At 72.1% G+C, this 54,334-nt stretch carries 62 protein-coding genes (2 of these 62 running past the window's edge); 35 read left to right on the top strand and 27 right to left on the bottom strand.

Annotation, left to right across the window (positions count from 1 at the left end):
• Positions 1-396, top strand: partial view of a choice-of-anchor P family protein gene (locus CFI00_RS07615; RefSeq protein ID WP_207084597.1) — the 3' end only. 1,044 nt of this gene lie to the left of the window's left edge; only the last 396 of its 1,440 coding nucleotides appear in the window; its start codon lies off the left edge, out of view; the stop codon is at positions 394-396.
• Between the two features lie 15 nt (positions 397-411).
• On the opposite strand, the gene CFI00_RS07610 is transcribed toward CFI00_RS07615, so the two are convergent.
• Together CFI00_RS07610 and CFI00_RS07605 are read right to left on the bottom strand one after the other, a co-directional pair.
• Positions 412-1,341 (bottom strand): LCP family protein, encoded by a 930-nt coding sequence (locus CFI00_RS07610; RefSeq protein ID WP_207084596.1) that lies wholly within the window; start codon positions 1,339-1,341, stop codon positions 412-414.
• Positions 1,338-1,958 (bottom strand): hypothetical protein, encoded by a 621-nt coding sequence (locus CFI00_RS07605; RefSeq protein WP_207084595.1) that lies wholly within the window; start codon positions 1,956-1,958, stop codon positions 1,338-1,340. Before CFI00_RS07605 ends, CFI00_RS07610 begins: the two co-directional genes overlap by 4 nt.
• A gap of 175 nt (positions 1,959-2,133) precedes the next feature.
• Between CFI00_RS07605 and CFI00_RS07600 the strand changes: the two genes are divergently transcribed.
• The gene (locus CFI00_RS07600; RefSeq protein WP_207084594.1) at positions 2,134-5,985 is read left to right on the top strand and encodes a multifunctional oxoglutarate decarboxylase/oxoglutarate dehydrogenase thiamine pyrophosphate-binding subunit/dihydrolipoyllysine-residue succinyltransferase subunit; all 3,852 of its coding nucleotides are present in this window, start codon (positions 2,134-2,136) and stop codon (positions 5,983-5,985) included.
• A gap of 21 nt (positions 5,986-6,006) precedes the next feature.
• On the top strand, positions 6,007-6,183 hold the full coding sequence (locus CFI00_RS07595) for a DUF6104 family protein (RefSeq protein ID WP_207084593.1): 177 nt from the start codon (positions 6,007-6,009) through the stop codon (positions 6,181-6,183).
• Between the two features lie 56 nt (positions 6,184-6,239).
• Here CFI00_RS07595 and CFI00_RS07590 read toward each other — a convergent pair whose 3' ends face one another.
• Both CFI00_RS07590 and CFI00_RS07585 read right to left on the bottom strand, forming a co-directional pair.
• A complete protein-coding gene (locus CFI00_RS07590) occupies positions 6,240-7,334 on the bottom strand; it encodes an acyl-CoA desaturase (RefSeq protein WP_207084592.1) in 1,095 nt (364 codons plus the stop codon).
• A gap of 14 nt (positions 7,335-7,348) precedes the next feature.
• Positions 7,349-8,437, bottom strand: a complete 1,089-nt coding sequence (locus CFI00_RS07585) for an iron-sulfur cluster-binding domain-containing protein (RefSeq protein WP_207084591.1) — start codon at positions 8,435-8,437, stop codon at positions 7,349-7,351.
• A gap of 145 nt (positions 8,438-8,582) precedes the next feature.
• Here CFI00_RS07585 and CFI00_RS07580 point away from each other — a divergent pair, with 145 nt between their 5' ends.
• Both CFI00_RS07580 and CFI00_RS07575 read left to right on the top strand, forming a co-directional pair.
• Positions 8,583-9,224 (top strand): TetR family transcriptional regulator, encoded by a 642-nt coding sequence (locus CFI00_RS07580; RefSeq protein WP_207084590.1) that lies wholly within the window; start codon positions 8,583-8,585, stop codon positions 9,222-9,224.
• A 1-nt stretch (position 9,225) separates the two neighbouring features.
• Positions 9,226-9,750: a nitroreductase family deazaflavin-dependent oxidoreductase gene (locus CFI00_RS07575; RefSeq protein WP_207084589.1), complete on the top strand. Its 525-nt coding sequence runs from the start codon at positions 9,226-9,228 to the stop codon at positions 9,748-9,750.
• Here CFI00_RS07575 and CFI00_RS23535 read toward each other — a convergent pair whose 3' ends face one another.
• Both CFI00_RS23535 and CFI00_RS23530 read right to left on the bottom strand, forming a co-directional pair.
• Entirely contained in the window at positions 9,751-10,446 is a 696-nt protein-coding gene (locus CFI00_RS23535; protein ID WP_242532733.1) for an SDR family oxidoreductase, read from the bottom strand.
• Positions 10,443-11,411 (bottom strand): zinc-binding dehydrogenase, encoded by a 969-nt coding sequence (locus CFI00_RS23530; protein WP_242532732.1) that lies wholly within the window; start codon positions 11,409-11,411, stop codon positions 10,443-10,445. Before CFI00_RS23530 ends, CFI00_RS23535 begins: the two co-directional genes overlap by 4 nt.
• A gap of 70 nt (positions 11,412-11,481) precedes the next feature.
• Here CFI00_RS23530 and CFI00_RS23525 point away from each other — a divergent pair, with 70 nt between their 5' ends.
• A complete protein-coding gene (locus tag CFI00_RS23525; RefSeq protein ID WP_242532731.1) occupies positions 11,482-12,723 on the top strand; it encodes a GNAT family N-acetyltransferase in 1,242 nt (413 codons plus the stop codon).
• Between the two features lie 11 nt (positions 12,724-12,734).
• Here the strand turns inward: CFI00_RS23525 and CFI00_RS07565 are convergent, their stop codons facing one another.
• From CFI00_RS07565 to CFI00_RS07555, 3 genes are all read right to left on the bottom strand, one after another.
• The gene (locus tag CFI00_RS07565) at positions 12,735-13,655 is read right to left on the bottom strand and encodes a hypothetical protein (RefSeq protein ID WP_207084588.1); all 921 of its coding nucleotides are present in this window, start codon (positions 13,653-13,655) and stop codon (positions 12,735-12,737) included.
• A gap of 70 nt (positions 13,656-13,725) precedes the next feature.
• Positions 13,726-14,898, bottom strand: a complete 1,173-nt coding sequence (locus CFI00_RS07560; protein WP_207084587.1) for an NADP-dependent malic enzyme — start codon at positions 14,896-14,898, stop codon at positions 13,726-13,728.
• 19 nt (positions 14,899-14,917) lie between these two features.
• Positions 14,918-15,259 (bottom strand): S24/S26 family peptidase, encoded by a 342-nt coding sequence (locus CFI00_RS07555; RefSeq protein ID WP_207084586.1) that lies wholly within the window; start codon positions 15,257-15,259, stop codon positions 14,918-14,920.
• Between the two features lie 50 nt (positions 15,260-15,309).
• Here CFI00_RS07555 and sodN point away from each other — a divergent pair, with 50 nt between their 5' ends.
• The 4 genes from sodN (at position 15,310) to CFI00_RS07535 (ending at position 17,814) form a co-directional block, all read left to right on the top strand.
• Entirely contained in the window at positions 15,310-15,711 is a 402-nt protein-coding gene (gene sodN / locus CFI00_RS07550; protein ID WP_207084585.1) for a superoxide dismutase, Ni, read from the top strand.
• Positions 15,712-15,859: 148 nt separating this feature from the next.
• Complete coding sequence (locus tag CFI00_RS07545; protein ID WP_207084584.1) at positions 15,860-16,507, top strand: GNAT family N-acetyltransferase; 648 nt, start codon at positions 15,860-15,862, stop codon at positions 16,505-16,507.
• A 43-nt stretch (positions 16,508-16,550) separates the two neighbouring features.
• Positions 16,551-16,967, top strand: a complete 417-nt coding sequence (locus CFI00_RS07540; protein WP_207084583.1) for an anti-sigma factor — start codon at positions 16,551-16,553, stop codon at positions 16,965-16,967.
• A 1-nt stretch (position 16,968) separates the two neighbouring features.
• Positions 16,969-17,814, top strand: a complete 846-nt coding sequence (locus CFI00_RS07535; protein WP_242532730.1) for an RNA polymerase sigma factor SigF — start codon at positions 16,969-16,971, stop codon at positions 17,812-17,814.
• 12 nt (positions 17,815-17,826) lie between these two features.
• On the opposite strand, the gene CFI00_RS07530 is transcribed toward CFI00_RS07535, so the two are convergent.
• Complete coding sequence (locus CFI00_RS07530) at positions 17,827-18,186, bottom strand: hypothetical protein (protein WP_207084582.1); 360 nt, start codon at positions 18,184-18,186, stop codon at positions 17,827-17,829.
• 216 nt (positions 18,187-18,402) lie between these two features.
• On the opposite strand from CFI00_RS07530, the gene CFI00_RS07525 reads away from it, so the two are divergent.
• A complete protein-coding gene (locus CFI00_RS07525) occupies positions 18,403-18,654 on the top strand; it encodes a WhiB family transcriptional regulator (protein WP_056601527.1) in 252 nt (83 codons plus the stop codon).
• Positions 18,655-18,689: 35 nt separating this feature from the next.
• On the opposite strand, the gene CFI00_RS07520 is transcribed toward CFI00_RS07525, so the two are convergent.
• The gene (locus CFI00_RS07520) at positions 18,690-20,159 is read right to left on the bottom strand and encodes a PAS domain-containing sensor histidine kinase (protein ID WP_207084581.1); all 1,470 of its coding nucleotides are present in this window, start codon (positions 20,157-20,159) and stop codon (positions 18,690-18,692) included.
• Between the two features lie 68 nt (positions 20,160-20,227).
• Between CFI00_RS07520 and CFI00_RS07515 the strand changes: the two genes are divergently transcribed.
• From CFI00_RS07515 to CFI00_RS07505, 3 genes are read left to right on the top strand one after another with little or no spacing between them, the layout of a single operon-like run.
• The gene (locus CFI00_RS07515; protein ID WP_207084580.1) at positions 20,228-21,103 is read left to right on the top strand and encodes a DUF2785 domain-containing protein; all 876 of its coding nucleotides are present in this window, start codon (positions 20,228-20,230) and stop codon (positions 21,101-21,103) included.
• Between the two features lie 10 nt (positions 21,104-21,113).
• Complete coding sequence (locus CFI00_RS07510; protein ID WP_207084579.1) at positions 21,114-22,793, top strand: acetolactate synthase; 1,680 nt, start codon at positions 21,114-21,116, stop codon at positions 22,791-22,793.
• A 10-nt stretch (positions 22,794-22,803) separates the two neighbouring features.
• The gene (locus CFI00_RS07505) at positions 22,804-23,286 is read left to right on the top strand and encodes a GNAT family N-acetyltransferase (RefSeq protein ID WP_242532729.1); all 483 of its coding nucleotides are present in this window, start codon (positions 22,804-22,806) and stop codon (positions 23,284-23,286) included.
• A 1-nt stretch (position 23,287) separates the two neighbouring features.
• Here the strand turns inward: CFI00_RS07505 and CFI00_RS07500 are convergent, their stop codons facing one another.
• Both CFI00_RS07500 and CFI00_RS07495 read right to left on the bottom strand, forming a co-directional pair.
• A complete protein-coding gene (locus CFI00_RS07500) occupies positions 23,288-24,700 on the bottom strand; it encodes a hypothetical protein (RefSeq protein ID WP_207084578.1) in 1,413 nt (470 codons plus the stop codon).
• Positions 24,697-25,203 carry a SigE family RNA polymerase sigma factor gene (locus tag CFI00_RS07495; protein ID WP_242532728.1) on the bottom strand — a complete coding sequence of 169 codons (507 nt, stop codon included), beginning with the start codon at positions 25,201-25,203 and terminating at the stop codon, positions 24,697-24,699. Before CFI00_RS07495 ends, CFI00_RS07500 begins: the two co-directional genes overlap by 4 nt.
• Before the next feature lie 136 nt (positions 25,204-25,339).
• Here CFI00_RS07495 and CFI00_RS07490 point away from each other — a divergent pair, with 136 nt between their 5' ends.
• Positions 25,340-25,738 (top strand): thioesterase, encoded by a 399-nt coding sequence (locus tag CFI00_RS07490; RefSeq protein ID WP_207084577.1) that lies wholly within the window; start codon positions 25,340-25,342, stop codon positions 25,736-25,738.
• A gap of 107 nt (positions 25,739-25,845) precedes the next feature.
• Positions 25,846-26,043 (top strand): hypothetical protein, encoded by a 198-nt coding sequence (locus CFI00_RS07485; RefSeq protein ID WP_207084576.1) that lies wholly within the window; start codon positions 25,846-25,848, stop codon positions 26,041-26,043.
• Positions 26,044-26,264: 221 nt separating this feature from the next.
• On the opposite strand, the gene rsrA is transcribed toward CFI00_RS07485, so the two are convergent.
• The 5 genes from rsrA to CFI00_RS07460 all read right to left on the bottom strand — a co-directional run bounded on the left by rsrA (position 26,265) and on the right by CFI00_RS07460 (position 29,383).
• Positions 26,265-26,537 (bottom strand): mycothiol system anti-sigma-R factor, encoded by a 273-nt coding sequence (gene rsrA, locus CFI00_RS07480; RefSeq protein WP_056601554.1) that lies wholly within the window; start codon positions 26,535-26,537, stop codon positions 26,265-26,267.
• Positions 26,534-27,193, bottom strand: coding sequence for a sigma-70 family RNA polymerase sigma factor (locus CFI00_RS07475; protein WP_207084575.1), 660 nt, complete (start codon positions 27,191-27,193; stop codon positions 26,534-26,536). Before CFI00_RS07475 ends, rsrA begins: the two co-directional genes overlap by 4 nt.
• Before the next feature lie 63 nt (positions 27,194-27,256).
• Entirely contained in the window at positions 27,257-27,919 is a 663-nt protein-coding gene (locus tag CFI00_RS07470; protein WP_207084574.1) for an alpha/beta family hydrolase, read from the bottom strand.
• Positions 27,916-28,662, bottom strand: a complete 747-nt coding sequence (locus CFI00_RS07465; RefSeq protein ID WP_207084573.1) for an SOS response-associated peptidase — start codon at positions 28,660-28,662, stop codon at positions 27,916-27,918. The genes CFI00_RS07470 and CFI00_RS07465 overlap by 4 nt, the downstream gene beginning before the upstream one ends.
• Positions 28,663-28,699: 37 nt before the next feature.
• Positions 28,700-29,383 (bottom strand): hypothetical protein, encoded by a 684-nt coding sequence (locus CFI00_RS07460; RefSeq protein WP_207084572.1) that lies wholly within the window; start codon positions 29,381-29,383, stop codon positions 28,700-28,702.
• 268 nt (positions 29,384-29,651) lie between these two features.
• On the opposite strand from CFI00_RS07460, the gene CFI00_RS07455 reads away from it, so the two are divergent.
• The 4 genes from CFI00_RS07455 (at position 29,652) to rsgA (ending at position 34,309) form a co-directional block, all read left to right on the top strand.
• Entirely contained in the window at positions 29,652-31,400 is a 1,749-nt protein-coding gene (locus tag CFI00_RS07455) for a sigma-70 family RNA polymerase sigma factor (RefSeq protein ID WP_207084571.1), read from the top strand.
• Between the two features lie 68 nt (positions 31,401-31,468).
• The gene (locus tag CFI00_RS07450) at positions 31,469-31,999 is read left to right on the top strand and encodes a DoxX family membrane protein (protein WP_207084570.1); all 531 of its coding nucleotides are present in this window, start codon (positions 31,469-31,471) and stop codon (positions 31,997-31,999) included.
• Positions 32,000-32,015: 16 nt separating this feature from the next.
• Entirely contained in the window at positions 32,016-33,305 is a 1,290-nt protein-coding gene (aroA, locus tag CFI00_RS07445; RefSeq protein WP_207084569.1) for a 3-phosphoshikimate 1-carboxyvinyltransferase, read from the top strand.
• Positions 33,302-34,309: a ribosome small subunit-dependent GTPase A gene (gene rsgA / locus CFI00_RS07440; protein WP_207084568.1), complete on the top strand. Its 1,008-nt coding sequence runs from the start codon at positions 33,302-33,304 to the stop codon at positions 34,307-34,309. Before aroA ends, rsgA begins: the two co-directional genes overlap by 4 nt.
• Positions 34,310-34,318: 9 nt before the next feature.
• On the opposite strand, the gene CFI00_RS07435 is transcribed toward rsgA, so the two are convergent.
• Complete coding sequence (locus tag CFI00_RS07435) at positions 34,319-34,780, bottom strand: DUF2231 domain-containing protein (RefSeq protein WP_207084567.1); 462 nt, start codon at positions 34,778-34,780, stop codon at positions 34,319-34,321.
• Between the two features lie 41 nt (positions 34,781-34,821).
• On the opposite strand from CFI00_RS07435, the gene CFI00_RS07430 reads away from it, so the two are divergent.
• The 3 genes from CFI00_RS07430 to CFI00_RS07420 all read left to right on the top strand — a co-directional run bounded on the left by CFI00_RS07430 (position 34,822) and on the right by CFI00_RS07420 (position 36,618).
• Positions 34,822-35,712 carry an inositol monophosphatase family protein gene (locus CFI00_RS07430; protein WP_207084566.1) on the top strand — a complete coding sequence of 297 codons (891 nt, stop codon included), beginning with the start codon at positions 34,822-34,824 and terminating at the stop codon, positions 35,710-35,712.
• An 80-nt stretch (positions 35,713-35,792) separates the two neighbouring features.
• Positions 35,793-36,224 carry a CBS domain-containing protein gene (locus CFI00_RS07425; protein ID WP_207084565.1) on the top strand — a complete coding sequence of 144 codons (432 nt, stop codon included), beginning with the start codon at positions 35,793-35,795 and terminating at the stop codon, positions 36,222-36,224.
• 52 nt (positions 36,225-36,276) lie between these two features.
• On the top strand, positions 36,277-36,618 hold the full coding sequence (locus CFI00_RS07420; RefSeq protein WP_207085415.1) for an FKBP-type peptidyl-prolyl cis-trans isomerase: 342 nt from the start codon (positions 36,277-36,279) through the stop codon (positions 36,616-36,618).
• A 34-nt stretch (positions 36,619-36,652) separates the two neighbouring features.
• Here CFI00_RS07420 and CFI00_RS07415 read toward each other — a convergent pair whose 3' ends face one another.
• Both CFI00_RS07415 and CFI00_RS07410 read right to left on the bottom strand, forming a co-directional pair.
• Positions 36,653-37,336, bottom strand: coding sequence for a response regulator transcription factor (locus CFI00_RS07415; protein ID WP_277988359.1), 684 nt, complete (start codon positions 37,334-37,336; stop codon positions 36,653-36,655).
• Positions 37,333-38,499, bottom strand: a complete 1,167-nt coding sequence (locus CFI00_RS07410; protein ID WP_207084564.1) for a histidine kinase — start codon at positions 38,497-38,499, stop codon at positions 37,333-37,335. Before CFI00_RS07410 ends, CFI00_RS07415 begins: the two co-directional genes overlap by 4 nt.
• A 139-nt stretch (positions 38,500-38,638) precedes the next feature.
• On the opposite strand from CFI00_RS07410, the gene CFI00_RS07405 reads away from it, so the two are divergent.
• Entirely contained in the window at positions 38,639-39,535 is an 897-nt protein-coding gene (locus tag CFI00_RS07405) for an ABC transporter ATP-binding protein (protein ID WP_207084563.1), read from the top strand.
• Positions 39,532-40,341 (top strand): hypothetical protein, encoded by an 810-nt coding sequence (locus CFI00_RS07400; protein WP_207084562.1) that lies wholly within the window; start codon positions 39,532-39,534, stop codon positions 40,339-40,341. The genes CFI00_RS07405 and CFI00_RS07400 overlap by 4 nt, the downstream gene beginning before the upstream one ends.
• A 47-nt stretch (positions 40,342-40,388) precedes the next feature.
• Here the strand turns inward: CFI00_RS07400 and CFI00_RS07395 are convergent, their stop codons facing one another.
• Positions 40,389-40,649 (bottom strand): RNA-binding S4 domain-containing protein, encoded by a 261-nt coding sequence (locus CFI00_RS07395; RefSeq protein WP_207084561.1) that lies wholly within the window; start codon positions 40,647-40,649, stop codon positions 40,389-40,391.
• 35 nt (positions 40,650-40,684) lie between these two features.
• On the opposite strand from CFI00_RS07395, the gene CFI00_RS07390 reads away from it, so the two are divergent.
• Positions 40,685-41,875 (top strand): phospholipase D-like domain-containing protein, encoded by a 1,191-nt coding sequence (locus tag CFI00_RS07390; RefSeq protein WP_207084560.1) that lies wholly within the window; start codon positions 40,685-40,687, stop codon positions 41,873-41,875.
• Between the two features lie 30 nt (positions 41,876-41,905).
• On the opposite strand, the gene CFI00_RS07385 is transcribed toward CFI00_RS07390, so the two are convergent.
• Positions 41,906-43,204 (bottom strand): DUF445 domain-containing protein, encoded by a 1,299-nt coding sequence (locus CFI00_RS07385; RefSeq protein WP_242532727.1) that lies wholly within the window; start codon positions 43,202-43,204, stop codon positions 41,906-41,908.
• 37 nt (positions 43,205-43,241) lie between these two features.
• Between CFI00_RS07385 and CFI00_RS07380 the strand changes: the two genes are divergently transcribed.
• Together CFI00_RS07380 and CFI00_RS07375 are read left to right on the top strand one after the other, a co-directional pair.
• Positions 43,242-43,637, top strand: coding sequence for an adenylyltransferase/cytidyltransferase family protein (locus CFI00_RS07380; RefSeq protein WP_207084559.1), 396 nt, complete (start codon positions 43,242-43,244; stop codon positions 43,635-43,637).
• Positions 43,638-43,688: 51 nt separating this feature from the next.
• Entirely contained in the window at positions 43,689-45,302 is a 1,614-nt protein-coding gene (locus tag CFI00_RS07375; RefSeq protein WP_207084558.1) for an MXAN_6640 family putative metalloprotease, read from the top strand.
• A 3-nt stretch (positions 45,303-45,305) separates the two neighbouring features.
• Here the strand turns inward: CFI00_RS07375 and CFI00_RS07370 are convergent, their stop codons facing one another.
• Positions 45,306-45,914, bottom strand: coding sequence for a TetR/AcrR family transcriptional regulator (locus CFI00_RS07370; RefSeq protein WP_242532726.1), 609 nt, complete (start codon positions 45,912-45,914; stop codon positions 45,306-45,308).
• Positions 45,915-45,954: 40 nt separating this feature from the next.
• Between CFI00_RS07370 and CFI00_RS07365 the strand changes: the two genes are divergently transcribed.
• The 7 genes from CFI00_RS07365 to CFI00_RS07335 all read left to right on the top strand — a co-directional run bounded on the left by CFI00_RS07365 (position 45,955) and on the right by CFI00_RS07335 (position 52,197).
• Complete coding sequence (locus CFI00_RS07365) at positions 45,955-47,208, top strand: acyl-CoA dehydrogenase family protein (protein ID WP_207084556.1); 1,254 nt, start codon at positions 45,955-45,957, stop codon at positions 47,206-47,208.
• A complete protein-coding gene (locus CFI00_RS07360; protein WP_207084555.1) occupies positions 47,205-47,966 on the top strand; it encodes an SDR family NAD(P)-dependent oxidoreductase in 762 nt (253 codons plus the stop codon). Before CFI00_RS07365 ends, CFI00_RS07360 begins: the two co-directional genes overlap by 4 nt.
• Positions 47,963-49,036: a phosphotransferase family protein gene (locus CFI00_RS07355; protein WP_207084554.1), complete on the top strand. Its 1,074-nt coding sequence runs from the start codon at positions 47,963-47,965 to the stop codon at positions 49,034-49,036. The genes CFI00_RS07360 and CFI00_RS07355 overlap by 4 nt, the downstream gene beginning before the upstream one ends.
• The gene (locus CFI00_RS07350) at positions 49,033-49,713 is read left to right on the top strand and encodes a histidine phosphatase family protein (protein WP_207084553.1); all 681 of its coding nucleotides are present in this window, start codon (positions 49,033-49,035) and stop codon (positions 49,711-49,713) included. The genes CFI00_RS07355 and CFI00_RS07350 overlap by 4 nt, the downstream gene beginning before the upstream one ends.
• A gap of 19 nt (positions 49,714-49,732) precedes the next feature.
• A complete protein-coding gene (locus CFI00_RS07345) occupies positions 49,733-50,476 on the top strand; it encodes an SDR family oxidoreductase (protein WP_207084552.1) in 744 nt (247 codons plus the stop codon).
• A 102-nt stretch (positions 50,477-50,578) separates the two neighbouring features.
• On the top strand, positions 50,579-51,082 hold the full coding sequence (locus tag CFI00_RS07340; protein ID WP_207084551.1) for a CHRD domain-containing protein: 504 nt from the start codon (positions 50,579-50,581) through the stop codon (positions 51,080-51,082).
• Positions 51,083-51,393: 311 nt separating this feature from the next.
• Complete coding sequence (locus tag CFI00_RS07335; protein ID WP_207084550.1) at positions 51,394-52,197, top strand: metallophosphoesterase; 804 nt, start codon at positions 51,394-51,396, stop codon at positions 52,195-52,197.
• 22 nt (positions 52,198-52,219) lie between these two features.
• Here the strand turns inward: CFI00_RS07335 and CFI00_RS07330 are convergent, their stop codons facing one another.
• The 3 genes from CFI00_RS07330 to CFI00_RS07320 form a co-directional block, all read right to left on the bottom strand.
• The gene (locus CFI00_RS07330; protein ID WP_207084549.1) at positions 52,220-53,440 is read right to left on the bottom strand and encodes an HNH endonuclease signature motif containing protein; all 1,221 of its coding nucleotides are present in this window, start codon (positions 53,438-53,440) and stop codon (positions 52,220-52,222) included.
• Positions 53,441-53,684: 244 nt separating this feature from the next.
• Positions 53,685-53,855: a hypothetical protein gene (locus tag CFI00_RS07325; RefSeq protein WP_207084548.1), complete on the bottom strand. Its 171-nt coding sequence runs from the start codon at positions 53,853-53,855 to the stop codon at positions 53,685-53,687.
• Positions 53,856-54,060: 205 nt separating this feature from the next.
• Positions 54,061-54,334, bottom strand: the 3' portion of a protein-coding gene (locus CFI00_RS07320; protein ID WP_207084547.1) for a DUF5709 domain-containing protein. 194 nt of this gene lie beyond the right edge of the window; 274 of the gene's 468 nt are visible here — the last part of the coding sequence; its start codon lies off the right edge, out of view; the stop codon is at positions 54,061-54,063.

Here is a 54,334-nt window from a genome sequence, read left to right as displayed (position 1 = left end):
GAGGGCGTCACCTACCAGGTCAACGGCGACCAGTTCCGGAAGAAGCGGGTCGCGAAGGGGTGGTCGCGCACCGCGATCCGGTCGGTGTCCATCCCCACCGCCCAGCTGGTCATCAGCGACGTGAGCTCGCGCGCGACGATGCGCCAGAAGGCCGGCAAGCGGGTGCGATCGAAGATCTCCACCGCCATCGGGTCCATCACCGTGGGCGGGCAGGCCGTGGAGGTCCCGGCGCCCGGAGGCGTCGTCGAGCTCCCCAACGGTGCGGGCGAGATCCAGCGCCAGCTCGTCGACACCGGGTTCCGCGGCTCGCAGGTCATCGGCCTGCGGATCAAGCTCTACTCCGAGGCCGTGGTCATCGACCTGGCCCGCACCGCGGGCCGGATCTACCCCTACTGACCAGCAGCCTGCCGATCAGCAGCCCCGCAGCTGAGCGTCGCTGCGGGCCTGGCGCCCCAGGCGCCGGGCCTGCGCGACGTCGGGGAAGACGACGCTGGCCGCGCCGACGGAGCCGATCCGGCCGCGGACGACGCACGTGGTGATCTTCGACGGGTCGACCTGCGCGACCGCCTGGGCGAGCTCGAACAGCTCGGCCGGCGAGGCGTTGGTGTCGGTGTGCTCCAGCACCGTCATCACGCCACGCTCGATGAAGCCGGGGACGTCGGCCTGCGCGCGGATGCGCGCATGGATGCCCCGCAGGGTGCGCTGCTGGTTCGCCGAGCGGTCGAAGTCGCCCCCCGCCAGGCCGTAGCGGATGCGGGAGAAGGCCATCGCGTGGTAGCCGTCGAGACGGATGCGGCCCTTCGCGAACCCCTCCTTCTTCAGGTTGGGGTCGGAGAACCGGCGTGGGTTGGTGACGGTGATGCCGCCGATCTCGTCGACCATGTCCTCGAAGAACGGGAAGCGCGTCACCATCACGTAGTCGGGCTCGATGCCGATGAGGTTGCCCATTGCACCGGCCATGCCACGGGGGCCGGCGAAGTAGAGCGCGGAGTTGATCTTCTCCCGGCCGTGGCCGGGGATGGCGACCCACGAGTCACGGGGTACGCCGATCGCGGTGGCGGCACCCGTGCGGGTGTTGATGCCGACCATCTGCAGGGCGTCGCCGCGGGCGCGGGTCATCGCCTGGCCGGGACGCGCGTCGGAGCCGACGGCGAGGATCCAGACCACGTCCGCGCCCCCGGTGGCCACTCCCTGGGCGTGGCGGATCTTCACCAGGCTGACCTCGGAGGACTGCACCGAGGACTGCGGGACCACCAGCGCGGTGAGGGCCAGCACGCCGGCGAGGACCGCCGCGCGGACGGCTCGTCGGGTCCGGAGCAGCGCGGTCGACGGTGAGGTCATCGGGTCGATCCCTTCGCCAGGTCGTAGCCGAAGATGCGCCACGCGCCCCGCTCGTGGGTGAGGAACAGGCGTCCGCGCACTGTCGTCGTCCCTGCCCGCTCCCCGGTGCTGTCGAAGCGGAGCAGGACGTGGGCGGTGACGCTGCGTGCCCGTCCCTGCGTGGCGAGGATGTCGAGGGAGACCGTCCGGCGCCGGGGCGTCACTGCGTCGACGTACGGGGCGCGGGTCTGGTGGGTGAGCAACGCCTTGTCGGCGCGCGCCCGCTGCTCGGCACCGTCGGTGAAGCCCGGGAAGGCGGACGGGAAGCTGCTGCGGGGGTAGGTGCCGCCGAGGTAGGCCGCGTCCCACCAGCGGTCGACGACCGCGCCGACCTGGGTGCGTACGGTCTTGCGGCGCGGGTCGGGAAGCCGGCCGTGGACGCGACGGATCCGGGTCTTGGTCTCGACCGGGTGCGAGGCCAGGCTCGCCTGCGCGTCGCTGCGGCTCAGCCGCTCGGGCGCGGCGGAGGGCTCCGAGGTCGACCGGCAGGCAGTCGCGGACAGGGGGACGAGCAGGGCGAGCGCGAGTGCCGCACAGAGGCGGGCCCACGGGTTGCGGCCCTGCGAGGGGCTAGGCATGTACGACTCCAGCGGGGGCGGAACGGGGGGTGGAACGGGGTGTGGGCCACACCATGCCTCAAACCCTGAGCCCGCCCCTGCATTTGCGAGCGTGTGCGACTAGCCTTGTCAGCGCCCTAGACAGGCACAGTTGTCAAACCCATGCGCGAAGAGATCTGGAAGAGGCGAAACAAGCGTGGCGCAGTCCCCGAACGGGCAGTCCGGCAACCAGTCATCGGTTGCACCTTCATCTGACCTGGGAGCCAACGAGTGGCTCGTGGACGAGATGAAGGAGCAGTACGACAAGGATCCCTCGAGCGTGGGTCCGGAGTGGGCTGCGTACTTCGGCAACGGGGCCGCGACCTCGTCCGCCACGACTGCCGCACCGGCGAAGGCTGCGACTCCCGCGCCGTCGAAGGCCCCGGCCAAGGCCCCTGCGACGGCCCCTGCGAAGGCCCCGGCCCAGGCGCCCGCCCCCGCTGCTGCGAAGCCCGCCACGACGTCCGCCGAGAAGCCGGCTGACAAGCCCGCGGAGGCGCAGAAGTCGCCCGCGAAGTCGACGCCGCGCCCCGCGGCCGCCGCCGAGGAGCCGGCCAAGGGCACGAGCAAGCCCGTCGCCAAGGACCCCAAGCCCGCAGCTCCGTCCCCGACCAGCGACTCCCCCACCTACACCGTCCTGCGCGGCGCGCCCGCGCGCACCGCGGCCAACATGGACGCCTCGCTGTCGGTGCCCACTGCCACCTCGGTGCGCTCGGTGCCGGTCAAGCTGCTGTGGGACAACCGCACTGTCATCAACAACCACCTCGCCCGCGCCCGCGGCGGCAAGGTCTCCTTCACCCACCTGATCGGCTACGCGCTGGTCAAGGCCCTGCGCTCGATGCCGGAGATGAACGTCGGCTACGAGGTCGTCGACGGTAAGCCGAACCTCATCACCCCGGCCCACATCAACCTCGGGCTCGCGATCGACATGAAGAAGCCCGACGGCACCCGGCAGCTGCTGGTGCCGAGCATCAAGGGTGCGGAGTCCATGGACTTCGCCGGGTTCTGGACGGCGTACGAGGACGTGGTCCGCAAGGCGCGCGACAACAAGCTCACCGTGGCCGACTTCCAGGGCACCACGATCTCCCTCACCAACCCCGGCGGCATCGGCACCGTGCACTCCGTGCCGCGCCTGATGGCGGGCCAGGGCGCGATCATCGGCGTCGGCGCGATGGAGTACTCCCCCGAGTGGCAGGGCGCCTCGGAGGAGGCGATCAACCGCAACGCCATCAGCAAGGCGATGACGCTGACCTCGACCTACGACCACCGCGTCATCCAGGGCGCGCAGTCGGGTGAGTTCCTCAAGCGCGTGCACGCCCTGCTCATCGGCGAGAACGACTTCTACGACGAGATCTTCCGTTCGCTGCGCATCCCCTACGAGCCGATCCGCTGGGCGCGCGACGTGGTCGCCAGCCACGACGACGACATCGTCAAGCAGGCGCGCATCCTCGAGCTGATCCATGCCTACCGGGTCCGCGGCCACCTGATGGCCGACACCGACCCGCTCGAGTACCGCCAGCGCAGCCACCCCGACCTCGAGATCGAGTCGCACGGCCTGACGCTGTGGGACCTCGACCGCGAGTTCGCCACCGGCTCGTTCGGCGGCGAGGGCCGGCGCTTCATGAAGCTGCGCAACATCCTCGGCATCCTGCGCGACTCCTACTGCCGCACGACCGGCATCGAGTACATGCACATCATGGATCCCGAGCAGCGCAAGTGGATCCAGGAGCGCGTGGAGCAGCCGCACGTGAAGCCGCCCCGCGAGGAGCAGCTGCGCATCCTGCTCAAGCTCAACCAGGCCGAGGCCTTCGAGACGTTCCTCCAGACCAAGTTCGTCGGGCAGAAGCGCTTCAGCCTCGAGGGCGGCGAGACCACGATCCCGCTGGTCGACGAGGTGTGCGAGGCCGCCGCCGAGGCCGGTCTCGACGAGGTCACCATCGGCATGGCCCACCGCGGCCGGCTGAACATGCTCGCCAACATCGTGGGCAAGAAGTACAGCCAGATCTTCCGCGAGTTCGAGGGCAACATCGACCCCCGCACCGTGCAGGGCTCCGGCGACGTGAAGTACCACCTCGGCGCCGAGGGCGAGTTCGTCGCGGGCTCGGGCGACAAGATCAAGGTGTCGGTCGCCGCCAACCCCTCGCACCTCGAGGCGGTCAACCCGGTCCTCGAGGGCATCGCCCGCGCCAAGCAGGACATCCTCGACCAGGGCGAGAAGTTCCCGGTCCTCCCCCTGCTGGTGCACGGCGACGCCGCGTTCGCCGGCCAGGGCGTGGTGGCCGAGACGCTCAACCTGTCCCAGCTCCGCGGCTACCGCACCGGCGGCACCGTGCACGTGGTGATCAACAACCAGGTCGGCTTCACCACCGCACCCGGGTCGTCGCGCTCCTCCCTCTACGCCACCGACGTGGCGCGGATGGTGCAGGCGCCGATCTTCCACGTCAACGGTGACGACCCCGAGGCGTGCATCCGCGTGGCGCGGCTCGCGTTCGACTACCGCCAGACGTTCAACAAGGACGTCGTGATCGACCTCGTGTGCTACCGCCGGCGCGGGCACAACGAGGGCGACGACCCGTCCTACACCCAGCCGCTGATGTACGACCTGATCGAGCAGAAGCGCTCGGTGCGCAAGCTCTACACCGAGTCCCTCATCGGTCGTGGCGACATCACGATCGAGGAGGCCGAGCAGGTCCTCAAGGACTACCAGCAGCAGCTCGAGCGAGTCTTCACCGAGGTGCGGGAGGCGAGCTCCGAGGCACCGACCGAGTGGACGACCGTCCCGGACTACCCGGACAAGCCGACCGGGGAGTTCTCCACCGCGGTGACCCCCGAGGTGCTCAAGCGGATCGCGGACAGCTACGTCACGCCGCCGGACGACTTCACCGTCCACCCCAAGGTGATGCCGCAGCTCCAGCGCCGCTCCGCCGCGATCACCGAGGGTCCCATCGACTGGGGCACCGGCGAGATCCTGGCGTTCGGCTCCCTGCTGATGGACGGTCGTCCGGTCCGCCTGGCCGGCCAGGACTCGCGCCGCGGCACGTTCGTGTCGCGTTTCGCCACCATCATCGACCGCACCAACGCCGATGAGTGGACGCCGCTGACCAACCTCACCGAGGACCAGGCGAAGTTCTACGTCTACGACTCGCTGCTCTCGGAGTACGCCGCGCTCGGGTTCGAGTACGGCTACTCCGTGGCCCGTCCCGAGGCGCTGGTGCTGTGGGAGGCGCAGTTCGGCGACTTCGTCAACGGCGCGCAGACCGTCATCGACGAGTTCATCTCCGCCGGCGAGACCAAGTGGCGCCAGCAGTCCGGCGTCGTGCTGCTGCTCCCCCACGGCTACGAGGGCCAGGGTCCCGACCACTCGTCGGCGCGCATCGAGCGCTTCCTGACGATGTGCGCCGAGGACGCGATGGTCATCGCGCAGCCCTCGACCCCGGCGTCGTACTTCCACCTGCTGCGTCGGCACTCGCTCGGCGAGGAGCACCGGCCGCTGATCGTCTTCACCCCGAAGTCGATGCTCAAGCGCAAGGAGGCCGCCTCCAAGCCGGAGGACTTCGTCGGCGACACCACCTTCCGGCCGTTCATCGGCGACGCCATGTTCGACAACGGGCAGGCCGACCCCGCGCAGGTCGAGACGCTGATCATGTGCTCGGGCCGTGTCACCTGGGACCTCATGGTCGAGCGGAACAAGCGCGACAACGGCGCGCAGTTCGCCATCGGCCGGATCGAGCGGCTCTACCCGAACCCGGTCGAGGAGATCAAGGCCGAGATCGCGAAGTACCCGAACCTCAAGGCGATCCGCTGGGTGCAGGACGAGCCGCGCAACATGGGCCCGTGGCCGCACTACCAGCTCAACGTGTGGCCCGGGCTCGACCTCCCGGTCGAGCCGGTCACGCGCCCGGCGTCGGCCTCGCCCTCGGTGGGCACGGTCAAGCGTCACGTGGAGGAGCAGAAGACGCTCCTCGACGCGGCCTTCGAGACGCCGCGCGACCGCGGCAACGACTACTGAGGCACGCAGGGAGAACCACCGGTGTACTTCACCGATCGCGGGATCGAGGAGCTCGAGCGGCGCCGGGGTGACGAGGAGGTCACCCTGGCCTGGCTCGCCGAGCAGCTGCAGGCCTTCGTCGACGCGAACCCGGAGTTCGAGGTGCCGGTCGAGCGACTCGCGACCTGGCTGGCCAGGCTCGACGACCCCGAGGACTGACGAACCTGACGGCCCGCCCCTCGCCGGGGGCGGGCCGTTCGGGCGTTCGGCTCGGCTCAGGCGGCCTGCGGACGGCGTACGGCGACCGGCTCGTCCGGCTGCGTCGACGCGCGGGCCGGCAGCGCGAGGCGGCAGATCTTGCGCGCCACGCTCGCCAGCTGCCTGCGCAGCGGTCCGGTCGTGTAGGCGATGCCGTAGCGCTCGCAGATCTCACGCACCTCGGGAGCGATCTGGGGGTAGCGCCGGGCCGGCAGGTCGGGGAACAGGTGGTGCTCGATCTGGTGGCTCAGGTTGCCCGACATCACGTGGAAGAGCGGGCCGCCGGAGATGTTGGCCGAGCCGAGGACCTGGCGGTAGTACCAGTGCCCGCGGGTCTCGTCCTCGCACTCCTCGGTGCTGAAGGTCTCGGCCCCCGCCGGGAAGTGGCCGCAGAAGATGATGTTGAAGGCCCACACGTTGCGCACCAGGTTGGCGGCCGCGTTGCCTGCGAGGGTGAGCGGGAACAGCGGTCCGGTGAGCGCCGGGAAGAGCACGTAGTCCTTGACGGCCTGGCGGCGGACCTTGCGCATGATGCCGGCGTGCAGGGCCTTGTTCTCCTCGAGCCGGCGGGTGCCCTTCACGATGTTCTCCACCTCGAGGTCGTGCATCGCCACGCCCCACTCGAAGAAGACCATCAGCAGCAGCGCGTAGACCGGGTTGCCCAGGTAGTAGGGGTGCCACTCCTGGTCCTCGTCCATGCGCAGGATGCCGTAGCCGATGTCGCGGTCCTTGCCGAGAATGTTGGTGAAGGTGTGGTGGATGTAGTTGTGGGAGTACTTCCACTGCTCACTGGGGCACACGTTGTCCCACTCGTAGACGCGCGAGCTGAGGTGGGGGTCTCCCATCCAGTCGTACTGGCCGTGCATCACGTTGTGGCCGATCTCCATGTTCTCCAGGATCTTGGAGGCCGAGAGCGCCGCGACCGCGAGCGGCCAGGCGGGCGGGAGGTAGAACAGCGCACGTCCGAGGACCTCGAGCTGCTGCTGGCGTCTGACGACCTCGCGGATGTAGGCGGCGTCGTCCTCGCCGAGGTCGGCCAGGACGCGCTGGCGCAGCGCGTCCATCTCGTTGCCGAACTCCTCGAGCTGCTGGGGGGTCAGGTGGGGCTTCATGGTGGGTCCTTCCTTCACAGGTCGACGACGCAGTCGCCGACGGGGGCGGAGACACAGATCTGGATGTCCTCGTCGGGCACCGACGACTCCGTGCCGGAGAGCACGTTGCGCACGGTGCCTTCGGCCTTGCGGGTGGTGCAGGAGAAGCAGATGCCCATCCGGCAGCCGAAGACCGGGCTGAGGCCCGCGGCCTCGGCCTGCTCGAGGATGGAGGCGCCGGAGTTGGTCACCTGCTCGCCGCTCCCGGAGAACACGAGGTCGCCCTCCGCGGTGTCGGTGCCGGTCGAGGGCGGCTTGAAGAGCTCCAGGCGGAGCCGGGGGCTGTCGGCGTACGCCGCGCGCACCAGGTCGATCATCCCGGCCGGCCCGCACGCCCAGGTGTCGGTGTCGCGGTGGCCCGGGACCAGGCGGCGCAGCTCGAGCTCGTTGAACACGGCGTCGCCGTGGCGCAGGTGCACCGTGACGTCGTTGTCGTCGGCGGCGATCCGGGCCAGCTCGTCGGCGTAGATCTGGTCGGCCGCGGAGCGGGCGTGGTGCAGGAACGTCACCGGACGTCCTGCGCGGCCGTCGTAGCCGTCGCGCAGGAGCGTGCGCAGCATCGACATCGCCGGCGTGATGCCCGAGCCGCCGGTGATGAAGAGCAGCGGGTCGATGCCGGGCGTGGCCGGGCTGACCGGCAGCGTGAAGTCGCCCTGCGCCTGCGAGAGGTGCAGCACCTGGCCGGGCTGGGCGTCGACGAGGTACTTGCTCACCTGGCCGTCCGCGTGGGAGCGGATGGTCAGCGTGATCTCCTCCCCCGCTCCCGACGCGGGAGAGGAGATCGAGAAGCACCGCGTCATCCGGCGCGCCGAGCCCGGCAGGTCGAGCCCCACCTGGACGTACTGCCCGGCGCGGTGGCCACGCCAGGTCGCGGTGGGCTGCAGCGTGAGGGTCGCGACGGGTGCGCCGGGGGTGTCGGTCTCGCGGCGTACGCCGACCACGCGGGCGCGCACCTCGTGCGCCGCCCACATCGGGTTGATGCGCGAGAGGTAGTGGTCGACCCCGTGGGGCGAGGCGAGGGCTGCGGCGGTGCGCGAGCGGGTGATCCTCGAGACGAGCGCCATGCTGGCCTCCCATTGAGTGAACGTCTGTTCACTCAACTATCACGGGTCGCCCGCGTCGCGTCAACGCACGCGCTCCGTGATCCACCGCACGTCAGTGAACACCTGTCCACCTCGGCGGGTCGAGGTCGTGCCCTACGATCGCGCCATGGAGACGACCGCCGGGGCCGGCGACGGCGAGTCGCGCGCCGAGCGCAAGGAGCGCACCCGGCGCGCCATCCTCGACGCCGCGCTCGCCCTGGCCGCCGACTCCAACCTCGCCGCGATCTCGTTGCGCCAGGTGGCCAGGCAGGTGGGAGTCGTGCCGACCGCGTTCTACCGCCACTTCGGCTCGCTCGAGCTGCTGGGGCTGGCCCTCGTCGACGAGAGCTTCCGGTCGCTGCGGCTGATGCTGCTCGACGTCTGGCGCCACGCGCCCGAGTACCGCGACTTCATCGACGGCTCGCTGCCCATCGTGGCCCAGCACGTGCGGGAGAGCCGTTCGCACTACGCCTTCATCGCCCGTGAGCGGACCGCCGGGCCGCCGCGGGTCCGCGAGGCGATCCGCCACGAGATCGAGCTCATCACCCGCGAGCTGGCGACCGACATCGCCCGCAGCGGGGCCGCCGAGCACTACTCCAGCAAGGACATCGGCCTGCTCGCCGACCTCATCGTCTCCTTCGTGGTCACCATGGCCGAGCGGCTCGTGGAGGACCCGGACTCCGAGGAGCGCACCCTCGCCGACGCCCGCACCCAGCTGAGGATGCTGCTCGTGGGCGCCCTGGGCTGGCGATCGACCGGAAGGACCTGACATGCCCAGCGGACTCGCCGCCGACCTCGGCTACTCCCACTCCTCGGCCAACCCGCTGCACCGCGTGGTGCGGTGGGGCGCCGGCACCCGAGCCGGCGGGTGGGTGTTCTCCCACATCCTGCGCCGCCTCGACGACCTCGTGGTCCGGCTCTCCCGCGGGCGGCACAGCGCTCCCGGGCTGCTCGCCGGGCTGGCGGTGCTGGAGGTGACGACGACCGGTCGCAAGTCCGGGCAGCGGCGCACCAGCCACCTCATCGCGACGCCGTACGCCGGCACGCTGGCGCTGCTCGGCACCAACTTCGGCCAGGCCTCGACGCCCGCGTGGGTGCTCAACCTGGAGGCAGATCCTCGCGCGACGGTCAGCTACCGCGGGGTCTCGCGCGAGGTGGTGGCCCGCCCGGCGACGTCCGCCGAGGCCGACGAGGTCTTCGCGCTGGCCGGGCGCTTCTACCCCGGCTACCTCAGCTACCGCGCCCGCGTGGGGTCGAAGCGGCGGATCCGCGCCTTCGTGCTCGAGCCCGCCTGATCAGGTGCCCGGCCGCGGCACCACCGGACGGACGGTCACGTCCGGGATGGTGGCGTCGGCCGGCAGGTCGATGACGTGCACGATCGTGTCGACGACGGTGTCGACGCTGATCCAGCGCGAGGCGTCGTAGGTCCGGCCCTCCTGCTCGTGCACCTTCTCCTGCATCGGGGTGGCGGTGCGGCTGGGGTAGACCGTGCTCACCCGGACGCCGTGCTCGACCTCCTCGGCGCGCAGTGCGTCCGCGAAGGCGCGCAGCCCGAACTTCGAGGCGGCGTACGCCGACCACTCGGCGCTGGCGCTGAGCCCGGCCGAGGAGTTCACGAAGACGATCGTGCCGTGGCTGGCACGCACGTGCGGCAGGAGCTCACGGGTCAGCACCGCGGGGGCGGTGAGGTTCACCGTGAGCTGCTCCTCCCACTCCGCGAGGCGCAGCCGGTCGACCCGGCCCAGGTCGACCACGCCCGCGACGTGCAGGACCGTGTCCACCTCGCCGTCGACCTGGCGCCCGAGGCCGTTGAGCGTGCCGGGGTCGGCCAGGTCCGCCACGAGCAGCTGCGCGCGCGGGAAGGTGCGGCCGAGCCCGTCCGCGCGGGCGGTGCTGCGCGCGACGAGGACCAGGTCGTCGCCACGGTCGGCCAGCCGGTGCGCCAGGGCGAGCCCGATGCCGGACCCGGCGCCGGTGAGGACGTGCCTCACCGGGTGAAGACGACCTTGCCGAAGACGTCGCCCCCGGCCATCGCCGCGAAGCCGTCGCGCGCCTGCTCCATCGGGATGGCGCGGTCGACGAGCGGACGGGTGCCGGTGGCGTCGAGGAAGCGGACCAGCCGGTCGAGCTCGGCCCGGGTGCCCATCGTGGAGCCGATGACCGAGAGCTGCTTGAAGAAGATGTGTGTCAGGCCGGCGTCGCCGACGTCGGGCCCGGACGTCGTGCCACTGATGACGATGCGGCCCCCGGGACGCAGCGAGCGGATCGAGTGAGTCCAGGTCGCCTTGCCGACGGTCTCCATCACCGCGTCGACCTTGACCGGCAGGCGGGCACCGGACTCGAAGACCTCGTGCGCACCGAGCTCGACGGCGCGCGTGCGCTTGCCCTCGTCGCGGCTGGTCGCCAGCACCGTCAGGCCCGCGGCGCGACCCAGGGCGATGAGAGCGGTGGCGACACCGCCGCCGGCCCCCTGCACGAGGATCGTCTCGCCGGGCTGGCACGCGCCCTGCACGAAGAGCATCCGGTACGCGGTGAGCCAGGCGGTCGGCAGGCAGGCGGCCTCCTCGAAGGACAGCGAGGCCGGCTTGGGCACCAGGTTGCGGCGCGGCACGACCACCTGGTCGGCGAAGGTGCCCTGGTGGCGCTCCGAGAGCAGCGAGCGGCCCGGGTCGTCGGCCTCGTCGCCGGTCCAGGCCGGGTCGCCGATGACACCGTGGACGACGACCTCGTTGCCGTCCTCGTCGAGGCCCGCGGCGTCGCAGCCCAGGATCATCGGCAGCGCCTCCTCGCGCAGGCCCACCCCACGCAGCGACCAGAGGTCGTGGTGATTGAGGCTGGCGGCCTTGACGGTGACCGTGGCCCACCCGTCGGGGGCCTCGGGCGCGGGGCGCTCCCCCACCACCAGCCCGGTCATCGGGTCGTCGAAGGAGAAGGACTCGGCGTAGACGGCGAACATTCCCCGACCCTAGCGAGTGGGCGGCGTTAACCGGTTGCAGGTCCTCCCTGCGGGCTGTTGGGTCGTCCGGGTGAGCATCGACGTACGCCCCTCGTCCGACCCCGAGAAGTACCTCGCCACCGACCAGCTGGTCTGGTTCGGCGAGGTCGCCGACGCCGATGCCGAGCACCTGCGCCTCGGCCTGCCCGAGGACCAGCGCTTCGTCGTCGACCTGCCGGACGGCCCGGCCGACCTGCACACGGGCATCTACGGCGTACGCCCCATGGACCTGTCGCTGCCCGGCGGGTCCGTCGTGCCGATCGCCGGCCTCACGTGGGTCGGCGTGCATCCCGATGCGCGCCGGCGCGGCGTGCTGACCGCGATGATGACCGACCACCTGGCCCGCACACGCGAGGCCGGGACCGCGATCTCGGCGCTGCACGCGAGCGAGGCGGAGATCTACGGCCGTTACGGCTACGGCATGGCCGCGCTCCAGCTCCAGGTGAGCCTCGGGCGCGGGACCACCCTCACCGCGCCGCACCTCGATGACGAGGCGGCCGGCCTCACCACCGAGCTCCGCACGATGGCGGACCTGGGGATGGCCGAGCGGATGCGCGCCTGCCAGCTGGCACTGGCTCCCGAGTGGCCCGGCCTGGTGGTCGGCTCCCCCGACTTCTTCTCCCTGATGACCCTCGAGCCGCCGGAGGCGCTGCGTGACAAGGAGCGCCTCCGCGTCCTCTTCGCACGGCGTGACGGCGTCGACGTGGGCTACGTCGGTCTCCGGCGCGAGCACAGGTGGGACCGCGCCCGCCCGTCCGGGACGGTCACCGTCGGCGCCTTCACCGGCACCCCGGCCGCGCGGCTCGCCCTCGCGCGCCGCGTCGTGGACCTCGACCTGATGGGCACCACGAAGCTGGAGAGCATCGGCGTCGACGACCCACTGCTCGGCTGGCTCGGCGGACCGCGCGGCACCGGCTCGCTCGAGACGTGGGACAGCACCTGGGTGCGCCTGGTCGACCTCGGCGCCGCGTGGTCGCTGCGCCTCTACGAGTCCGACTGCGACGTGGTGGTCGAGGTGGAGGACCGACACGCGCCGTGGAACGCCGGCCGCTGGCGGCTCTCGGCCTCCGCCGGGGAAGGCTCCGCGTCGCGGGCGGACTCACCCGCCGACGTGACCCTTGACGTGGCCGTGCTGGGCGCGGGCTTCCTCGGGCACCCGATCGGCGGACTGCTGCGCGCGGGGCTGGTGCGCGAGCACCGGCCCCGGGCGTACGCCGAGCTGGCCCGGGCCATGCGAACGCTCGTCGCGCCGGAGCCCTCGATCGGCTTCTAGGCGCTCCGGCGTCAGAGGCGCACGTCGAGGGTCGCCGCCCACGACGCGGCGTCGGGATCGTCCACGTCGGTGACGGCCAACAGCCGCACCCGCGTGTCGTCGACGTCCACCACCATGAGTCCCTCCACCTTGAGGACACGGTCCTCGCGGTCGGGCAGGCGCACGACGTCGACGACCCGACCCATGCGCATGCGCGCGAGCGCCGTCGCCCTCACCGGGCCGTCGTCGCGCGGGTTGGGACTGTCCTCGGCCGCCGCGCAGGCCAGCAGGTCGCCGTCCGGGAGGGCGACGACATCGGTGATCGCCAGGCCGACGGCGTCCACGGAGCCGAGGTCGTAGTGCACCGGGTTCCTCACCCCCACGTCGGCCGCTCTGACCGCCCCGCTTGCGGCTGCCAGCACCTCGTCGAGGTCGAGGTCGACGCTGGCGGACGGCAGACCGGCCGAGGGCAGGCCGCGGTGGAACCACCGCAGGCTGCGCCCCACGATGCAGGCTCCCTCGAGGTTGAGCTGGTCGAGCTCGATGCTCAGGGCACCGGCGACGGCCGCGTAGACCGGCTCCATGTCGCCCACCACCACGTCGGGTGTCGCGCCCACCAGTCGGAGCAGGCACCACCGCATCCGGCGTGGGGAGGAGCCGGAGCCCATCGCCAGGACCGCCGCACCGCCCGGGGGGAACACCTGGCACGCGGTCTCGAGGTCGGGCTTGAGGTGCTTGGTGCCCGACTTCTCGTCGAACTCCTCGTGCCGCTCCACCGGCGGCAGCAGCCGTACGCGCGTCGCGTCCGAACCGCCGCGGAACCAGGCGGCATGGGTTCCGTCGTCGGACACCACGAGGTGGCCGCCCCCGAAAGGGACGACCGCCGACGCCGCGCGCACCGGGGCTCCGTCGGCGAACCGAAGCCGCTGGTGCCCGCTCACCTCGACATCCATGCCCCGATCTTGCAGCACCACCGGTCGGCCCGCGACCGGACACTTGTACGGGCGTGGCCCGCCAGGACGCTCAGCGCCGGGCGACCCCGTCGGCGCGGGCAGCAGCAGCCACGGCCTCGCGCACCGCACCCGGCACCCGGGGGTCGAAGGGCGAGGGGATGATCAGGTCCTCGCTCAGCGCGTCGCCGACCAGCTCGGCGAGCGCGGTCGCGGCGGCGACCTTCATGCCCTCGGTGATCGCGGTGGCGTGCACGTCGAACGCCCCGCGGAAGATGCCGGGGAAGGCTAGGACGTTGTTGATCTGGTTCGGGAAGTCCGAGCGACCGGTGGCCACGACGCGGGCGTACTTGTGGGCGAGGTCCGGGTGCACCTCGGGCGTGGGGTTGGCGAGGCCGAAGATGATCGCCTCGGGGGCCATGGAGGCGACGATCTCCTCCGGCACCTGCCCGCCGGAGACGCCGATGTAGACGTCGGCGCCGTCCATCACGTCGGCCAGGGTGCCGCGGCGGCCGAAGACGTCCGCGGTGTCGCGGGCCAGCGCGGCCTTGACCGCGGTGAGGTCGTGGCGCTCGGAGTTGAGCACGCCCTGCCGGTCGAGGACCGCGATGTCGCGCACGCCGGCCTCGAGCAGGATCCGCGCCACCGCCACTCCGGCCGCACCGGCGCCCTGGATCACGACCCGGGCGGTGCCGGGGTCGCGACCGGTGAGCCGGAACGCGTTGGTCAGCGCGGCGAGCGCGACGACCGCGGTGCCGTGCTGGTCGTCGTGGAAGACCGGGATATCGAGGCGCTCCTTGAGCCGGGCCTCGATCTCGAAGCAGCGCGGGGCCGAGATGTCCTCGAGGTTCACGCCGCCGAAGCTCGGGGCCAGGCGGACCACGGTCTCGATGATCTCGTCCACGTCGGTGGTGTCGAGGCAGATCGGCACGGCGTCGACGCCGCCGAACTGCTTGAACAGCACCGCCTTGCCCTCCATCACGGGCATCGCGGCGGCGGGACCGATGTCACCGAGGCCGAGCACGGCGGTGCCGTCGCTCACGATCGCGACCACGTTGGGCACCCAGGTGTAGTGCTGGGTCATCGACGGGTCGGCGGCGATCGCCTCGCACACCCGCGCCACACCCGGGGTGTAGGCGAGCGAGAGCTCGTCGGGACCGGTGAGGGCGACGGTCGAGACGGTCTCCATCTTGCCGCCGACGTGCAGGTCGAACACGGGATCGCCTGGGTGCGGGTGCGAGGCCATTCGGCGATACTCGCACAGCTCAGCGGGCGCGCAGGGCCCGTCCCACGCGTGGGGAAGGCCACACCCGGAGGCGTACGACGCCGAGCACCGCCTCCTCCGCCACCGGTCCACGGTGCCGCGAGTCCACGCCTTCGTCGGGGTTGTCGCTCACCAGCCACCAGCCCGGCCGGCCCGACGCCGTACGCCGTTGGTCGAGGGCGCGCTTGACCGCGACCGTCCCGTCCGGGAACCGCGCGACCACCAGGGAGCCCGGCCGCACCTGCGCGCCGTACCTCACGAGCAGCCGGTCACCGTCGCGCAGCGTGGGGCGCATCGAACGCCCACCCACCCGGGCGAGACCCCACTGACCCGCGCGTTCCACGCGGAGTAGTGTCGCAGGAGAGCAATTCCCCGACGTTCGAGAGGTTGCACATGCTTCGCACTTTCTTCGCCCCGACCATCGAGGTCTCGGCCCACTGCGACCTGCCCTGCGGTGTCTACGACCCCGCCCAGGCGCGGATCGAGGCCGAGTCGATCAAGGGCATCATCGCCAAGGTCGCCGACAACGACGACCCCGACTTCCGCACCCGCGCGATCCTCATCAAGGAGCAGCGCGCGGAGCTCGTCAAGCACCACCTGTGGGTGCTGTGGACCGACTACTTCAAGCCCCCGCACTTCGAGAAGTACCCCCAGCTGCACACGCTGGTCAACGAGGCGACCAAGCTCGCCGGCGCCTCGGGCACCAAGGGTGAGCTCGACGCGGCCAAGGCAGACGAGCTGCTCGCCAAGATCGACGAGATCGCGGAGATCTTCTGGGAGACGAAGAAGGCCTGAGCAGGTGCGGCGGAGCCGCGACTGCTCAGGCCTTCTTCTGAGCAGCTTGCTGCTCCGCACTTCTTCACCCCCACACGCCGCCCCGGTCCTCGCGGACCGGGGCGGCGTCGTGCATCCTCGGACCAGTCCACCCGAGAGGATCCCCGCGATGATCGAGGAGGTCCGGCTGCGCGACGGCACCGACGCGATCGTCGTACCCCTCGTGCGCACCGACCGCGCGACGCTGGCCGCGGAGTTCGAGACGCTGTCCCCGGAGTCTCAGCGGAGCAGGTTCCTGGCACCGGTGCACCACCTCAGCGACGAGATGCTCGCGCACCTCGTCGACGACGTCGACGGCCTCGACCACGTCGCCCTCGTGCTGTGCGCCGAGACCGCGCCCGGCACCTACGACCCCGTCGCGCTGGCGAGGATCGTGCGCTACGCCGACGCCCCGGACGCCGCCGACCTGGCGGTCACGGTCAAGGACGCCTGGCAGGGCCGGGGCGTCGCGACCGTCCTGCTGGAGGTGCTGATGCGTCATCGCCCGCCCGGCGTGCGCCGCATCGTGACGGAGGTCTTCAAGGACAACCCCGCGTCCCTGGGGATGCTGCGTCGGCTCGGGCGCGTGACGGAGCAGGACGAGGGCTTCGGGGTGTACGGCGTGGTGGTCGAGCTCGACGCCGCACCCGGACGTACGACCGGGCCGGTGACACCCCGCGGCGACCGGCAGGCCCCGCTCCTGCAGGACAGGGCGCACCGCCAGGCGCTGCGCACGCGCGACCAGGTCTGCCCCTGGTTCCACCCCCAGCCGGGCTAGGGTGTGGCGAGCACATCCGCCTCGACGACGGGACTTGACGCTGATGGCAGATCACACGGGGGGCTCTCGCGCCGACGTCGAGCTCCGCATCCCCGCCGAGGGTGCCTACGCCTCGGTGGTCCGCACCACGGCCGCGGGGCTCGCGGCCCGCCTGGACTTCACGATCGACGACATCGAGGACCTGCGGATCGCCATCGGCGAGGCCACCGCGCTCGCGATGCCGGCCGCCGACCCGGGCACGGACCTGGTGGCGTGCTTCCACTTCGGCGCGGGGGCGCTGACCGTCACGCTCGAGACCGAGGCGGTCGACGAGCCGCCGCTCGACACCGAGAGCTTCGCCTGGCAGGTGCTGGACACGATGGCGCAGGACGCGTCCGCGGGCCCCGAGGGCGGACGGTTCCACGTCCGCTTCACGGTGACCTCGAGCGTCGCTGCGGGAATGACGGGTGCCGAGCTCTGACATGAGCACCGACACGGGGGGCACGGGGGACGACATGGCGGCGGGGGCCGCCCTGGACCGGGAGGACGACGACGTCGTCCCCACCGGTCTCGAGCACGTACGCGCGCGCAGCGCCGAGCTCTTCACGCGGATGCGCGACACCGAGGTCAGCGACGCGCGGCGCGCCGGCGCCCGCGACGACCTGGTGCACCTGCACCTCTCGCTCGTCGAGCACTGCGCGCGACGCTTCCGCAACCGCGGCGAGCCCTTCGAGGACCTGGTGCAGGTCGGCACCATCGGCCTGATCAAGGCCGTGGACCGCTTCGAGACCGACCGCGGCGTGGAGTTCTCCACCTATGCCACCCCGACGGTCATCGGCGAGATCAAGCGCCACTTCCGCGACAAGGGCTGGGCGATCCGGGTGCCGCGTCGCCTCCAGGAGCTCCGCATGCAGATCGGCGGGGCCACCGGCGAGCTCACCCAGAAGCTCGGCCGCTCCCCCACCCCGCGCGAGCTGGCCGAGGTCATCGGCTGCTCGGTGGAGGAGATCATGGAGGGCATCGAGTCCTCGCACGCCTACGCCACCTTGTCGCTCGACGCCTCCGACGACAACGACGACGGCCCGCCGGCGATGCTCGCCACGCTCGGCGTCGAGGACGCCAACATCGAGCACGTCGAGATCCGCGAGTCGATCAAGCCGCTCCTCGAGGGGCTCGGCGAGCGCGAGAAGCGCATCCTGCTGCTGCGCTTCTTCAAGAACATGACGCAGTCGCAGATCGCCGAGGAGATCGGCGTCTCGCAGATGCACGTCTCGCGCCTGCTCACCCGCACGCTGACCCAGCTGCGGACCTCGCTCGAGGCGGAGTGACCCGGGCCCCGCTCAGGGGTCGACCCGGGCGTCCTCCTCGAGGACCTCGGTCGTCTCAGGGTGGAGCAGGCCCACGATGACGACCAGTGCGACGAGGGCCAGCGACAGCGGCAGCACGAGGCCCCCGACGTCCCGGAAGTTCCACGCGAGCCCCAGCTGGATCAGCTGGGCCATCACGACGGGTCCGCGCGCCCAGCGGCGTACCTTCCACAGCGACCAGGCGCACCACGCGAGCCCGGCGGCCGCCAGGAGGAAGAACGCCGAGGTGGTCAGGCCCATGGTCAGCCGGATGACTCGCAGGTTCGCCACCTCCAGGACCCCGAGGGCGAGGAGCACGAACGCCTCCACCGCGACGAGCGAGGCGGCGACCACGAGCGGGGGCGGCGCGCTACTGTCTGGACCAGGGGGAATGTCAGAAGGTGTAACGGGCACGGCTCAACACTAGTTGTGACGGACACGACCAGCGTTGGGGGTTGTGTGAACGTTCAAATCTTGCGAGTCTTGTCGCTGCGCTGCGTGGCGCCCGGGCCCAGCTGATTGTCCGAGAACAGCACCTGCCTGTGACGAGAAAGAGGGATTTCCCTACCCATGGATTGGCGCAGTCGCTCTGCATGCCTCGACGAGGACCCTGAGCTGTTCTTCCCGATCGGCAACACCGGTCCCGCGATCCTCCAGATCGAGGAGGCGAAGCAGGTGTGCCGGCGCTGTGAGGTGCGCGAGCAGTGCCTCGCCTGGGCCCTCGAGGCCGGGCAGGACCACGGAGTGTGGGGTGGCCTCAGCGAGGACGAGCGTCGCGCGCTGAAGCGCCGCAACGCCCGCGCCCGCATCCGCACCGCCTGAACCGCAGGGCGCGTCGCGTCTATCGGCCGCCACGGCTACTCGACGGGCAGGTCCGCCTGCACCCGCGTGCCTCGGCTCCCCGGACCGATCTCGAGCACCCCGCCGAGCTCGGACTCCACGAGCGTGCGCACGATCGAGAGGCCCAGCTGGGTCGAGGCGTCGAGGTCGAACGACTCGGGCAGCCCCCGGCCGTCGTCCTCGACCACCACGTGCAGGCGACCGACGATGCGGCGCGCGGTGACCACGACGCGCCCCTCGGTGCGCCCCGAGTCCCCCGCATAGCCGTGCTCGACGGCGTTCTGCAGCAGCTCGGTCAGCACCATGGCCAAGGGCGTCGCGGCCTCCGACGCGAGCTTGCCGAAGGACCCCTCGCGCACGACGCGGACCGGCACCTCGACGCCGCTGACGTCGACCACCATCGCCCCGAGCCGGTCGGCGATCTCGTCGAAGTCGACCGTCTCCTCCACGGCGTGGCTGAGCGTCTCGTGCACGATCGCGATCGAGCCGACCCGGCGCACGGCCTCCTCGAGGGCCGCCTTGGCGTCCTCGGCCTGCGTACGCCTCGCCTGCAGGCGCAGCAGCGCGGCCACCGTCTGGAGGTTGTTCTTCACGCGATGGTGGATCTCGCGGATGGTGACGTCCTTGGTGACGAGCTCCCGGTCGCGACTGCGCAGCTCGGTGACGTCGCGGACCAGCAGGAGCGCGCCGCTCCGGTCCCCCTGCGGGCGCAGCGGGATGCTCCGCACGATCAGGGTGACCTCGTCGGTGCCGACCTCCGTCGCGCGCCCGTCGCGACCGCCCAGCACCGCGCTCAGCGTCTCCTCGTCGATGCGCTTGCGCGCGGGCACCAGGTCGCGGGTCAGGTCGGTGAGCACGAGCCCTGTCAGATCGCCCTGGAGGCCGAGGCGGCGGTAGGCCGAGAGCCCGTTGGGACTCGCGTAGACGACGCGTCCCGTCGCGTCGAGGCGGACGAACCCGTCGCCCACCCGTGGTGAGTCGGCGTGGTCGCTGCGCTGGCCGGGCAGCGGGAAGTGGCCGGCGGCGATCATCTGGGTCAGGTCGGAGGCGGTCTGGAGGTAGCTCAGCTCGAGCCGGCTGGGCGTGCGCACGCCGAGCAGGTTGGTGTTGCGCGCGATCAGGGCGATCACCCGCCCCGCGCGGCGCACGGGGATGACCTCCACCCGCACGGGCACGTCGTCGCGCCACTCGGGGTCCCCTTCGCGCACCAGGCGGCCGGTGGCCAGCGCCTCGTCGAGCATCCGGCGCCGGCCGGTGGGGATGAAGGTGCCGAGGACGTCGTCGACGAGCGCGGTCGGCCCGGTGGTGGGCCGCATCTGGCCGCCGGCCCAGTAGCCCTTGCCCTCCCGGTCCGGGAGCCACAGCACGAGGTCCGCGAAGGACAGGTCGGCGAGGATCTGCCAGTCGGCCATGAGCAGCTGGAGCCACGCGATGTCGTCCTCGACCAGGTCGGTGTGGGCGCGCACGAGCTCGTGGAGGGAGGGCACCCGGCCACCCTAGGTCCAGCCGCGGACCGGCTGGGGCGACGTCGGTGACTGCTGGCAGGATGGGCCGCATGTCGATCGGCTACTGGGACCAGGTGCAGGCGGCTGGTTTCGAGCTTCCCTCGGACCGCCCGCTCGGCGACCTGACCGCGGAGCTCACCACGATGCTCGGCTCGACGCAGCCGGAGGTGCGCGACGGCACCGCCTATCCCGCCCTCGCCACCTGGATCGACCGCGGCGTCTACGACGACCTGCTCGCCGGCCTCGGCGACGGCATGGTCGCCGGGCTGTCCGTCGGACTCGGCGAGCAGGACACCGACACCGTCTTCCGGCGCAGCTTCAGCGCGCTGATCCTCGCCGAGTGCCTCGAGCGCGACAACGCCGAGCACCTGATGCCTCCGGCGAAGATCATGGACTGGGGCGACCGGATCGCGGTCTGGTTCCTCGCCGAGGTCGACACCCGCGGTTTCGTGCCGGGCAAGGGGTGGGCCCACGCGATCGCCCACGGCGCGGACACGATCGGCGCCCTCGCCGAGTCCCCGCATCTCGGGGGCGACGAGCACGCAGTCCTGCTCGACATCCTCGCCGAGCGCCTGCTCCAGCAGCCCGCCGACCAGCCGCTCGAGTCCGGCGAGCCCGACCGGATGGCCCACGCGGCGATGCGGGTCCTGCGGCGCAACACGCTCGGCACCGACGTCCTCGAGCCCTGGGTGCACCGCATCGGCGCCGCAGCCAACGCGTTCGGCGGCCCGGTCGACCACAACCCGTTCGCCCGCACCCACGCCCCCCAGTCCTTCCTGCGTGCGCTCTTCGTCCACCTGTCCCTGGCGCCCGACGCGCCGCAGGTGCGCCCAGACCTGCTGCTCGTGGTGATCGAGGCGCTCCGGATGGCCAACGCGCCGTTCCTGCGACCCAGCACCGACCAGCCTCCACCCGGCACCGACTAGCCTGCGGGGCATGAGCGAGCCCACCGACATCTCCGGCCACAGCGGCGAGCTGGCCGTCCACGTCGCCCGCGCCCACGGCGTCGAGACCATGTTCACCCTCTCGGGTGCCCACGTCTTCCCGATGTACGACGGGGCGGTGAAGACGCAGGCCGAGGGGCAGGGCCCGCCGATGCGCCTGCTGGACGTACGCCACGAGCAGACCGCCGCGTTCGCCGCCGAGGCCACCGGCAAGCTCACCCGCGTGCCCGGCCTGGCCGTCCTCACCGCGGGCCCCGGCGTCACCAACGGCATCAGCGCGATCGCGCAGGCCCAGTTCGCCGGCTCCCCGATGGTCGTCGTCGGCGGTCGCGCACCGCAGAACCGCTGGGGCAGCGGCTCCCTCCAGGAGCTCGACCAGCCGCCGATCATCGCGCCGGTCGCAAAGGCCGCCCGCACCCTGATGACCGCGGCCGACGTGGCCGGTGGCATGGACGAGGCCTTCACCCTGGCCCGCTCGAGCCACCGCGGTCCCGTCTTCGTCGACGTGCCGATGGACGAGTTCTTCAACTCCGCGACCGGGTCGACCGGCTCCGGCGAGGGCACCCGCATCGAGCCCGACCCCGACGCGGTGGGGAAGGTCGCGCGGCTGCTGGCCGCGGCCCGGCGCCCGGTCCTCATCCTCGGCACCGACGTGTGGGCCGACCACGCCGAGGTCGCGGCGCTCCGGCTGGTGGAGGACCTCGGCATCCCGACCCTGACCAACGGCATGGGCCGCGGAGTGATCCCCGGCGGGCACCGCTGCCTGGTGACCAAGGCCCGCGGTGCCGCGCTGTCCGGCGCCGACCTCGTCGTGGTCGTCGGCACGCCGCTGGACTTCCGCCTCGGCTACGGCGCCTTCGGCGGCCCGGACAAGAACCCCCAGGGCGAGTTCGCGAAGGTCGTGCACATCGCCGACTCCCCCGGCCAGGTCTCCGGCCACGCCGAGCTCGCCGCGTCCGTCTCCGGCGACCTCACCACGGTCCTCGACGGCCTCCAGGCCGCGATCGAGCGCGGTGACAAGCCCGACTGGCAGGCCTGGTCCGACCAGCTCGCCGACCAGGTCAAGGTCGCCGCGGCGCGCGACGCCGAGCTGCTCACCGCCGAGGCCGACCCGATCCACCCGGCGCGGATCTACGGCGAGCTCGTGCCGCGGCTGGCCGACGACTCCGTCGTCATCGGCGACGGCGGCGACTTCGTCTCTTTCGCCGGCAAGTACGTCGAGCCGAAGCGCCCCGGCGGCTGGCTCGACCCCGGCCCCTACGGCTGCCTCGGCGCGGGCCTGGGTGCCGCGATCGCCGCCCGCATCGCCCGTCCCTCGGCCCAGGTGACGTTGCTGCTCGGTGACGGCGCCGCCGGCTTCTCCCTCATGGACGTCGACACGCTGGTGCGCCACGACCTGCCGGTGGTCATGGTGATGGGCAACAACTCCGCGTGGGGCCTGGAGAAGGGCCCGATGCAGATGCTCTACGGCTACGACGTGATCGCCGACCTCGGCCAACGCACGCCGTACGACGACGTGGTGAAGGCGCTCGGCGGCGCCGGTGAGACGGTCACCGACCCGAAGCAGATCGGGTCCGCGCTCGACCGGGCGTACGCCGCCGGTGTCCCCTACCTCGTCAACGTGATCACCGACGTCGAGGCGGCCTATCCCCGCAACACCTTCGGCATCTGAGCCGGCCGTCGTGGTCGAGGTGCGCCTGGCGCGGACCGACGAGCTCGACGCCGTCGGCGAGCTGACCGTGCGCGCCTACGCGGCGTACACCCGCGGTCCGGCCGACCCCTACGTGGCCCGGTTGCGCGACGCGTCGTCGCGGGCCACGGCCGCCGAGCTGTGGGTCGCCGTCGACGGCGACCGGCTGCTGGGCAGCGTGACCTGCTGTCCTCCGGGGTCGTCCTACCGCGAGGTGAGCCTCCCCGACGAGGGTGAGTTCCGGATGCTCGCCGTCGCCCTCGACGCCCGCGGCTCGGGTGCCGGCACGGCGCTCGCCGCCCACTGCGAGGAGCGCGCACGGGAGCACGGCGCGCTCGGCATGGCGCTGTCCTCGCTGGCCGAGATGACAGCGGCGCACCGGATCTACGCACGGCTGGGCTACGCCCGCGACCCCACGCGCGACTGGTCGCCGCTGCCCGGGGTGGAGCTCATCACCTTCGCCAAGCGGTTCTGACTCAGCAGCGGCGCACCGTCGAGGGCTCGGCCGGGTCGTCGAAGCACACCGTCCCCGACGGCAGCGCCGCCATCTCGGTGCCGGAGACCATCTGCCACTGCCACGTCCGCCAGGCGCCCTCCTCCGCGGCCACGGCCGTGACGAGCGCGCCGTTGGTGGTGAGCCAGGTGCGCGTGGTCGGATCGTTGGTGAGCTCGACGTCGCCGGTCGTGTCGAGTGCGCGCAGCCGGTCGCCGTCCTGCACCAGCACCTGCGCGTAGGAGGCGTCGGAGGCGGAGGTGACGTAGAAGGACGCCCCGTCCGACATGACGGAAGTGGGTTGGGTGGTCGACACGCGCGCATCCGCCACGGCGAGGTCGTGTCGGACCGTGCGGCCGTCCTCTCCCCGCACGAGCAGGGTCGCCGGGTCGCCCGCCTCGACGGTCACGGTGTAGCGGTAGCCGATGTCGAAGACGGCCCGGCCCCCGGGACCGATGGTCTCCTCCGCCACGGGCACGACGTAGGGGAGCTCGTCCTCGGTGTCGTCGCCGCAGGGCTGCGACGCCTCGAGGCCCTGCCGCCGGCACGCCTCCTCCACGTGCCTGAGCACGCCGTCGTCGCCGAGGGCCCACCGCCAGGCGTCGACCACGACCGTCTCGGGACGCAGGAGCGTCATGTTGCCCTCCGCGTAGGCGTTGACCGACCGGCTCGACCAGAGCGCCCCGTCCTCCAACCAGTAGTCCTGCAGGTGGACCATCCGGTAGTGCTCGGTCGCGCTCCCGTCGACGGGCACGGACCCCCGCACCAGCCGCTCCGGGTCCTCGACGGCCGCCTGCACCAGGAGGCCGTCGCGGAGGTCGAAGACCAGCGGGTGACCACCGCCGCCGGGACCGGCCTCCATGTCGTCGAAGTAGAGCACCAGCTCCTGGTCGCCGTCATCGTCGGCGTCGATCGGGTCGAGGGCGTTCGTGCCGATGGTGGTGCCGAGCTCGGCGATGCCGTAGGCCTGCTCCCCCGTCGTGCTCAGCGTCGTCTGCAGGCGGACCCGGCCGTCGAAGTCCTTGGTCGGCTCGGCCAGGAAGTCCACCCGCTCCTTCGTGCCGTCGCCGTCCAGGTCGAGGCGCGCCGGTGAGGAGAGGTCGTCGGCCTTCCAGTCCCGACCCACGTCGGCGGGCAGCTCGAGCTTCGGGGCGTCCGGCTCCGGCGCGACCTCGTCGGAGCGCGTACGGCTGCCGACACCCTGGAGCACCACCCCCAGCACGAGCAGGACGACCGCGGCCGCAGCGAGCAGGACCCACGGCGATGACCAGCGCCTCGGCAGGGGGGTGGCCGTGGCGAGCGGGGCCAGGTCCTCGCCCCGCACCAGGTCGGCCCGCGCGGCGAGGGCTGCCCGCAGGCGCGCCTCCAGGTCGGGGGCACCAGGTGTGCTGCTCATCGCTCCTCCTCTCCCGAGCTCGGCGTGACGGGGTCGTGCATGGCCTTCTCCAGCGCCACGAGCGCGCGGCTCGCGGTCGACTTCACGGTGCCGCGGCTGATGTCGAGCGTCCGGGCGATCTCCGCCTCGGACAGGTCCGACCAGTAGCGCAGGACCAGCACCTCGCGCTGGCGAGGGGCGAGGGTGTGCAGCGCCACGATGACCTCCCGGTGCTCCTCCGCCAGCACCGCGCTGTCCTCGGGTGTGGGTGGTGACAGGTCGTGGGGTGGGGAGTACGACCGCGCCGTACGCCGTCGCCGCAGCGCTGAGCGTGCGGTGTTGACCACCGCGACACGCAGGTAGGCCAGCGCCTTCGACGGGTCCCTCACCGCGTCGGGGCGACGTGCAAGAGCGGCGAAGGCGTCCTGGACCACGTCCTCGGCGGAGGCGACGTCGTCGACCAGCAGCACCGCCAGCCGCACCAGCGCGAGCCGGTGCGCGGCGTAGAGCTCCGTGATGTCCACCGCCGGCTCCATCACCACCCCCGACCCTCCCCCCGATCCTGCCCCCGGCCCTGCGGTCCTCGTGCCCATGTCTGGTAGACGTGTGGGTGGCACACAGGTTGCCTCACCGCAGCAATCATCCGTCGGAAGGCCCGCCATGTCCCGTCCCGAGACCGCCACCCTCACCTTCGTCGTGGGCGACGACGACACGGCTGCGGCCGTCGGGAGCGGCTCGCTGCCGGTGCTCGGGACACCGCGCCTCCTCGCGTGGCTCGAGGCCGCCACGTGCGCCGGGCTGGAGCCGCTGCTGCCCCAGGGGTCGACGAGCGTCGGCACCCGGGTCCAGGTCGAGCACCTCGCCGCCAGCCCCGTCGGGGCCGAGGTCGAGGTCAGCGCCTCCAGCGCCTACGAGGACGGCCGGCTGCACCGCTTCACCGTCAGCGCCCGCGACGCGACCAGCGGCAAGGTGCTCGCCGCCGGGGAGATCACCCGCGTGGTGGTCGACGCCGAGCGGTTCCTCGCCCGCCTGCGAGACACGTCGTCAAGGCAGACCTGACTAGACCGCTCGGGTGTCCTGGCCCGGATCCGTCGCAAGGAGCCCGCTAGTCTGGCAGGCTCGCGCACGGCGCGCGGGGGCGCGCGGATGGAATGGGGCCAACCAGCATGGACGATCGGTTGCGAGAAGCACTGGCGACACTGGGCCAGCGCATCGAGTTCGCGGAGTACGAGCGACGGATCGCGCTCGACGAGGTGCGCGCGCTCGTGGCGCAGCACCACCAGGACCTGCACCTGCCGCAGGTCGCGGAGCTCACGACGCTGACGCAGCCCGCGCTCGGCGCGATGGTCCCCGACCAGTCGTAGGACCGGCGCCGGACATGCAAAAGTCCCCGCCGCGGCGGGGACTTCTACGAGATGACGTGCAGGTGCGCGTCAGGCGTTGGGGCGCTTGCCGTGGTTCGCGCCCTTCTTCTTGCGCGCGCGGCGCTTGCGTCCGGTCTTGCCCATGGTGGTCCTCCTGGAATCGGTGCTCGGGTCAGTGTGTCAAAAACCCGGGGGTGCGGCGAATCGGGTCGAGCCCGGGGTCAGGCCCCACCCTCGGTGATCTGGATGCTGACCTCGCGCAGCTGGAGGCGTACGCGGTCACGCAGCGACTCCGGCGCCGCCTCCGAGCAGGAACGTGCGACGAGCTGCTTCACGGCCTTCTGGAGGTCGTGGCGCTCGAGGCAGGGCCCGCACTCGCGCAGGTGCATCTCGACGACGGCGCAGTCGGCCTGGTCGAGCTCGTTGTCGATGAAGTAGACGATGCGCTCGATGTAGTCGACGCAGTCGTCGTTGCCGTGCTCGTGGGTGCTCACTTCGCCTCCCCCTCGATGTCGGCGCCGGGGACGGTGGATGCGGGAAGGAGGTCGTTGGCACGGACGTAGTCGGCCAGCATGTCGCGCAGCTGGCGCCGGCCACGGTGCAAGCGCGACATCACGGTGCCGATGGGCGTGTCCATGATCTCGGCGATCTCCTTGTAGGGGAAACCCTCCACGTCGGCGAGGTAGACCGCGAGGCGGAACTCCTCGGGCAGGCGCTGCAGCGCATCCTTGACCTCCGAGTCGGGCAGGTGCTCCAGCGCCTCCATCTCCGCGGACCGCAGACCGGTCGAGGAGTGGGACTCCGCGCGGGCGAGCTGCCAGTCCTCGACGTCCTCGGACATCGACTGCTGCGGCTGGCGCTGCTTCTTGCGGTAGGAGTTGATGTAGGTGTTGGTGAGGATCCGGTACAGCCAGGCCTTGAGGTTCGTGCCGGGCTTGAACTGGTGGAAGGCGCTGTAGGCCTTGGCGAACGTCTCCTGCACCAGGTCCTCGGCGTCGGCCGGGTTGCGGGTCATCCGCATGGCGGCGCCGTAGAGCTGGTCGAGGAACGGCAGGGCGTCGCGCTCGAAGCGGGCGGACCGCTCGTCGGAGGTCTCGTCCTCGACGGCGATCTCAGGGCCGGACGTGTCGTCCGTGAGTGATTCAGTCATCACGGTCCACGATAGCGCTGCGGGTCTCTCCAGGGTCAGTGACTGCACATCGATGCCAACACCTCACCCCACCCGGGGATTCCCGACGACGTCACGCACCAGCCATTCCAGCGTGGACTCGACCACGATCCCCATCGCCTCGTCCTGGCTCAGCCCGCCTCGCGCGGGCACCTTCAGCCCGTGGTCGGCGCCCGGGACGACGACCATGTCGACCCGGTCGAGGTCGCCGGGAAACTCCTCGGGACGCCCCATCGGGTCGCGCTCGCCCTGGATGAGCAGGGTCGGCAGGCCGGTGCCGCGGAGCTCGGGGAGCCGGGTGGGCTCGGTGCGACCCGGCTGGTGGAGCGGGAAGGACAGGGCCAGGCAGCCGGTGGCCCCCAGCGACCGGGCCGTGCGCGCGGCGGAGCGTGCGCCCGCCGAACGACCGCCGACCACGAGCGGCGTACGCACCCGCATCACGTCGGCAGCGCACGTCAGCGCCGCGTCGAGGGTCGGCGGTGCGGTCGCGACCTTGCGGCCCGCGACGCGCCACGGCTGCTCGAACAGCACGACCGAGACGCCCTGCGCGGGGAGCGCGTCGGCCAGCGCCCACAGGTCGCGCGACTCGATCCCGCCTCCGGCACCGTGGCTCAGCAGGAGCGTGGCGATCGGTCTGGTGGCCCGACGCGTGTGCAGCCGGCCCGCGCCGTGGGGGGTCGCGACGGATCGGACGGTGGCCTTCTTCACTGCAGGGTCTCCTCGGCAGGCAGGGGCTCGACGAGCTCGGGGCCGTTGTTGCGCACGTTGCTGACGAGGGTGGGCACGGCGTACGCCTCGAGCCGGCCCGGCGCGGCCGGCACCAGGAGGGACGCGTCGCCGGGTGTGGTCGGGTCGAGCCACTCGTGCCAGCGCTCGCGCTCGACCATCAGCGGCATCCGGTCGTGGATGTGCCCGAGGGAGTCCTCGGCCTCCGTGGTCAGCACGGTGCAGGTCCAGCGGAAGCGGTCCGGGTCGTCCTCGGCGCGGGTGGGGTCGCGCCAGATCTCGTAGAGCCCCGCCATCGCCAGGACCCCGCCGTCGCGCGGCCGGATGAAGAAGGGCTGCTTGACCGGCTTGCCCCGGGCGTTGGTCTGCGAGGTGGCGTACCACTCGAAGTAGCCGTCGGCCGGAAGCAGCGCCCGCCGGCTGGCGAAGGCCTTGCGGTAGGCCGGCTTCTCCGCCACGGTCTCCATCCGCGCGTTGATCATCCGGTTGCCGATCGAGGGGTCCTTGGCCCAGGACGGCACCAGCCCCCAGGTGAGCACCCGCAGCTGGCGCTGGGCGGGCTCGCCGGACTCCCGCGACGGCGGACGCTCGACGACGGCGTAGACCTCCTTGGTGGGGGCCACGTTGTAGTCGGGAGCCAGGGGCGCGGCGATCCGGCTCTCGACGACCTCGAACTCCTCGACGAGGTCCTCGGAGCTGCGGGACGAGGCGTAGCGACCACACACGGGACCCACCCTAGGGGAGCCCCGTGACGGCGTCCGCTCAGCCGCGGGCCAGCTCGTCGAGCAGCATCCCCGCGCCGGCGTCCGTGGCGGGCAGGCCCTCGATCCACGCGCGGACCGAGGCGCCGCCCGACTCGGCCTGCACGCCGTCGAGCAGGGTGCGCAGCACCCGCACCCGTCGCCCGAGGCGCTCGTCGCGGCGGGTGAGGATCGCGACGCGGTGCATGCCCAGGCGCGCCACGGTCTCGTCGCGGACGAAGGCGGTGCGTGCGAGCTCGCCGGCGCGCGCGAGGCGCATGGCACGGGTGAAGTGGTCGCCCGGCTCCTCCGACGGGTCGTCGCCGAACGGCAGCGCGCAGACGACGAGCGCGTGGGCGCCGACGACGCTCGCGGCCTCGTCCACCTCACGCCCGGCGAGCCGGTAGAGCTCGGAGATCCGGCTGCGCAGGTGGGCCTGGCTGGAGAGGCCCGTCATCGGGTCCTCGCAGGACAGCTGGTGGAGGTACCCCAGGGTGGTCTCGCTCCACGCGGTGAGCAGCGCCGCCACGACGTCGTACGCCGGATCGGTGCCCGTGAGCCGGTGCCACGTGCCACGCAGGCCTTCGAGCGTCTCCTCCACCGACGCGCCGTCGCGGGCCAGGTCCTGGCCCGCGACGCTGCAGGCGAGCAGGACGTCCGATCCTGAGGTGAGCGCCTCCCCCACGGCCTCGAATCGGTGCGGCAACCCCGACCGCACATCAAGAGACTGCGAACCGCTCACCCCAGGACCGGATGCCGCGAGCCGTCGCCCACGTGTGGCGAAGTTCTTCACGGCAGCTCCCTCCCGGATCCGGTCTTGCTCACTGGTGTGACGTCGTCCCCACGGATCCATGACGCGGACTCCGGGCGGAAATCACGATTCGGCCATCGCGACCCCGGGCCACGCCGCGGAGGTCTACAGTTCAAGGAGCCTGACAGCCGGGTCAGGAGTGCTGCGGGAAGCGTCGATCCACATGAGCATTGCCACCAGCGTCGAAGCGCCGGGTGACGCCGAGCTGATCTCGGCGGTCCGCGGCGGGGACATCGACGCTTACGGCACCCTCTTCGAACGGCACGTCGACGCCGCCCGGCGCCTGGCCCGCCAGCTCGTCGCGGCCGGGGACGCCGAGGACCTCGTCTCCGAGGCCTTCGTCAAGGTGCTCGGCGTGCTGCAGCGCGGTGGCGGCCCCGACGTCGCCTTCCGCGCCTACCTCCTCACCTCCGTGCGCCGCCTGCAGGTCGACCGGTTCCGTGCCGGCGCGAAGGTGCACACCACCGACGACATGGAGGCCTTCGACCCGGGGGTGCCGTTCCGCGACACCGCCGTCGAGGGATTCGAGAGCGCCGCCGCCGCCCGCGCGTTCGCCTCGCTGCCCGAGCGGTGGCAGCTGGTGCTGTGGCACACCGAGGTCGAGGGCGACAAGCCCGCCGACATCGCGCCACTGCTCGGCATGAGCGCCAACTCGGTGTCGGCGCTGGCCTACCGGGCCCGCGAGGGGCTCCGCCAGGCCTTCCTCACCCAGCACGTCGGCGAGCTCGAGCAGGACCAGTGCCGCTGGACGCACGGCCAGCTCGGGGCCTACGTCCGCGACGCCATCTCGCGCCGTGACGCCGCCCGGGTGGAGGGGCACCTCGGGGAGTGCCGCTCCTGCATGGCGATCTACCTCGAGCTCACCGAGGTCAACAGCAACCTCGGCGGCCTCCTGGCCCCCCTGCTGCTGGGCGGCGTGGCCACCGCCTATCTCGGCGGTGCCGCCGCGACGGGCGCGATGCCCGTCGGGATCGGCCTGCTGGCCGGGCGGATCCGCGACCTCGTCGTCGGCAACGCCGGCGCCGCAGCCGTGGCGGGGGTCGCCGCCAGCACCGTGGTCGTCGCCGGCAGCATCGCGCTCGGCATCGGCGGTCCGGACCGCGCGCCCGGCGAGCCCGCGGCGCTGCGCGCGCCGACGTCCACCTCGTCCACGACCGACCCGTCCGCGGCCGACCCGTCCGCGCCTGCCTCCGGTGGCGACTCGCCGCGCCGCTCGGCCACGGGTCCCGACGCCGTGGTCATCGCGCCCGGCGAGGAGGTGGTGGTGCCCGGCACGACCACCCCGGTCGACCCGACCACGGACCCGCTCACGGACCCGACGACCGACCCGACCGGCGACCCCACGACCACCCCCACCACCTCGCCCACGTCGTCGCCGACCTCGGAGCCGACGCCCACGTCAAGCCCGAGCGCCAGCCCGACGTCCAACCCGACGTCCAACCCGACGTCCAGTCCGACGTCCACCCCCACGTCCACCCCCACGTCCACCCCCACGTCGAGCCCGACCTCGAACCCCACGGCCAGCCCCACCGGCCAGCCGACGAGCAACCCGACGCCCAGCCCGACGCCCACCCCGACCGCGACGCCGCCGCCACCAGCCGACGCCACGCTGAACGGCTCCGCGTCCGGGACGCGACCGACGTACGCCGTCGTGCTGCGGGTCGCCGCCCTCGCGGCCGGCACCAGCGCCGTCCTCACCGTGGAGGCGGCGGGCGCCGAGGTGGTGCGCACCAACGACGGCCGGTGCACCACGACCCGCGCACGTGCCACCTGCCAGATCTCCGGCGCGAACCTCGCCCCGGTGTCCTTCGAGGTGGTCGCACCCCAGGGCGCGCAGGTCGCGGCCTCGCTGTCCACGGCACAGCCCGACCCCGACCCGTCCAACAACACGTGGCGCGCCGTCCTCGACTGAGGACAGCACCCACCGGACGCATCCCTGCGGGCGGGGCGCACGTTCGGAGCATCGTGTAGACAAGGGCCATGACGATCACCCGGTTGCTCGCCCGTCCGATGCTCGCCACGATCTTCGTCGCCGGCGGCATCAACGCCATCCGCAACACCGAGGCGCACGCCGTCAAGGCGAAGAAGATCACCGACCGGGTCGTGCCGAAGGTCCAGCAGGCAGCGCCCGGGGCGCCGATCCCCACCGACCCGCAGACACTGGTCCGGATCAACGCCGGCGCGCAGATCCTCGCCGCCGCCGCCCTCGCGACCGGACGCGCACCCCGGCTGAGCGCCACCGTGCTCGCCGCGTCGCTGGTGCCCACGACCCTTGCCGGACACCCCTTCTGGGAGGAGTCCGACCCGCAGGCCAAGGCCGCCCAGCGGCTGCAGTTCATGAAGAACACCTCGATCCTCGGCGGCCTGCTCCTCGCCGGTGTCGACACCGACGGCCGTCCCGGGCTGGCCTGGCGCGCGCGTCGCGCCGCCGCCGACGTGCGCCGCGAGGCCAAGCAGGTGGCCAAGGACGCCCGCCGCGAGGCGAAGCTCGCCAAGGCCCAGCTCACCTGATCGATAGGGTGCGCGGGTGAGTGAGCTCTGGCCGGCACCCCGTCCCCTCGACCCCGTGGACCGGGTCGTGTCGTTGCCGGGCAGCAAGTCGCTGACCAACCGCGCACTGGTCCTCGCCGCGACCGCGGACGGCCCGAGCGTCGTACGCCGTCCGCTGCGCTCGCGCGACACCCTGCTGATGGCTGCTGCACTCAGCTCCCTCGGCACCGGCATCGAGGACACCGACGGGCCGGGCGCCGGCGACTGGGCGGTGACCCCGCAGGCGTGGGACCGCGACGCCGACGTCGACTGCGGGCTCGCGGGCACCGTCATGCGGTTCGTCCCGCCGGTGGCCGGTCTCGCACGCGGGACCGTGGGCTTCGACGGCGATCCCCACATGCACCTGCGGCCCGTCGGCCAGATGCTGTCGGCGCTGGCCGCGCTCGGGGTCCACGTCGACGACGACGGCCGCGGCGCCCTCCCTTTCGCCGTGCGCGGCAGCGGGACGGTGGCCGGCGGCACCGTGACCATCGACGCCAGCGCGTCGTCGCAGTTCGTCTCGGCGCTGCTGCTCGCCGGCTCCCGCTACGAGCACGGCGTCGACGTACGCCATGTCGGCAAGCCGGTGCCCTCGCTCCCCCACATCGAGATGACCGTCCAGATGCTGCGCCAGCACGGCGTGGAGGTCGACGACGGCGACGCCAACCGGTGGGCGGTCGCCCCCGGCACCGTGAAGGCCGTCGACCACGCCATCGAGCCCGACCTGTCCAACGCCGCGCCGTTCCTCGCGCTCGGCGCCGCCACGGGCGGCCGCGTGACGGTCACCGACTGGCCGGCCACCACCACCCAGCCCGGCGACGAGCTGCGCGAGATCCTCACGTTGATGGGCTGCGAGGTCAGCCTGGTCGACGGGGACCTCACCGTGCAGGGGCCGGCGCGCCTCGCAGGAGTCGACCTCGACCTGCACGACGTCGGCGAGCTCACGCCCGCGATCGCCGCGCTCTGCGCCCTGGCCGACTCCCCCTCCCACCTGCGCGGGGTGGCGCACATCCGCGGCCACGAGACCGACCGGATCACGGCGCTCGCCACCGAGCTCGGGCGGCTCGGCGCCGACGTCACCGAGCGCGAGGACGGCCTGTCGATCCGGCCCTCCGCGCTGCACGGTGGGACGTTCCACACCTACGCCGACCACCGCATGGCCCACGCCGGGGTCATCCTCGGCCTGGCCGTCGACGGCGTGCTGGTCGAGGACATAGCCACCACGTCCAAGACGTTCCCCGACTTCGCGACCGCGTGGAGCAGCGCCGTGCTGGGCGGGACCGCGTGACGACCGGCCGCTACGGCGAGCACGACCACGAGCACTACGAGCGGCCCCGGCGCCGCACCCGCCCGCGCACCAAGGACCGGCCGAGCTACGACGACGCGGTCGACGCCCGCGTCGTCACCGTCGACCGCGGTCGCTTCACGCTCCTGCTCGACGGACGCCGCGTGATGGCGATGAAGTCGCGCCCCCTGGGGCGCAAGGGCGTCGTGGTCGGCGACCACGTGCGGGTCGTCGGCGACACCAGCGGCGTCGACGGCTCGCTGGCACGGATCGTGGAGGTCGTCCCGCGCACCACGACCCTGCGACGCACCGCCGACGACGACGACCCCGTCGAGCGGGTGATCGTCTCCAACGCCGACCAGCTCGTCGTGGTCACCGCGCTGGCCGACCCCGAACCGCGTCCCCGCCTCATCGACCGGGCCCTGGTCGCGGCGTACGACGCCGGGATGGCGCCGCTGCTGTGCCTCACCAAGGCCGACCTGGCCGACCCCGAGACGCTGCTGTCGACCTACCGCTCCCTCGGGGTGCCCTGGGTGGTCACCCAGCTCAAGGGCGAGGGGGCCGGCGACCTCACCGAGCTCCTCGACCGGCTGCGCGGGCGCACCAGCGTCTTCGTGGGCCACAGCGGAGTCGGCAAGTCCACCCTCGTCAACGCACTCATCCCCGACGCGCACCGCGAGGTCGGGATCGTCAACGCGGTGACCGGCCGCGGCCGGCACACCTCCACCAGCGCCTACCTGCTCGAGCTCCCCGACGCCGAGGGCTGGATCATCGACACCCCCGGCATCCGCTCCTTCGGCCTCGCGCACGTGCAGCCGGAGAACCTCATCGAGGCCTTCCCCGACCTCGACGAGATGACCGAGACCTGCCCACGCGGCTGTTCCCACGGCACCGGCGAGCCCGAGTGCGGGCTCGACGAGGCGATCACCGCGGGCGAGGCCGACGCCGACCGGGTCGAGTCGTTCCGGCGGCTGCTCGCCGCGCGCGAGGCCTCCAGCGACTGGTAGTCCTGCGGCTCAGCCCCAGACGGCCCGCGCGCCGGAGTCACCGGCGAGGTAGACGGTGACGAGCAGTGCGACCGCACCGACCGCGAGCAGCGCCATGACCGGGACGCCGAAGCGCGTCTCGCGCGCCCCGCGGCCCGACGCCAGCGCCGAGACACCACCGAGCGCCCATGCGGCGAGGCCGGACACCACGACGTAGGCCAGCGACACGGTGCGCAGCAGCTCACCGGCCTCTTCGTGCTCCTCCACGATCGGGGCGAGCTGCGGCCGCGAGGCCAGCAGGTCCTCGCCCGCGGCCACCGCCAGGACCGCGGCGCCGGCCGTGACCGCGGCGAGCACGAGGAGGGGCCACCGCAGCAGCCAGCGCCACCTCGGCACGAACGCGTAGGCGAGGCCGGCCAGCGCCGCCAGCGGGCCCAGGACGACGACCGCGTGCACGACGAGCGGGTGCAGCGGCACACCGTTGAGTTCCATGCGTGCAGGGTAGGACCCGATGCTGGGAATAGCCTGTGAGCATGCCCATCACCGGCCCGAACGACCACACCGACGACCTGCGCCTGGCGCACGTCCTCGCCGACGACGCGGACTCCATCACCCAGGCACGCTTCAAGGCCCTCGACCTGCACGTCATGAGCAAGCCCGACCTCACGCCGGTCACCGACGCCGACAAGGCCGTCGAGGAGGGCATCCGCCGCACCCTGTCGCGGGTGCGCTCGCGCGACGCGGTCGTCGGCGAGGAGCAGGGCACCACCGGCCACAGCCAGCGCCGCTGGATCGTCGACCCGATCGACGGCACCAAGAACTTCGTGCGCGGCGTCCCCGTCTGGGCCACGCTCATCGCGCTCGCGGTCGACGACGAGGTCGTCCTGGGGGTCGTGTCCGCACCGCAGCTGCAGCGCCGGTGGTGGGCCTCGGTCGGCAACGGTGCCTGGACGGGCCGTTCCCTGCTCAAGGCGACGAGGTGCGAAGTCTCCGACGTACGTCGCCTCGAGGACGCCTCGCTGAGCTACTCCTCGCTGGGGGGCTGGGACGAGCGCGACCGGCTCGACGACTTCGTGTCGCTGTCGCGGCGCTGCTGGCGTACGCGTGCCTACGGCGACTTCTGGTCCTACATGCTCCTCGCCGAGGGCGCCGTGGACATCGCGGCCGAGCCCGAGCTCGAGCTCTACGACATGGCGGCGCTCGACGTCATCGTGCGCGAGGCCGGCGGCCGGTTCACCTCGCTCGACGGCACCGACGGCCCGTGGGGCGGCAACGCGCTCGCCTCCAACGGCCACCTCCACGACGCTGCGCTGTCCTTCCTGGGCTCGCTCGACGACGACGGCTCCGACCCCGACGTCCCACGCCGCGGCCCCGGCTCGGTCAGCAACCTGCGCGCCCGGCAGGCCCCGCCCGTCCTCGACTGACGCGACACCTGTCGCCCGGGCCCGCGCTTGGCTACGGTGAGGTCACCGTCACCGTGCACGACCGGACGAGAGGTGCCCCGATGAAGATCAACGACGTCATCCACGCCAAGTCGCAGCAGGCCGTGGTGACCATCAGCCCCGACGCCACCGTGCGCGAGCTCGTGGCGCTGCTCGCCGAGCACAACGTCGGCGCCCTCGTGGTGAGCGACGACGGCGAGCGCGTCTCCGGCATCGTGAGCGAGCGCGACGTCGTACGCCGCCTGCACGCCGACGACGCTGTCCTGGACGCCCCGGTCAGCATGATCATGACCGAGGACGTGCGCACCTGCACCGGCACCGACGGCCTCACCGACCTCATGCAGACGATGACCGAGCACCGCATCCGGCACGTCCCGGTGGTGGCCGACGGACGGCTGACCGGCATCATCTCCATCGGTGACGTGGTCAAGAGCCGCATCGGCGAGCTCGAGTTCGAGCGCGACCAGCTCGACCACTACGTCCACCAGACCTGACACCCGACTGATTGGAACCATTGTGAGCCAGAAGCCCGACGTCGACCCGCACATGGGCGAGGTGCCCGCCGACCTCGAGGTCACCGACCTCGTCGAGGGCGAGGGCCCCGAGGCCACGTCCGGCTCGACCGTCTCGGTCCACTACGTCGGCGTCGCTCACTCCACGGGCGAGGAGTTCGACGCCTCCTACAACCGCGGCACCCCGCTGCAGTTCCGCCTCGGCATCGGCCAGGTCATCTCGGGCTGGGACACCGGCGTGCAGGGCATGAAGGTCGGCGGCCGTCGTCGCCTCGTCATCCCGCCGCACCTCGGCTACGGCGACCGCGGCGCAGGCGGCGCGATCAAGCCCGGGGAGACGCTGATCTTCGTGGTGGACCTGCTCGAGGTCCGCTGACCCCACCCCCGTACGCACCCGCGCCGGGCGGCTCTCACCCCTGGGCGTCGTGGACCAGGATCGCGACCTGCACCCGGTTCTCGACGCCCAGCTTGGCGAAGAGCCGCCCGACGTGCGTCTTGACCGTCGGCACGCCCATGTAGAGCTCGGCGGCGATGTCGGCGTTGCTCAGCCCGCGCGCGACCGCGTCGGCCACGTCGCGCTCGCGATCGGTGAGCGTGGCCAGGGCCGCCTGCGCCGAGCGGGTGCGCTCGTGCACCTCCGCGACCGGGTCGGTGCGCGTGACGGCCGCGATCAGCTGCGCGGTGACGCTCGGGGAGAGCATCGGGTGACCTGCCGCCACGGTGCGGACGGCCTCGACGAGGCGCGCCGGCGGCGTGTCCTTGAGGAGGAAGCCCGCGGCCCCGGCCCGCAGTGCGCGGAGCACCATGTCGTCGGTGTCGAAGGTCGTCAGCACGATGATCTTCAGCTCGGGGTGGTGCACCAGGAGCTCGGCGGTCGCGCTGAGCCCGTCGCGCACCGGCATGCGGATGTCCATCAGCACCACGTCGGCGCCCGACGCCGGCACCACCCGCAGGGCCTCCTCGCCGTCGCCCGCCTCCGCGACCACGACGAGGCCCGAGTCGCCGCCGAGCATCATGCCGAGCGCGGCGCGCACCATCGGGTCGTCGTCGACCACCGCGAGCCGGACCGGACCGTCGTCGCTGGCTGACCTCACGAGTCCCACGGTATCCACGCCCGCACCGCGTAGCCCCCGGTGGTGTCGGTGCCGTGGCTGATCCGGCCACCGGCCAGCGTCGCCCGCTCCTGCAGGCCCAGCAGTCCCAGCCCCGAGGCCGGCAGCGACGGCGCCACCACCGGGCCGACCGGTGCGGCGTTGCGCACCCCGATGACCAGTCCGTCCTCGGGGGTCCCCGCCACGTCCACGGTCACCGCGGTCCCGGGCGCGTGCTTGCGGGCGTTGGTCAGCGCCTCCTGCACGATCCGGTAGGCCGTGCGACCGGAGCCGGTCGGGACCTCGCCCGCGATGCGGCGGGACAGGCGTACGCGCATCCCGCCGGCCTCCTCCTCCGCCACCAGGGCAGCGAGGTCGTCGAGCCCGGGCTGGGGCCGTTCCGGCGCGGCGTCGACCGGCTGGAGCGGGTCGCGGAGCACCCCGAGGACCGCCCGGAGGTCGGTCAGGGCCCGGTGCGCGTTGTCCTCGATCGACCGGGCCGCGCTCGCCTGCTCCTCGGCGGTGAGGTCGGTGCGGAAGCCGAGGGCACCGGCGTGCATCGCCACCAGGGAGATGCGGTGGGCCAGCACGTCGTGCATCTCGCGGGCGATCTTGGTGCGCTCGGCCGCCTGCGCCTGGGCGACGCGGGCCCGCTGCTCCCGCTCCGCGGTCAGCGCGCGCTCGCGGTAGGAGTCGACCAGCTGGCGCTGCGAGCCCATCGCGTAGCCGGTCGCGACGAGGATCCCGACGACGAGGGCGCCGAACGCGACCGAGGCCCACAGCGGGAGCGTGTCCTGGGTGATCCCGATCCGCTCCTGCACGACCCCGGCCAGGACGTTGAGCGGTCCCACCGCCGCGACCAGGCGCCACCGCCGGTGCGAGGCGAGCGAGCCGAGGATCCACGACCCGGGACCGGCGCTCGAGGCGGAGACGCACGAGAAGACCAGCAGCACGCCGGCCACCAGCGCGGGCCGGCGGTGGCGCCAGCGGATGAGCACGAAGGAGAGCAGCCCCAGGACCGGGTCGCCGACGAGGAACCACGTCACCGCAGCCTGCGGGGCGCGCTCGCTCGCGCCGACCAGGGGGATCACCCAGACGCTGAGGCTGATGAACAGGGCGAGGGCGTAGCGCCAGGTCGCCGCGAACCGGCCGGTTCCCCTCTCCATGGCCCGAGGCTAGGACACCGCGGGAGCACGGCGCGTCCGACCAAGGTGTCGCACCGGGACCGAGGTCGATACCGGGGTCGGACCCCGTCGACCCCTGAGCCCGATGCCGCGGGCACCGGTCACGGCCGAGGGTGGAGCCATGATCACAGTCGAGAACCTCACCAAGCGCTACGGCGGCTTCACCGCCGTCGACGACATCTCCTTCGAGGTGCGACCCGGGAGCGTCGTCGGCTTCCTCGGCCCCAACGGCGCCGGCAAGTCGACCGCGATGCGGATGATGACCGGGCTCACGCCCGCCACCTCGGGCCGGGCGACCATCATGGGCGAGACCTACCGCGACCTCCACAACCCCGGCCGCCAGGTCGGCGTGATGCTCGACGCCTCCGCCCAGCACCCCGGCCGTACGGGCCGCGAGGTGCTGCTCGTCGCGGCGGTGTCCGTCGGTGTGTCGAAGGCACGCGTCGAGGAGGTGCTCGCGCTCGTCGGGTTGACCGACGAGGAGGCTGGGCGCCGGGTGCGCAACTACTCCCTCGGCATGCGCCAGCGCCTGGGCATCGCCGCCGCTCTCCTCGGCAAGCCGCAGGTCCTCATCCTCGACGAGCCGGCCAACGGCCTCGATCCGCAGGGCATCCACTGGATGCGCGGCCTGCTGCGCCGCTTCGCCGACGGAGGCGGCACGGTGCTGCTGTCGAGCCACCTGCTCCACGAGGTGCAGATCGTGGCTGACGATCTCGTCATGATCGGACGCGGCCGGATCGTCGCGATGGGCTCGAAGGAGGAGCTGCTCGCCCGGGGCGGCACGACCGTCCAGTCCACCGACGACGCCCGCCTGGCCCGGCTGCTGGAGGCCGCCGACGTACCGGTCTCCCGCACCGGCTCCGGCCTGGTGGTCGACGCCGAGGCCCGCGTGGTGGGCGAGATCGCCGCCCGCGAGTCCGTCGTGCTCCTCGAGCTCCACTCCGGCGGCTCCGAGGGCCTCGAAGAGATGTTCCTCGGCCTCACGGCCGCCACGTCCCGCGAAGGAGACGCAGCATGAGCACCGACACCACCCGATCTGCTGCCCCCGCCGTCGGTGGAGGCGCCGGCGACGCACCCACCGCCACCGCACTCGAGGGCCGTCCGGGCGTGCCGTTCGCCCGGACGTTCCGGGCCGAGCTGCGCAAGATGGTCGACACCCGCGCCGGTCGCTGGATGGTCATCGTGATGGCCGCCGTCTGCGTGCTGATCCTGGCGGGCTTCGTGATCTGGGGTCCCGCTGAGGACGCGTCCTTCCACGGCCTCCTGGAGCTCTCGACGCTGCCGCTGGCGCTGCTGCTGCCGGTGATCGGCATCATGGCCGCCACGGCCGAGTGGTCGCAGCGCACCGGGCTGGTCACGTTCGTGCTGGAGCCCCGCCGGGGACGGGTGGTGCTGGCCAAGGCGCTGGCCGCCCTCACCCTCGCGGCGGTCGTCCTGGCAGCCGCGGTCGCGGCGTCAGCCGTGGCGAACATCGTCGGTGGCACCGGTGAGTGGGACCTCACCGCCGCGACCGGCGGCGGCCTGACGCTCGCCCTGCTGATCTTCACCCTGCAGGGCGTGGCCTTCGGCCTGCTGTTCCTCAACACGCCGGTCGCAATCGTGTCCGTGCTCGTCCTGCCGACCGTGTGGTCGATCGCCTCGATGGCCGTCTCGTCGCTGGAGGACGCCGCACGCTGGCTCAACCTCGACCTGGTGACCCAGCCGCTCTTCGCTGGCGAGATGGCCGGTCAGGACTGGGCGCAGCTCGCCACCTCGAGCGCGGTGTGGGTGCTGCTGCCGCTGGCGGTCGGCACCTCCCGCGTCCTCCGTCGTGAGGTGAAGTAGCCGGGGGGCTCCACCTCATCCCGGTCGCCACGGACTCACCACACGAGTCACCAGGGAACGTCGATCTCGACGTCCCCGGTGGCGACCCGGGCCGCCAGCGGTCCCAGCGTGACCACGTCACCCGGGACCAGCTGGCGGCCCCTGCGCGTCTCCACCTCGTCGTTCACCCGGACGGCACCGTCGGCGATCACCGGCTTGGCCTCCGCGCCGGTCTCGACGAGGTTGGCGAGCTTGAGGAACTGCCCGAGCCGGATCGACTCGTCGCGGATCGGGACGTCGATCGGTACGGGTCGGTCGCCATCAGCCATGGGCCCAGTCAACCAGTAGACCTAGGGTGGCCACCGTGCGGACACGAACCCTGCTCACCGTCCTGGTCCTGGGCCTGCTGGCTCCCCTCCTCACGCTCGGTGCGCCCTCCCAGGCACGCGAGGCGGCGCGCGCCGGGAAGAGCGGGTGCGAGGCACGCGACGGCATCGAGGTGTGCTTCACCTCCCCGCCCACGCAGCGCAACGACCCGACCGTGCTGGCCCGCCCCGCCCGGCTCTTCGACACCGCCGGCCCCGGCGACACGATCCGGATCGCAATGTTCCGCTGGGACATCAAGCCCCCCACCGACGCGATCCTGGCCGCCCAGCGACGGGGCGCCACCGTGCGCCTGGTCGGCGACGACGACCTGCGGCTCAACAAGCAGGGCCGTCGCCTGATCACCACGCTCGAGCAGCAGGACCCTGCGCGGACCAACGTGACGATCTGTCGCGGTGCCTGTCTGCCCTGGCGTGCCAAGGGCCCCTTCCCGGACAGCCAGAACGTCCAGCACCTGAAGTTCTACGTCACCGACATCGCCGGGGTGCAGTCGTTCATCACGTCCTCGGCCAACCTCGAGGACCGGCAGTACCGGCAGTACAACTCCTTCCTCAAGATCGACGACCCCGGCCTGCACCAGTTCGGCGTCGACTACTTCGCCCGCCTCCAGGCCCAGAGCCTGAAGGTCGACGGGGTGCGCTGGAGCGACCGGAAGAAGGCGTGGCGCAGTGGCGACACGACCGCGGCCGTCTACCCCAACCGCGACGACCTGCTGCTCTCCACGCTGCGTGACCTCTCCTGCACGCGAGCGGCCCGGGACGTGTCGGCGATGTTCGCGGTGATCCAGCGCGCCGACGTGCGCGACCAGCTCGCGCGGCTGTCGCGGTCGGGCTGCCGGGTCCGGATCGTCACCTCCCGCGACACCGTGGAGAACTGGCTGGAGCAGCCGCTCGCGGCGGGCGACATCCCCGACGCACGCGTGCGGACGGTGCTCACGCACGACAAGATGCTCGCCGTGCACGCGAAGTTCCGCGGCCGGGCCACGCACCTGGTCGTGACCGGCACGTCCAACACCACGTGCGGCGGCCTGCTCTACAACGACGAGGTGATGCTGCGCATCGTCGGCAACCGGTGGCTGCACGGGCAGTACCTCGCCCACTTCGACGACGCGTACGCCCGTGCGTGGCAGGGCCGCTCGCGGGTCATGCCGGTGATGAAGCCCTGCCGGTGATCAAGCCCTGCCGCTGACCACCTGTCCGGCTCAGTGCACGGCCAGGCTGAGGGCGTGGATGAGCACCCCGACGAGTCCACCCACGATCGTGCCGTTGATCCGGATGAACTGCAGGTCGCGGCCCACGTGCAGCTCGATGCGGCGCGCGGCCTCCTTGCCGTCCCACCGCTCGATGGTGTGGGTGATCACGGTCGTGAGCTCGGCGCCGTAGCGCTCGACGGCGAAGACCGTCAGGTCCGCCGCCATCCGGTCGAGACGCTCACGCAGCGCGGCGTCGTCGCGGAGCCGTCCGGCGAACGCGCTCAGCTCGTCGAGGAGGCGCTGCCGCACCGCACCCTGCGGGTCCTGGATCGAGCCGAGCAGCGCCGAGCGCATCGCCTTCCAGAGCGAGATCGCGGTCGTGACGACCTGCGGGTGGTCGAGCAGGCGCTCCTTGAGGCCCTCGGTGCGGCGCTGGGTCTCTGCGTCGTTGAGCAGGTCGTGGGCCAGCTGGCCGAGCATCGAGTCCAGCGCCTCGCGGGCCCGGTGGTGCGGGTCGTCGCGGATGTCCTCGAGCCACGCGAGGGCCTGCACGTGCAGCCGTGAGGTGACTGCGTCGTTGAGCTTGGGCGGGGCCCACCACGGCGCGCGCTCCTCGAGCACGCGGGTGAACGTCTCGGGGTTGTCGACCAGCCAGCTGTGCAGCTCGTCGACGGCGAGGTCGACCAGCCCGTGGTGGAGGTCGTCACGCAGCACCTCCATCAGCGTCGTGCCCAGCAGGGGCGAGATCGGCTCCTCGCGGAAGCGCGGCACCAGCGCCTGCGTCACCAGTTCGGCGACGTGGTCGTCGCGCACCTTCCCCAACGCGATGACCGCGACCTCGGCGACCTCGTCGACCACGCGGCGGGCGTGGGCCTCCTCGCCGAGCCACTCACCGACCCGGGCGGAGATGGTCGCGGCGGCGACGCGCTCGCGGATGATGTCCTCCTGCAGGAAGTTCTCCCCCACGAACTCCTCGAGGCCCTTGCCCAGCTCGTCCTTGCGCTTGGGCACCAGCGCGGTGTGGGGGATCGGCAGTCCGAGCGGGTGCTTGAAGAGCGCCGTCACCGCGAACCAGTCGGCGATCGCGCCGACCATCGACGCCTCGGCGCCCGCGTTGACGAAGCCCCAGAACCCGTCGCGGCCCAGCGTGGCGACGTACACGCAGGCGGCGAGGACGAGCAGCCCGACCGCGACCGTGCGCATCTGGCGCAAGCCGCGTCGGCGAGCCTCGTCGGCGCCCGGATCGGGGGTGATGAGGGAGACGCGGGGCTGCGGGGCAGGGGGTGCGGCGGTGGCCTGGTCGGGCATGCTGGCCATCCTCCCCGACCGTGCCAGAATGCCGCGCATGCCTCGCACCGTGATCACCTTCGGAACGTTCGACGTGTTCCATGTCGGGCACCTGCGGGTGCTGGAGCGGGCCGCGGCGCTCGGCGACCGTCTGGTCGTCGGCGTCTCCGCCGATGCGCTCAACGAGCGCAAGAAGGGCCGCGCGCCGATCTTCAGCGAGCGCGAGCGGCTCGCGATCGTCGGGGCGCTCAAGGTGGTCGACGAGGTGTTCGTCGAGGAGAGCCTCGAGCAGAAGCGCGACTACATCGTGGAGCACGGCGCGGACGTGCTCGTGATGGGAGACGACTGGGCGGGGAAGTTCGACGAGCTCTCCGACGCCTGCGAGGTCGTCTACCTCGAGCGCACGCCCGCCATCTCCACCACCGCGATCATCGAGCACATCGCCGACCTCTGAGGCGGTGCGGCGGTTAGGCTCGCCCACGAGATGACCAACACGAGGGGAAACATGCGCAGAATCGTCACGACCGCTGTGGCCATGGCACTGGTGGGTGGCGCGGCGCTGTCCGCCCCCGCCGTCGCCGCCGACAAGGACCGACCGGCCGGCAAGGCCACGACCGGTGTCCAGCAGCAGACCAAGGCGCTCGAGAAGGCTGCCGACAAGGCGCTGGAGAACGGCCTCGGCCTCGCGCCCGGCGCGGTGCCGGAGGTCTCGGACGCCACGGCTCCCGAGACCCTCGCGACCGCGCGGCGGGTGCTGTCGGGCGACGCGACGCGACGCGACCCGTCGGCCACCATCGCCCTGCGCGACCTGTTCGTGAAGCGCTCGCAGCTGCGGGGCAAGGACCTGCGCGGCGCCAACGCGCTGCTCGCGCGGCCCACCGACGGTGCCGGCGACAACCAGGGCTTCGGCTACACCGTCCCCGAGGCGGCGCCGCTGTGCAACACCCGCATGTGCCTGCACTACGTGCCGACCGGCGCCGACGCCCCCCCGTCGGTCGACTGGGCCGCACAGAACCTCGCGACCATGGACTCCGTGTGGTCGACGATCGTCGACTCCCTCGGCTACCGCGCTCCGCTGGGTGACCGTGCCGAGGGCGGCAACGCGCTCTTCGACGTCTACCTCAAGGACCTCGGCACCGGCCTCTACGGCTTCTGCGCCCCCGAACGCCGGGTCAAGAAGCGCACCGCCTCGGGCTACTGCGTGCTCGACAACGACTACGCCGCGGCGCAGTTCCCGTCCGGCACCCCCGCCGACAACCTGGCGGTCACCGCCGGCCACGAGTTCTTCCACGCCGTCCAGTTCGCCTACGACTACGCCGAGGACCCGTGGATGATGGAGTCGACGGCGACCTGGATGGAGGAGCGGATCGCCTCGCAGGTCAACGACAACCGCCAGTACTTCCCGACCAGCCAGATCTACGCGCCCTACGTGCCGCTCGACACCTTCAGCCGCACCTCGACCCACCAGTACGGCAACTGGGTGTTCTGGGAGTACCTCACCAACCGCTACGGCACCGGCCTGGTCAAGAAGGCGTGGAAGCAGGCGGGCTCTCTGAAGTCCGACGGCGGCAAGAGCTCCATCCCGGCCCTGCAGCGCATCCTGCGCGGCAAGGGCGGGCTGACCAAGGTCTACGCCACGTTCGCGGCCGGCAACCTGATCCCCGCGCTGAACTACCCCGAGGGCGCGGAGTACCCCGCCCCCAAGGTGCGCGGTGCGAAGGCGCTCCGCCGCAACAAGCGCGCGAAGCGCTTCGCCACCCGGATCAACCACCTGTCGTCGGCGTCCTACGTCTACGTCCCCGGCAAGGGTCTCGGGGCGAAGAAGTGGAAGCTCGCCGTGCGGGTCGCCGGGCCGGCGAAGCGCACCTCCCCCGCCGCCGTGGTCGTGGCCTACCTCGCCAACGGCAAGCGCAAGGTCAAGCTCGTCCGCCTCAACCGCGGCGGCGACGGCCACACCAGGGTCGCCTTCAGCAACCGGTCGGTGGCCGCGGTGTCGGTGACCCTCGTCAACGCCTCCACGCGCTACCGCTGCAACCAGCGCACGCTGCTGGCCTGCGGTGGTCGTCCGCTCGACGACCGGGCCCGCTTCGCCGTGACGGGTCGCGTCACCAAGCGCTGAGCCTCACACCCTGATCGACAGCAGGGCGTGGAGTGCTGCGACGCACTCCGCGACCAGCTCGGACACCGGGACCGGGCGTTCGCCGGTCGGCACTGCCGACCAGGTGAGCGCCCGGTCCTCGGTGTACGCCCACCACGCGCGTACGACGTCGCGCTGGCGCTCCTCGATGTCCAGCGCCTGCACCACCCGGTCGGTGCTGCCTTCGCGCACGGAGTCCATCACCTCGCTCACCCGCGGGTCGGCCACGCCGTGCCCGTGGACGAGCGCGAGGTAGAAGTCGCGGCGCCGCTCGATCTGCTCGACCATCAGACGCGTCACCTGCTCCACCTGCCCGGGTCCCGGCAGCGACTCGTCGGGGGCGGTGTTGCGCAGGATGCGCCGGCCGGCCGCGGAGATGCAGGCGAGGTAGAAGTCGGTCTTGGTCGGGAAGTAGTGGAAGAGCAGGCCGCGCGAGATGCCCGCCTCGTGCGCGATGTCGTCCATCGAGAGGTCCTGGATGGGCGTCTCGACGATCTTGGCCAGCCCGATGCCCACGAGCTGGCGGCGCCGGTCGGGCGCGCTCAGCCGTCGGCGTACGGGTGGGGCGGCAGGCGCTGCGGAACCTTCGGACACGCTGTTGAGCATTGCTCAACAGTGTGCGAAGGTCAACGTCATGGACTTCTCCCTCTCCCCCCGCGCCGCGGACCTGCGGGCCCGGGTGCACGCCTTCGTCAGTGACGAGATCGAGCCGATCGAGGCCGAGGCGCACCGGCGCATCACCCGGCTGCGCGAGTCGGGCGGCGACAGCTGGACGCCCGACCCGGTCATCGCCGAGCTCCAGGCCAAGGCCCGCGCCCAGGGCCTGTGGAACCTCTTCCTGCCGGCCGCGCACGCCGGTCGCTACGCAGCCGACTTCGGCACCGACGGCGGCGAGGGCCTCTCCAACGTCGACTACGCCGCGGTCGCGGAGGTGATGGGCCGCTCGTTCCTTGCGCCCATCGTCTTCAACTCCAACGCCCCCGACACCGGCAACATGGAGGTCCTGCTCAAGTACGGCACCGACGCCCAGCGCGAGCAGTGGCTCGAGCCGCTCCTGCGCGCGGAGATCCGCAGCGCCTTCTGCATGACAGAGCCCGAGGTGGCGTCCTCCGACGCCACCAACATGGCCGCCACCGCGACGGTCGAGGGCGACGAGGTCGTCATCAACGGCCGCAAGTGGTGGTCCACCGGCGTCGGCAACCCCGACTGCAAGGTCTTCGTCTTCATGGGGCTCTCCGACCCCGACGCCGACCGCCACTCGCGGCACACGATGGTGCTGGTCCCCCGCGACGCCACCGGCGTGAAGGTCGAGCGGATGCTCACCACGATGGGTTACTACGACGAGCCGCTCGGGCACGGCGAGGTCTCCTTCGACGACGTGCGGGTGCCGCTGGCCAACGTCCTGCTCGGCCCCGGGCGCGCCTTCGAGATCGCCCAGGGCCGTCTCGGTCCCGGCCGGGTGCACCACTGCATGCGCGCCATCGGCCTCGCCGAGCGCGCCCTCGAGCTGGCCTGCGCCCGCGCGGTGTCGCGCACCGCCTTCGGCAAGCCGATCGCCAACCTCGGTGGCAACCGCGAGCGCATCGCCGACGCCCGCATCGCGATCAACCGGTCCCGCCTGCTGGTCATGCACGCCGCGTGGCTGCTCGACCAGGGCATGAGCCGCGAGGCCTACTCCGCGGTCAGCGAGATCAAGGTCGAGGTGCCCAACATGGCGCTCGACGTCATCGACATGGCCATCCAGCTGCACGGTGGCGCGGGCATGTCCGACGACTTCCCGCTCGCCGCGGCGTGGGTCGGCGCGCGGACCCTGCGCCTGGCCGACGGGCCCGACGAGGTGCACCGCAACGTCATCGCCAAGATCGAGCTCGGGAAGCACACCTCGTGAGGCGGGTGCTGGTCACCGGCGCGGCGTCCGGTCTCGGCGCGGCGCTCGTCACTGCCTTCCGCGCCCAGGGTGACGAGGTGCTGGCGACCGATCGCGTGTCGGTGGACGGCATCGACCTCGTCCTCGACATCACCTCGGACGACGACTGGGCCGCCGCCCTCGACGCCGTACGCGCGCGCTGGGGCGGTCTGGACGTGCTCGTCAACAACGCCGGGGTCGCCGGCGGCGGGCGGGTCGACCGCTGCACGCTCGAGGAGTGGCAGTGGATCACCGACATCAACCTCTTCGGCCTGGTGCGCGGCACCCGCACGTTCACCCCGATGCTCAAGGAGCAGCGATCGGGCCACCTGGTCAACGTCGCCTCGCTCGCAGGCCTGGTGCACCCGGCCAGGATGGGCTCCTACAACGCCACCAAGGCCGCGGTGGTCGCCTTCACCGAGACCTGCGGCCACGAGCTGGCGGCGTACGGCATCCGCGCCAGCGTGGTGTGCCCGTCCTACTTCCGCACCAACCTCATGGACTCCATGCAGGGCTCCGACGAGCTCGTGGGCCGCGTGGTCGGCGGGCTGGTGGAGCGCTCGCGGGTCACCGCCGACGAGATCGCCGCGGCCGTGCTGGCCGGGATGGACGCGGGCGAGGACGTGATCGTGCCGGACGAGGCCGCGCGCCAGGCCTACTTCCTCAAGTGGGCCGACCGCCCTGCCTACGACGCCGTCATGCGCGACCAGGCGGCGAAGCTCCAGGCGGCGGACTCGTGAGCGCGGTGCCGGGCGCCCGCGAGGTGCGCGAGGAGGACGCCTTCGACGTGCCCCGCGTGGCTGCGTGGCTGCGCGAGCACGCCGCGACGCCGGAGGGCCTCGACGGCGAGCCGTCGGTCCAGCAGTTCACCGGCGGGGCCTCCAACCTGACCTACCTGCTGCGCTACCCCTCGGGCCGCGACCTCATCGTCCGCCGCGCGCCGAAGGGCACGAAGGCCAGGGGGGCGCACGACATGCACCGCGAGTACGTCATCCAGTCGGCGCTGGCGCCGGTCTTCGACTACGTCGCCCCGATGGTCGCCTTCTGCGACGACCCCGACGTGGTCGGCGGCGACTTCTACGCCATGGACCGCATCGCCGGTGTCATCCCGCGCGGCGAGTGGCCGGCCGACGTGCCGCTGTCGCCGGAGCAGGCACGGGCGCTCTGCCTCGACGCCGTCGACGTGCTCGCCGAGCTCCACGGGATCGACCCCGAGGCCGCCGGGCTGTCCGACCTCGGCAAGGGCGCTGGCTATGTCCGCCGCCAGGTCGAGGGCTGGTCGACGCGCTACCGCAACGCCCGCACCGAGGACGTGCCGGACCTCGAGCAGGTCATGGCCTGGCTCGACGCGCACCAGCCCGACGACGTGGCCACGTGCGTGATCCACAACGACTTCAAGCTCGACAACCTCGTGCTCGGCGCCGACGACGTCACGCGCGTCGTGGGGGTGCTGGACTGGGAGATGGCGACCCTCGGCGACCCGCTGATGGACCTCGCGGGCTCGATGGCCTACTGGGTCCAGGCCGACGACACCGAGGAGTTCCAGATGATGCGGCGTGTGCCCACGCACCTGCCCGGCATGCTGACCCGCGACGAGTTCGTGGCGGCGTACGCCGAGCGCACCGGGCGGTCGGTCAGCCCCGAGCAGTGGCGCTTCTACGAGGTGTTCGGGCTCTTCCGGATGGCGGTGATCGCCCAGCAGATCTACTACCGCTACTTCCACGGCCAGACGACCAACGAGATGTACGCCCTCTTCGGACCGGCCGTGCAGATCATCGGGCGCCGGCTCGACGGGCTGATCGCCCGGTGAGCCGCATTCTCCTGGTGCGGCACGGGCAGGCATCCTTCGGCGCCGACGACTACGACAACCTGTCGCCGACCGGGCACGAGCAGTCGCGCGTGCTCGGTGCCGCGCTGGCAGCACGCGGCGTGGCCGCCGACGTCGTGGTGGCCGGGGAGATGAAGCGGCACGCCCAGACCGCCGCCGACGTCCTCGAGGGTGCGGGCTGGGGCACCGGCGTGGACGTCGACGCGGGGTGGAACGAGTTCGACCACGTCCAGGTGCTCGCGGTGCACGACCAACCCACGACGGTGGAGGGCGAGTCGGAGAAGGCCGCCTTCCAGCGCTGGTTCACCGAGGCCACGCTGCGCTGGACCTCCGGCGCCCACGACGACGCCTACGACGAGTCGTTCAGTGCCTTCACCTCGCGCGTGGAGGCCGCCCTCGACCGGCTCGTCGCCGCGCTGCCCCGCAGCGGCACCGCGGTCGTGCTGACCAGCGGCGGCCCCGTCGCGTGGGCGGCCGCGTCCCTGCTGGCCGACGACGACCGCGCCCGCACCGACCTGTGGCTACGGCTCAACCCGGTGTCGGTCAACACCGGCGTCTCCACCGTCGTGTGCGGCGCGAGCGGCACCACGCTCGTGTCCTTCAACGCCCACGACCACCTCTTCGCCGACGGCTCCCCCGACCTGCTCACCTACCGCTGAACTCATCAGGAGACCCGCCATGTCGACCATCCTCATCACCGGCGCCAGCAGCGGCCTGGGCGCCGAGATGGCCCGCCAGCTCGCCGCGCTCGGCCACGACCTCGCGCTGTGCGCACGGCGTACGGACCGGCTCGACGCGCTCGCCGTCGAGATCACCACCGCACACCCGCAGTCGCGCGTGGGCATCAAGGCGCTCGACGTCACCGACCACGACTCCGTCTTCCGCGTCTTCGAGGAGTTCCGCGAGGAGCTCGGCGGCATCGACAAGGTCGTCGTCAACGCCGGCCTCGGCAAGGGCCAGCCGCTGGGCACCGGGCGCTTCGACGCCAACCGCGAGACCGCGGAGACCAACTTCATCGGCGCGCTGGCCCAGACCGAGGCTGCGGCGCAGATCTTCCGGGCGCAGAACTCCGGCCACCTGGTGATGGTCTCGAGCTTCTCCGCCCTGCGCGGCATGCCGCGCAACATCACGACGTACGCCGCCACCAAGGCCGCGGTCGCGCACCTCGCCGAGGGCTTCCGCGCCGACATGCACGGCACCCCGATCAAGGTGACGGTGCTCTACCCGGGCTACATCGTCTCGGAGATGTCCGGCACCTCGGCCAAGACTCCGCTGATGGCCTCGACCGAGAAGGGCGTGCGCGCCATGGTCGAGGCGATCGAGAAGGAGAAGAAGTCCGCCGTCGTGCCGGCCTGGCCCTGGGTGCCGCTCGGGTTCGCCATCAAGCGGGTGCCGCTGGGCGTGCTGCGGAAGATGAGCTAGGCAGGGGGAGGGTCGGGCACGTGCCCGAGGTCGGGCCAATCCGGTGTGACCTTGGCCACGAACCCTGTCGACGGGGGCCGACCGACCATCCAGGAGACCCACATGTTCGACACCAGGAAGAAGCGCTTCGCGATCGCGGGCGCGGTTGCAGCGACGGCCGTCACGGCAGCCGTGATTCCGATGGGCATGGCCGTCGCCGGCCACACCAACGACGTGCTCGAGGCGGACCTGACCGGCCGCGCCGAGGTCGGCACCAGCAACCGGCTGGCCGGGGACCCCAACGGCAGGGGCGAGGCCTACGTCTTCGGAGTCGACGGCGACCCGACCACGCTCTGCTACGTGCTGACGGTCGACAAGGTCGGCACCCCCGTGGCGGCACACATCCATGAGGGAGCCGCCGGCACGAACGGTCCGGTGGTGGTCAACCTGGCCGCACCTGCCGACGGCAACGCGGCCGACTGCCTGACCGAGGGCGAGGCGGGCAAGTTCGTCGGGGACCAGACCGTCGCGGAGATCCTGGCCGACCCGCGCAGCTACTACGTGAACGTGCACAACGTCGAGTACCCGGGCGGCGCGGTCCGCGGGCAGCTGGCGGCCGAGCGCTGAAGTCTCGGGTCCGAGCCGGGCACGTGACGTGCTCGGCTCGGACTCGTGAGGAGTCCGCGAGGCAGCAGGTGGACGCACGGCGCGCTCGGCCCCGCTGGCGAACCACGTCGAGCGCACCTCGACCACGAGGTCGAGACCGCCGGAGTCGTACGGCCCCCGCGCGCGGAAGCGGACGTCGACGCCTCCCGGGCATGTCACGACGCTGGCCGTCACACCTCCGGGATGCTGAGCTCCCGTGCTCACTTCAAGGACCTGGCTCGAGCGGGTCGATGTGACAACAAGCACCACGTTGCTCTGAGAGCATCGGCTCCATGAGGATCGGTCTGATCGGTGACCTCGAGGGCGAGGTCGAAGCAGCTGTCGACTGCCTGAGGCTGCTCGGTGAGCGCGGCGACATCGACGTGGCCTGCCAGCTGGGTGACCTTCGGTTCGGGTACGGCCCCGACCCCGAGGGATACCTCGACACCATCGAGTCGCTGTGCGCCGAGTACGGGATCGAGCTGCTGTGCATCACCGGCAACCACGAGAACTGGGACCGGCTCGACGCACTGTGGGCCGACGCGCAGTGGCAGGACGAGGACGGCACCTTGCTCCCGATCGCGGTGCGTGACCACGTCACGATGCTCCCCAGGGGGTTCCGCTGGGAGCTGGGTGGCCGTACGTTCGTCGCGCTCGGCAGTGCGCCGTCAGTGAACCGCGGTCTGCTGACCGAGGGCGTCGACTGGTGGCCGACGGAAGTGCTCCGGGAGGAGCACGTGCAGGCGACGATCGTGGGCGGTCACGCGGAGGTCATGCTCACCCACGACAGCCCGGACCAGCCCTACTGCACCGCACCCGTCGCCGACATCATGGCGACCAACCCGATGGGCTGGCCCGACGACGTGCTGGCGTACGCCGACGACGGCATCCAGAGGGTCACCCGGGCCGTGTTGGGCGTTCGGCCGAGGCTGCTTGTCCACGGGCACTTCCACGTCTCGGGCGAAGCCGAAGTGCGGTTGCCGGGAGCCGACCATGACACGACCATCTGGTCCCTGGCCGCGCGCCGCGATCCCGGCAACGTCCGGGTCCTCGACCTGGACACGCTCACCGACCCCGCGCAGAACCCGACGTCGTGATCGGCGCGACCGTGCAGTCGGCCTACGTCCGCCTGGCGTAGGTGACCTTGTTGTCGGCGTGGATGGTCATCGCGTAGCGGGAGTCGTGGGCCAGGCGGTGATGTCGCGGGCACAGGAGCCGGCCATTGGCGAGGTCGCTCAGCCCGCCCCTGGACCAGGGGTCGTCGTGGTGGGCGTGACACCCGGAGGCGCTGGTCTCGCAGCCCCTGGCGGTGCAGCCACCGTCACGCAGCCCGAGCGCGATGCGCTGGGCCTTGGTGAACAGCCGCGCCGCGCGCCCCATGTCCAGCGGCACCGACGTCGAGCCCAGCACCACCGGGACGATCCCCGCCTCGCACGCCAGCCGTCGTGCCTGGCCCGCGGACATCCGCGAGCCATCATCGATCAACGCCGTGGCGGTCTCGCCCAGCAGCTGCTCGAGCGTCATCGTCACCACCACCGTGGCGTTCACCCCCGCGGTCTGCGGGGTCGCATCCACCGGGTAGCGCTCGACGTACTCGACAAGCGCCTCCCCGAGACGACGCCGCAGCGGCTTCCACTCCCCGGACTCGTCGCGCAGCTCCTCCTCGGTGCGGCGGGCCGGGTTCGCCAGCGCCAGCAGGTGACGCTTCAACATCGCGCCCACATGAGACGGAACGACGAACCGGCCGTGGCAGCGCCCCTCCCCGTCATCGACCATGGTCAGCACCCCGGCCGCGGCGCGGTCCTCCTCGGCCCGCAGCACCGCCTCCTCGTGGGACTCCCCCACCTCGGGGGCAACCACGTCGAGGATCCGCTTGCCGATCTGCTTCAGTTCACGGGCATCGTGCTGCCCCGCGAGCCTCAGCAACGCCTCCTCGGCGTCCCCACGGACCTCAGCGTCGACATGGGAAGGGATCGCGTCGACCGCCTCCACCACCACGCGCGCCTGCTCCGAGCGCAACGCGCCCGACGCCAACGCCGTCGCGACCCACGGGTGGTCATTGAGCGCCCGTCCCAGCGCCAGGTCGCGACGCGCCTCGCGCCGCGTCGTGCGGGTCTGCACTGCCAGCCACGCCGCCGCATCACGCGAGCCATGCGCATCGGCCACGTCATCCGCCGCACCGAGCACCCGCGCGAGCAGCGCATCCAGCTGCGAACGGACCTCGGTCAGCCTCACCAGCGCCGACTGCTTCTCCCCCACCGACATGAAGGCCGGCTCCACCAACGCCACGCCCTTGAGCGCAGCACCGAGGCCCTCGGCACACTCGACGATCGGATGCACTCGGCCACCTCCTCGCACGCACTCACGGATCACCGCCCTGGATCGGGCGGAGCGGAGAGGCATGACTGGTGGCACCGTTGCCAGGTCGTCACCCGAGAGCCGCAAGGCCATCCCGCCAGCACCACGACGGGTTCTATGGATGACTGTCCCGATCCCAGGATCCCCGTCACCTCAGACGAAGGATCCGTTCCGGACCGACGTGCTCACGTCATCGTACGCCTGTTCGAATACAACAGCAACCGCATCAGATGCCGGTTACCGGAGACTCGCCCGCTTCTTGGCCGACCGGCATGCACTGGCCCAGCGTGATCGCCTTGTGCTTCGCGAACTCGGGCGAGGACCGGGCGGCCTCGGGGTAGAGCTCGGCATCGAGCGCTGCGTAGCAGCGCACTGCCTCGATGAGCTGCCCTGCCATCGTGGACCCGTCGGCGACCTCGCCCTCGTCGAGGTCGCTCTCAGGTCGCCCGTGGCACGCGGGTCGCCGGGCTGGAAGTCGTGGGGCCGGGCATCCCCGAGTAGGGCTTCCCCCTTCAAACTGGAGCCTCACCCCCGAAGCTTCGGGGGTGAGGCTCCAGGATCCCCGGGTACCCGGGGATCGCGACGCGGGGAGGGGCCACCCCTCAGCCCGTCGGCGGCTCCGGCTCGCGGGTGATGTGCATGGCGGCCTCCTCGGCCGAGGCGCCGGCGCCGTCGATCCCCACGTCGAGGGCGACCTCCTGCTTGTCGACGTCCTCGCCGAGACCCTCGTCGGGCTGGACGAGGCGTCCGCTGCGCGCGTCGGCCTCGTCGAGGCCGAGCTGCTCGTCGAGGGCGTTCTCGTCCTCGCGGTCGGTGGCGGCCTCGGCCTCCGCCTCGGCGTACGGGTCGGGCTCGGGCTCCTCCTCGGCGAGCTTC

Origin of the sequence: Nocardioides sp. S5 (genome assembly GCF_017310035.1) — a bacterium.
Taxonomy (GTDB): domain Bacteria; phylum Actinomycetota; class Actinomycetes; order Propionibacteriales; family Nocardioidaceae; genus Nocardioides.
This window is presented reverse-complemented; position numbering and strand designations above follow the sequence as displayed.

Bases quoted from the DNA above. Each gene is read 5' to 3' on its own strand.
- CFI00_RS07610 (WP_207084596.1), bottom strand. From the start codon at position 1,341: ATGACCTCACCGTCGACCGCGCTGCTCCGGACCCGACGAGCCGTCCGC.
- CFI00_RS07605 (WP_207084595.1), bottom strand. From the start codon at position 1,958: ATGCCTAGCCCCTCGCAGGGCCGCAACCCGTGGGCCCGCCTCTGTGCG.
- CFI00_RS07590 (WP_207084592.1), bottom strand. From the start codon at position 7,334: ATGAAGCCCCACCTGACCCCCCAGCAGCTCGAGGAGTTCGGCAACGAG.
- CFI00_RS07585 (WP_207084591.1), bottom strand. From the start codon at position 8,437: ATGGCGCTCGTCTCGAGGATCACCCGCTCGCGCACCGCCGCAGCCCTC.
- CFI00_RS07580 (WP_207084590.1), top strand. From the start codon at position 8,583: ATGGAGACGACCGCCGGGGCCGGCGACGGCGAGTCGCGCGCCGAGCGC.
- CFI00_RS07575 (WP_207084589.1), top strand. From the start codon at position 9,226: ATGCCCAGCGGACTCGCCGCCGACCTCGGCTACTCCCACTCCTCGGCC.
- CFI00_RS23530 (WP_242532732.1), bottom strand. From the start codon at position 11,411: ATGTTCGCCGTCTACGCCGAGTCCTTCTCCTTCGACGACCCGATGACC.
- CFI00_RS07565 (WP_207084588.1), bottom strand. From the start codon at position 13,655: ATGGATGTCGAGGTGAGCGGGCACCAGCGGCTTCGGTTCGCCGACGGA.
- CFI00_RS07560 (WP_207084587.1), bottom strand. From the start codon at position 14,898: ATGGCCTCGCACCCGCACCCAGGCGATCCCGTGTTCGACCTGCACGTC.
- sodN (WP_207084585.1), top strand. From the start codon at position 15,310: ATGCTTCGCACTTTCTTCGCCCCGACCATCGAGGTCTCGGCCCACTGC.
- CFI00_RS07545 (WP_207084584.1), top strand. From the start codon at position 15,860: ATGATCGAGGAGGTCCGGCTGCGCGACGGCACCGACGCGATCGTCGTA.
- CFI00_RS07540 (WP_207084583.1), top strand. From the start codon at position 16,551: ATGGCAGATCACACGGGGGGCTCTCGCGCCGACGTCGAGCTCCGCATC.
- CFI00_RS07535 (WP_242532730.1), top strand. From the start codon at position 16,969: ATGAGCACCGACACGGGGGGCACGGGGGACGACATGGCGGCGGGGGCC.
- CFI00_RS07525 (WP_056601527.1), top strand. From the start codon at position 18,403: ATGGATTGGCGCAGTCGCTCTGCATGCCTCGACGAGGACCCTGAGCTG.
- CFI00_RS07515 (WP_207084580.1), top strand. From the start codon at position 20,228: ATGTCGATCGGCTACTGGGACCAGGTGCAGGCGGCTGGTTTCGAGCTT.
- CFI00_RS07510 (WP_207084579.1), top strand. From the start codon at position 21,114: ATGAGCGAGCCCACCGACATCTCCGGCCACAGCGGCGAGCTGGCCGTC.
- CFI00_RS07500 (WP_207084578.1), bottom strand. From the start codon at position 24,700: ATGAGCAGCACACCTGGTGCCCCCGACCTGGAGGCGCGCCTGCGGGCA.
- CFI00_RS07490 (WP_207084577.1), top strand. From the start codon at position 25,340: ATGTCCCGTCCCGAGACCGCCACCCTCACCTTCGTCGTGGGCGACGAC.
- CFI00_RS07485 (WP_207084576.1), top strand. From the start codon at position 25,846: ATGGACGATCGGTTGCGAGAAGCACTGGCGACACTGGGCCAGCGCATC.
- CFI00_RS07475 (WP_207084575.1), bottom strand. From the start codon at position 27,193: ATGACTGAATCACTCACGGACGACACGTCCGGCCCTGAGATCGCCGTC.
- CFI00_RS07455 (WP_207084571.1), top strand. From the start codon at position 29,652: ATGAGCATTGCCACCAGCGTCGAAGCGCCGGGTGACGCCGAGCTGATC.
- CFI00_RS07450 (WP_207084570.1), top strand. From the start codon at position 31,469: ATGACGATCACCCGGTTGCTCGCCCGTCCGATGCTCGCCACGATCTTC.
- CFI00_RS07435 (WP_207084567.1), bottom strand. From the start codon at position 34,780: ATGGAACTCAACGGTGTGCCGCTGCACCCGCTCGTCGTGCACGCGGTC.
- CFI00_RS07430 (WP_207084566.1), top strand. From the start codon at position 34,822: ATGCCCATCACCGGCCCGAACGACCACACCGACGACCTGCGCCTGGCG.
- CFI00_RS07425 (WP_207084565.1), top strand. From the start codon at position 35,793: ATGAAGATCAACGACGTCATCCACGCCAAGTCGCAGCAGGCCGTGGTG.
- CFI00_RS07420 (WP_207085415.1), top strand. From the start codon at position 36,277: ATGGGCGAGGTGCCCGCCGACCTCGAGGTCACCGACCTCGTCGAGGGC.
- CFI00_RS07410 (WP_207084564.1), bottom strand. From the start codon at position 38,499: ATGGAGAGGGGAACCGGCCGGTTCGCGGCGACCTGGCGCTACGCCCTC.
- CFI00_RS07405 (WP_207084563.1), top strand. From the start codon at position 38,639: ATGATCACAGTCGAGAACCTCACCAAGCGCTACGGCGGCTTCACCGCC.
- CFI00_RS07400 (WP_207084562.1), top strand. From the start codon at position 39,532: ATGAGCACCGACACCACCCGATCTGCTGCCCCCGCCGTCGGTGGAGGC.
- CFI00_RS07395 (WP_207084561.1), bottom strand. From the start codon at position 40,649: ATGGCTGATGGCGACCGACCCGTACCGATCGACGTCCCGATCCGCGAC.
- CFI00_RS07385 (WP_242532727.1), bottom strand. From the start codon at position 43,204: ATGCCCGACCAGGCCACCGCCGCACCCCCTGCCCCGCAGCCCCGCGTC.
- CFI00_RS07380 (WP_207084559.1), top strand. From the start codon at position 43,242: ATGCCTCGCACCGTGATCACCTTCGGAACGTTCGACGTGTTCCATGTC.
- CFI00_RS07375 (WP_207084558.1), top strand. From the start codon at position 43,689: ATGCGCAGAATCGTCACGACCGCTGTGGCCATGGCACTGGTGGGTGGC.
- CFI00_RS07365 (WP_207084556.1), top strand. From the start codon at position 45,955: ATGGACTTCTCCCTCTCCCCCCGCGCCGCGGACCTGCGGGCCCGGGTG.
- CFI00_RS07345 (WP_207084552.1), top strand. From the start codon at position 49,733: ATGTCGACCATCCTCATCACCGGCGCCAGCAGCGGCCTGGGCGCCGAG.
- CFI00_RS07340 (WP_207084551.1), top strand. From the start codon at position 50,579: ATGTTCGACACCAGGAAGAAGCGCTTCGCGATCGCGGGCGCGGTTGCA.
- CFI00_RS07335 (WP_207084550.1), top strand. From the start codon at position 51,394: ATGAGGATCGGTCTGATCGGTGACCTCGAGGGCGAGGTCGAAGCAGCT.
- CFI00_RS07325 (WP_207084548.1), bottom strand. From the start codon at position 53,855: ATGGCAGGGCAGCTCATCGAGGCAGTGCGCTGCTACGCAGCGCTCGAT.